Source organism: Tenacibaculum sp. AHE14PA (genome assembly GCF_019278465.1).
Classification (GTDB): domain Bacteria; phylum Bacteroidota; class Bacteroidia; order Flavobacteriales; family Flavobacteriaceae; genus Polaribacter; species Polaribacter bernardetii.
The window spans coordinates 2,446,275-2,503,945 of record NZ_CP058983.1 but is presented as its reverse complement, the minus strand read 5'-3'; the positions used below and the strand labels follow the sequence as shown (position 1 = coordinate 2,503,945).

Annotated in this window: 53 protein-coding genes and 2 tRNA genes (2 of these 55 cut by a window edge); 34 read left to right on the top strand and 21 right to left on the bottom strand. The window is 30.9% G+C overall.

Features of this window, described 5'->3' with window-relative positions; all coding sequences use genetic code 11:
* The 3 genes in view from H0I30_RS11515 to glmS are tightly spaced (at most 8 nt apart) and all read left to right on the top strand, a layout consistent with a single transcriptional unit that may run on beyond the window.
* On the top strand, positions 1–27 hold the 3' end of the coding sequence (locus H0I30_RS11515; RefSeq protein WP_218772006.1) for a glycogen/starch synthase. The gene continues 792 nt to the left of window position 1, outside the view; the window shows 27 of its 819 coding nt (coding positions 793–819); its start codon lies beyond the left edge, outside the window; it ends in the stop codon at positions 25–27.
* 8 nt (positions 28–35) lie between these two features.
* Positions 36–1,634, top strand: coding sequence for a DUF4270 family protein (locus H0I30_RS11510; protein WP_218772005.1), 1,599 nt, complete (start codon positions 36–38; stop codon positions 1,632–1,634).
* Between the two features lie 6 nt (positions 1,635–1,640).
* Positions 1,641–3,497: a glutamine--fructose-6-phosphate transaminase (isomerizing) gene (glmS, locus tag H0I30_RS11505; protein ID WP_218772004.1), complete on the top strand. Its 1,857-nt coding sequence runs from the start codon at positions 1,641–1,643 to the stop codon at positions 3,495–3,497.
* A gap of 53 nt (positions 3,498–3,550) precedes the next feature.
* Here glmS and H0I30_RS11500 read toward each other — a convergent pair whose 3' ends face one another.
* Positions 3,551–4,510, bottom strand: a complete 960-nt coding sequence (locus H0I30_RS11500) for an endonuclease/exonuclease/phosphatase family protein (RefSeq protein WP_255554382.1) — start codon at positions 4,508–4,510, stop codon at positions 3,551–3,553.
* A gap of 80 nt (positions 4,511–4,590) precedes the next feature.
* Positions 4,591–5,934: an NADP-specific glutamate dehydrogenase gene (gene gdhA / locus H0I30_RS11495; RefSeq protein ID WP_218772002.1), complete on the bottom strand. Its 1,344-nt coding sequence runs from the start codon at positions 5,932–5,934 to the stop codon at positions 4,591–4,593.
* Between the two features lie 223 nt (positions 5,935–6,157).
* On the opposite strand from gdhA, the gene pheS reads away from it, so the two are divergent.
* The 3 genes from pheS (at position 6,158) to H0I30_RS11480 (ending at position 9,106) form a co-directional block, all read left to right on the top strand.
* Entirely contained in the window at positions 6,158–7,177 is a 1,020-nt protein-coding gene (pheS, locus tag H0I30_RS11490) for a phenylalanine--tRNA ligase subunit alpha (RefSeq protein WP_218772001.1), read from the top strand.
* An 81-nt stretch (positions 7,178–7,258) separates the two neighbouring features.
* On the top strand, positions 7,259–7,654 hold the full coding sequence (locus H0I30_RS11485; RefSeq protein ID WP_218772000.1) for a hypothetical protein: 396 nt from the start codon (positions 7,259–7,261) through the stop codon (positions 7,652–7,654).
* Positions 7,655–7,738: 84 nt separating this feature from the next.
* On the top strand, positions 7,739–9,106 hold the full coding sequence (locus H0I30_RS11480; protein WP_218771999.1) for a sodium:alanine symporter family protein: 1,368 nt from the start codon (positions 7,739–7,741) through the stop codon (positions 9,104–9,106).
* Between the two features lie 715 nt (positions 9,107–9,821).
* Here H0I30_RS11480 and H0I30_RS11475 read toward each other — a convergent pair.
* The gene (locus H0I30_RS11475) at positions 9,822–10,865 is read right to left on the bottom strand and encodes a zinc metalloprotease (RefSeq protein WP_218771998.1); all 1,044 of its coding nucleotides are present in this window, start codon (positions 10,863–10,865) and stop codon (positions 9,822–9,824) included.
* Positions 10,866–11,270: 405 nt separating this feature from the next.
* Here H0I30_RS11475 and H0I30_RS11470 point away from each other — a divergent pair, with 405 nt between their 5' ends.
* Positions 11,271–11,972 (top strand): Bax inhibitor-1 family protein, encoded by a 702-nt coding sequence (locus tag H0I30_RS11470; RefSeq protein ID WP_218771997.1) that lies wholly within the window; start codon positions 11,271–11,273, stop codon positions 11,970–11,972.
* Positions 11,973–12,322: 350 nt separating this feature from the next.
* Here the strand turns inward: H0I30_RS11470 and H0I30_RS11465 are convergent, their stop codons facing one another.
* A complete protein-coding gene (locus H0I30_RS11465; protein WP_218771996.1) occupies positions 12,323–13,534 on the bottom strand; it encodes an aminotransferase class V-fold PLP-dependent enzyme in 1,212 nt (403 codons plus the stop codon).
* Between the two features lie 93 nt (positions 13,535–13,627).
* Here H0I30_RS11465 and H0I30_RS11460 point away from each other — a divergent pair, with 93 nt between their 5' ends.
* Both H0I30_RS11460 and H0I30_RS11455 read left to right on the top strand, forming a co-directional pair.
* Positions 13,628–14,953, top strand: a complete 1,326-nt coding sequence (locus H0I30_RS11460; RefSeq protein ID WP_218771995.1) for a serine hydrolase — start codon at positions 13,628–13,630, stop codon at positions 14,951–14,953.
* Positions 14,954–14,956: 3 nt separating this feature from the next.
* The gene (locus H0I30_RS11455; RefSeq protein WP_218771994.1) at positions 14,957–15,301 is read left to right on the top strand and encodes an SdpI family protein; all 345 of its coding nucleotides are present in this window, start codon (positions 14,957–14,959) and stop codon (positions 15,299–15,301) included.
* An 81-nt stretch (positions 15,302–15,382) separates the two neighbouring features.
* On the opposite strand, the gene H0I30_RS11450 is transcribed toward H0I30_RS11455, so the two are convergent.
* Complete coding sequence (locus H0I30_RS11450; protein WP_218771993.1) at positions 15,383–16,060, bottom strand: SCO family protein; 678 nt, start codon at positions 16,058–16,060, stop codon at positions 15,383–15,385.
* Positions 16,061–16,218: 158 nt separating this feature from the next.
* On the opposite strand from H0I30_RS11450, the gene rseP reads away from it, so the two are divergent.
* A complete protein-coding gene (rseP, locus tag H0I30_RS11445) occupies positions 16,219–17,565 on the top strand; it encodes an RIP metalloprotease RseP (RefSeq protein ID WP_218771992.1) in 1,347 nt (448 codons plus the stop codon).
* Between the two features lie 279 nt (positions 17,566–17,844).
* Here rseP and H0I30_RS11440 read toward each other — a convergent pair whose 3' ends face one another.
* From H0I30_RS11440 to H0I30_RS11430, 3 genes are read right to left on the bottom strand one after another with little or no spacing between them, the layout of a single operon-like run.
* Positions 17,845–19,653, bottom strand: coding sequence for a lysophospholipid acyltransferase family protein (locus tag H0I30_RS11440; protein ID WP_218771991.1), 1,809 nt, complete (start codon positions 19,651–19,653; stop codon positions 17,845–17,847).
* Positions 19,654–19,709: 56 nt separating this feature from the next.
* A complete protein-coding gene (locus H0I30_RS11435) occupies positions 19,710–20,954 on the bottom strand; it encodes an aspartate kinase (RefSeq protein WP_218771990.1) in 1,245 nt (414 codons plus the stop codon).
* The gene (locus tag H0I30_RS11430; RefSeq protein WP_218771989.1) at positions 20,941–21,426 is read right to left on the bottom strand and encodes a GNAT family N-acetyltransferase; all 486 of its coding nucleotides are present in this window, start codon (positions 21,424–21,426) and stop codon (positions 20,941–20,943) included. Before H0I30_RS11430 ends, H0I30_RS11435 begins: the two co-directional genes overlap by 14 nt.
* A gap of 158 nt (positions 21,427–21,584) precedes the next feature.
* Here H0I30_RS11430 and fbp point away from each other — a divergent pair, with 158 nt between their 5' ends.
* Together fbp and H0I30_RS11420 are read left to right on the top strand one after the other, a co-directional pair.
* Entirely contained in the window at positions 21,585–22,619 is a 1,035-nt protein-coding gene (fbp, locus tag H0I30_RS11425; RefSeq protein ID WP_218771988.1) for a class 1 fructose-bisphosphatase, read from the top strand.
* Between the two features lie 123 nt (positions 22,620–22,742).
* Positions 22,743–23,351: a superoxide dismutase gene (locus H0I30_RS11420; RefSeq protein ID WP_218771987.1), complete on the top strand. Its 609-nt coding sequence runs from the start codon at positions 22,743–22,745 to the stop codon at positions 23,349–23,351.
* Positions 23,352–23,443: 92 nt separating this feature from the next.
* Here H0I30_RS11420 and H0I30_RS11415 read toward each other — a convergent pair whose 3' ends face one another.
* Positions 23,444–24,592 (bottom strand): cystathionine gamma-synthase, encoded by a 1,149-nt coding sequence (locus H0I30_RS11415; RefSeq protein WP_218771986.1) that lies wholly within the window; start codon positions 24,590–24,592, stop codon positions 23,444–23,446.
* Positions 24,593–24,638: 46 nt separating this feature from the next.
* Complete coding sequence (locus H0I30_RS11410) at positions 24,639–25,094, bottom strand: DinB family protein (RefSeq protein ID WP_218771985.1); 456 nt, start codon at positions 25,092–25,094, stop codon at positions 24,639–24,641.
* Positions 25,095–25,137: 43 nt separating this feature from the next.
* Between H0I30_RS11410 and H0I30_RS11405 the strand changes: the two genes are divergently transcribed.
* Positions 25,138–25,485, top strand: a complete 348-nt coding sequence (locus H0I30_RS11405; protein ID WP_218771984.1) for an arsenate reductase family protein — start codon at positions 25,138–25,140, stop codon at positions 25,483–25,485.
* Positions 25,486–25,543: 58 nt separating this feature from the next.
* On the opposite strand, the gene H0I30_RS11400 is transcribed toward H0I30_RS11405, so the two are convergent.
* Both H0I30_RS11400 and H0I30_RS11395 read right to left on the bottom strand, forming a co-directional pair.
* Positions 25,544–25,615, bottom strand: a tRNA-Gln gene (locus tag H0I30_RS11400).
* Positions 25,616–25,709: 94 nt separating this feature from the next.
* A tRNA-Gln gene (locus tag H0I30_RS11395) sits at positions 25,710–25,781 on the bottom strand.
* Between the two features lie 182 nt (positions 25,782–25,963).
* Between H0I30_RS11395 and H0I30_RS11390 the strand changes: the two genes are divergently transcribed.
* On the top strand, positions 25,964–29,083 hold the full coding sequence (locus tag H0I30_RS11390; protein WP_218771983.1) for a DUF2723 domain-containing protein: 3,120 nt from the start codon (positions 25,964–25,966) through the stop codon (positions 29,081–29,083).
* Between the two features lie 177 nt (positions 29,084–29,260).
* Here the strand turns inward: H0I30_RS11390 and H0I30_RS11385 are convergent, their stop codons facing one another.
* Positions 29,261–29,554, bottom strand: a complete 294-nt coding sequence (locus H0I30_RS11385) for a co-chaperone YbbN (RefSeq protein WP_218771982.1) — start codon at positions 29,552–29,554, stop codon at positions 29,261–29,263.
* Between the two features lie 85 nt (positions 29,555–29,639).
* Complete coding sequence (locus tag H0I30_RS11380; RefSeq protein WP_218771981.1) at positions 29,640–30,863, bottom strand: metallophosphoesterase; 1,224 nt, start codon at positions 30,861–30,863, stop codon at positions 29,640–29,642.
* Positions 30,864–30,969: 106 nt separating this feature from the next.
* On the opposite strand from H0I30_RS11380, the gene polA reads away from it, so the two are divergent.
* Together polA and H0I30_RS11370 are read left to right on the top strand one after the other, a co-directional pair.
* Complete coding sequence (gene polA, locus H0I30_RS11375; protein WP_218771980.1) at positions 30,970–33,810, top strand: DNA polymerase I; 2,841 nt, start codon at positions 30,970–30,972, stop codon at positions 33,808–33,810.
* A gap of 12 nt (positions 33,811–33,822) precedes the next feature.
* Positions 33,823–34,212, top strand: a complete 390-nt coding sequence (locus H0I30_RS11370) for a hypothetical protein (protein WP_218771979.1) — start codon at positions 33,823–33,825, stop codon at positions 34,210–34,212.
* A 3-nt stretch (positions 34,213–34,215) separates the two neighbouring features.
* Here the strand turns inward: H0I30_RS11370 and H0I30_RS11365 are convergent, their stop codons facing one another.
* Genes H0I30_RS11365 through H0I30_RS11355 form a run of 3 tightly spaced genes read right to left on the bottom strand, consistent with a single transcriptional unit; the run spans position 34,216 to position 38,019 of the window.
* A complete protein-coding gene (locus H0I30_RS11365; RefSeq protein WP_218771978.1) occupies positions 34,216–35,628 on the bottom strand; it encodes a P-loop NTPase fold protein in 1,413 nt (470 codons plus the stop codon).
* Positions 35,629–35,678: 50 nt separating this feature from the next.
* Positions 35,679–37,274 (bottom strand): Ig-like domain-containing protein, encoded by a 1,596-nt coding sequence (locus H0I30_RS11360; RefSeq protein WP_255554381.1) that lies wholly within the window; start codon positions 37,272–37,274, stop codon positions 35,679–35,681.
* A gap of 52 nt (positions 37,275–37,326) precedes the next feature.
* Complete coding sequence (locus H0I30_RS11355; protein WP_218771976.1) at positions 37,327–38,019, bottom strand: ComF family protein; 693 nt, start codon at positions 38,017–38,019, stop codon at positions 37,327–37,329.
* Positions 38,020–38,071: 52 nt separating this feature from the next.
* Between H0I30_RS11355 and H0I30_RS11350 the strand changes: the two genes are divergently transcribed.
* The 5 genes from H0I30_RS11350 (at position 38,072) to H0I30_RS11330 (ending at position 42,474) form a co-directional block, all read left to right on the top strand.
* The gene (locus tag H0I30_RS11350) at positions 38,072–38,656 is read left to right on the top strand and encodes a class I SAM-dependent methyltransferase (protein WP_255554380.1); all 585 of its coding nucleotides are present in this window, start codon (positions 38,072–38,074) and stop codon (positions 38,654–38,656) included.
* A gap of 18 nt (positions 38,657–38,674) precedes the next feature.
* The gene (locus H0I30_RS11345) at positions 38,675–39,577 is read left to right on the top strand and encodes a hypothetical protein (protein WP_218771975.1); all 903 of its coding nucleotides are present in this window, start codon (positions 38,675–38,677) and stop codon (positions 39,575–39,577) included.
* Between the two features lie 33 nt (positions 39,578–39,610).
* Entirely contained in the window at positions 39,611–40,510 is a 900-nt protein-coding gene (locus tag H0I30_RS11340; RefSeq protein WP_218771974.1) for a hypothetical protein, read from the top strand.
* 99 nt (positions 40,511–40,609) lie between these two features.
* Positions 40,610–42,151 carry a glycine--tRNA ligase gene (locus tag H0I30_RS11335; RefSeq protein ID WP_218771973.1) on the top strand — a complete coding sequence of 514 codons (1,542 nt, stop codon included), beginning with the start codon at positions 40,610–40,612 and terminating at the stop codon, positions 42,149–42,151.
* An 86-nt stretch (positions 42,152–42,237) separates the two neighbouring features.
* Entirely contained in the window at positions 42,238–42,474 is a 237-nt protein-coding gene (locus tag H0I30_RS11330) for a hypothetical protein (RefSeq protein ID WP_218771972.1), read from the top strand.
* Positions 42,475–42,553: 79 nt separating this feature from the next.
* Here H0I30_RS11330 and H0I30_RS11325 read toward each other — a convergent pair whose 3' ends face one another.
* A complete protein-coding gene (locus tag H0I30_RS11325) occupies positions 42,554–45,439 on the bottom strand; it encodes a TonB-dependent receptor domain-containing protein (RefSeq protein WP_218771971.1) in 2,886 nt (961 codons plus the stop codon).
* A gap of 191 nt (positions 45,440–45,630) precedes the next feature.
* Here H0I30_RS11325 and H0I30_RS11320 point away from each other — a divergent pair, with 191 nt between their 5' ends.
* Positions 45,631–46,560: a bifunctional riboflavin kinase/FAD synthetase gene (locus H0I30_RS11320; protein WP_218771970.1), complete on the top strand. Its 930-nt coding sequence runs from the start codon at positions 45,631–45,633 to the stop codon at positions 46,558–46,560.
* Positions 46,561–46,622: 62 nt separating this feature from the next.
* Positions 46,623–47,897: a serine--tRNA ligase gene (gene serS, locus H0I30_RS11315; protein WP_218771969.1), complete on the top strand. Its 1,275-nt coding sequence runs from the start codon at positions 46,623–46,625 to the stop codon at positions 47,895–47,897.
* Positions 47,898–47,997: 100 nt separating this feature from the next.
* Here serS and H0I30_RS11310 read toward each other — a convergent pair whose 3' ends face one another.
* On the bottom strand, positions 47,998–48,141 hold the full coding sequence (locus tag H0I30_RS11310; protein ID WP_218771968.1) for a hypothetical protein: 144 nt from the start codon (positions 48,139–48,141) through the stop codon (positions 47,998–48,000).
* Between the two features lie 121 nt (positions 48,142–48,262).
* Between H0I30_RS11310 and H0I30_RS11305 the strand changes: the two genes are divergently transcribed.
* The 5 genes from H0I30_RS11305 (at position 48,263) to mgtE (ending at position 53,093) form a co-directional block, all read left to right on the top strand.
* Entirely contained in the window at positions 48,263–50,041 is a 1,779-nt protein-coding gene (locus H0I30_RS11305; protein WP_218771967.1) for a tetratricopeptide repeat protein, read from the top strand.
* Positions 50,042–50,116: 75 nt separating this feature from the next.
* Entirely contained in the window at positions 50,117–50,446 is a 330-nt protein-coding gene (locus H0I30_RS11300) for a DUF4286 family protein (RefSeq protein ID WP_218771966.1), read from the top strand.
* Positions 50,447–50,448: 2 nt separating this feature from the next.
* Positions 50,449–50,577 carry a hypothetical protein gene (locus H0I30_RS13055; protein ID WP_255554379.1) on the top strand — a complete coding sequence of 43 codons (129 nt, stop codon included), beginning with the start codon at positions 50,449–50,451 and terminating at the stop codon, positions 50,575–50,577.
* 285 nt (positions 50,578–50,862) lie between these two features.
* Complete coding sequence (gene rsmA, locus H0I30_RS11295; protein WP_218771965.1) at positions 50,863–51,666, top strand: 16S rRNA (adenine(1518)-N(6)/adenine(1519)-N(6))-dimethyltransferase RsmA; 804 nt, start codon at positions 50,863–50,865, stop codon at positions 51,664–51,666.
* Between the two features lie 77 nt (positions 51,667–51,743).
* Positions 51,744–53,093, top strand: a complete 1,350-nt coding sequence (mgtE, locus tag H0I30_RS11290) for a magnesium transporter (RefSeq protein ID WP_218771964.1) — start codon at positions 51,744–51,746, stop codon at positions 53,091–53,093.
* Here the strand turns inward: mgtE and H0I30_RS11285 are convergent.
* Together H0I30_RS11285 and H0I30_RS11280 are read right to left on the bottom strand one after the other, a co-directional pair.
* A complete protein-coding gene (locus H0I30_RS11285; RefSeq protein ID WP_218771963.1) occupies positions 53,090–53,773 on the bottom strand; it encodes a LysE family translocator in 684 nt (227 codons plus the stop codon). The genes mgtE and H0I30_RS11285 overlap by 4 nt on opposite strands.
* A gap of 25 nt (positions 53,774–53,798) precedes the next feature.
* Positions 53,799–54,848, bottom strand: coding sequence for a ferredoxin--NADP reductase (locus H0I30_RS11280; protein ID WP_218771962.1), 1,050 nt, complete (start codon positions 54,846–54,848; stop codon positions 53,799–53,801).
* Positions 54,849–55,051: 203 nt separating this feature from the next.
* Between H0I30_RS11280 and H0I30_RS11275 the strand changes: the two genes are divergently transcribed.
* The 6 genes in view from H0I30_RS11275 to H0I30_RS11250 are tightly spaced (at most 11 nt apart) and all read left to right on the top strand, a layout consistent with a single transcriptional unit that may run on beyond the window.
* The gene (locus tag H0I30_RS11275) at positions 55,052–55,390 is read left to right on the top strand and encodes a PadR family transcriptional regulator (RefSeq protein ID WP_218771961.1); all 339 of its coding nucleotides are present in this window, start codon (positions 55,052–55,054) and stop codon (positions 55,388–55,390) included.
* 1 nt (position 55,391) lies between these two features.
* Positions 55,392–56,051, top strand: a complete 660-nt coding sequence (locus H0I30_RS11270; RefSeq protein WP_218771960.1) for a hypothetical protein — start codon at positions 55,392–55,394, stop codon at positions 56,049–56,051.
* A 3-nt stretch (positions 56,052–56,054) separates the two neighbouring features.
* Positions 56,055–56,690, top strand: a complete 636-nt coding sequence (locus tag H0I30_RS11265) for a hypothetical protein (protein ID WP_218771959.1) — start codon at positions 56,055–56,057, stop codon at positions 56,688–56,690.
* Between the two features lie 3 nt (positions 56,691–56,693).
* Positions 56,694–57,146 carry a hypothetical protein gene (locus H0I30_RS11260; RefSeq protein ID WP_218771958.1) on the top strand — a complete coding sequence of 151 codons (453 nt, stop codon included), beginning with the start codon at positions 56,694–56,696 and terminating at the stop codon, positions 57,144–57,146.
* A gap of 11 nt (positions 57,147–57,157) precedes the next feature.
* The gene (locus tag H0I30_RS11255; protein ID WP_218771957.1) at positions 57,158–57,370 is read left to right on the top strand and encodes a hypothetical protein; all 213 of its coding nucleotides are present in this window, start codon (positions 57,158–57,160) and stop codon (positions 57,368–57,370) included.
* A 3-nt stretch (positions 57,371–57,373) separates the two neighbouring features.
* Positions 57,374–57,671 carry the 5' portion of a hypothetical protein gene (locus H0I30_RS11250; RefSeq protein WP_218771956.1) on the top strand. The gene runs 398 nt beyond the window's last position, so the window shows 298 of its 696 coding nt (coding positions 1–298); its start codon is at positions 57,374–57,376; its stop codon lies beyond the right edge, outside the window.

Sequence of the window (57,671 nt, the reverse complement as noted above, 5' to 3'; positions counted from 1 at the left end):
GAAAACGTTTTAGAAATAAGCGAATAATAATACAAATGATTAGAAAAATTGGTGTTTTAGGTATTAGCTTGCTATGTTTAGCAACTTTAGTATCGTGTGAAAAAGATTTTAGTGACGTAGGAAGTAGTGTTGTTAACAATACTAAATTTGAAACAGGAGAAATATTATTAGATATAGAAATTGAAACAATTGATATTTCTGAATCGAATCCTTTACCTATATACAAATCAGTTAGAGCCGATAATATAAGTATCGGTGCTTTAGGCGACTATTGGCTTGGTGTATATAATAATGACAATTACAAGACAATAGAAGCTTCTTTTGTTAGTCAGTTATCACTAGCAACTAGTCCAAGAATAAAAGATTTACAGCCTGCTACTGCAAACGGAGAAATAGATTCTGTTTTTGTACTAGATAAAGTTGTTCTTAAACTACCTTACAAAGCTACAAATACAGGTACAGGTACTACTGAAAGACCAATTTTTAGGCTAGATTCTGTTTTAGGTAATAAAGACATTGCAACCTCTTTAAAGGTATATAGAAATGGTACTTTTCTAAATAGATTAGACCCAGATAATCCTACGAAATCTAATAGCTTTCAGTCTAATCATGACTACGACCAACTCGAGTTATTAAATGAGGATATTGGATTTACTTTTAAACCGAATCCTTCTGATACTGCACTAGTATTAACAAGAGGCATTAGCAGCGGTAATACATATGAAAATACTATAAGACTAGCGAACAAAGCTCCTTTCCTAACCATTCCCTTAGATATGGAAAAAATGAAAAGTCTTTTCTGGGATAAACTTGATAGTGATGAGTTTAAAACTACTGATGCTTTTAATTCTTACTTTAAAGGATTAATTGTTAAAGCTGAAGGAAACAACGGAGCGATGGTGCCTCTAAATATAAATGGAAGTATTACTTCTGCTACGCTAGATTTTCACTACACAATCACTAGGTCTGAAAAACAAGAAGGTATTACTGATTTAGTATTTAAGGACAATTTACCGAAAACTATTTCATATTCTTTATCTGGTGTAAGAAACAGTATTTATAAATCGAGTCCTGCTACAATTACTCCTTCTGCAAATAACTTTACTGTGCAGGGAACAACAGGAACAATGGCTAGAATAAAAATTCTTGATGATTTAAAACTTCAAGAATTAAGAGCTAATAACTGGTTAATTAATGATGTTTTATTATCTTTTTATATTAATAATACTATCAACACGGATAAGAACATTATTCCACAACGCTTATTCATCTATCAGGAAAAAGATAACGGAAGTGGTAGTATATCTCCTACACAACTTTCTGACGCATATAAAGAAGCTCCTACTTTTGACGGTAATTTAAGTTTAACTGATGATGGAACTCCTGAAAAATATTCTTTTAGATTAACAGATTACTTATCTGATTTATTAGACGGCACAACAAATGACAACTCTCCATTAGTCTTAAAAACATATAATAACCCTACAGATAACCCTGTAATAAATGGTGTTTTAGATACAAATGTTAGCACATATAACTGGAATCCTAGAGGAGTTACCTTATTAGACGGAAGCGAGACTGCTAATGGGACAAAAAGAGCTGTTTTAAAAATATCATACACAAAAGAAAAGTAAAATATTATGTGCGGAATCACAGGATACATAGGTCATAGAGATGCTTACCCAATTGTTATAAATGGGTTAAAGCGCCTTGAGTATAGAGGTTATGATAGTGCTGGAATAATGATGTACGATGGTGAAAAAATTCACTTATCAAAAACTAAAGGAAAAGTTTCTGATCTAGAAATCATCACCAATAATGATGAAAAAAGAAAAAAAGGAACTATAGGAATCGGGCACACTCGTTGGGCAACTCATGGAGTTCCTAATGATACGAATTCTCATCCACATTTTTCAAAATCAGAAGACTTAGTTATTGTTCATAATGGAATTATAGAAAATTATGACACTATAAAAAAAGAATTAATTTCAAGGGGTTACACCTTTAAAAGTGATACTGATACTGAGGTTTTAATAAACCTTATTGAAGAAGTTAAAAAAAATGAAGGTTGTAAATTAGGAAAAGCAGTACAATTAGCACTTACAAATGTTATTGGAGCGTATGCTATTGCTGTTTTTGATAAAAACAAACCTAACGAGCTAATTGTAGCCAGGCTAGGAAGTCCTATTGCAATTGGCGTAGGGAAGAACAACGAAGAGTTTTTTGTTGCTTCTGATGCTTCTCCTTTTATTGAATACACTAAAGATGCTATTTATTTGGAAGATGGTGAATTAGCTATCATCAAAAAAAATAAAGGTATAAAAATTCGTAAAATCGAAACAGATAAAGAAATCGATGCAAATATCCAAAAACTTCAATTAAGCTTAGAGCAAATTGAAAAAGGAGGTTATGATCACTTTATGCTAAAAGAAATTTACGAACAACCTAAAGCAATCATTGATACCTACAGAGGAAGAATGTTACCTAATGAAGGGATAATTCGTATGGCTGGTATTGATGATAACATTTCTAAGTTTACCAATGCAAGCCGAATTATAATTGTTGCTTGTGGTACTTCTTGGCATGCCGGATTAGTAGGAGAGTATCTTTTTGAAGATATGGCTCGTATTCCTGTTGAAGTAGAGTATGCATCTGAATTTAGATATCGCAATCCGATTATTAACGAAAATGATGTCGTTATTGCTATTTCTCAATCAGGAGAAACAGCTGATACTTTAGCGGCTATTAAATTAGCAAAATCTAAAGGTGCATTTGTTTTCGGAATATGTAATGTTGTTGGTTCTTCTATCGCTAGAGAAACACATGCGGGTGCTTATACGCACGCAGGTCCTGAAATTGGAGTTGCATCAACAAAAGCATTTACAACACAAATAACAGTACTTTCTTTAATTGCTTTAAAATTAGCTAAGGCAAAAGGTACTTTATCAACTTCTGCTGTAAATACTTACTTACAAGCCTTACAACAAATTCCAGCGCAAGTAGAAAAACTACTAAAAACCGATGTACAAATTAAAGAAATAGCAAAGGTTTATAAAGATGCTAAAAACTGTTTATATTTAGGTAGAGGATTTAACTTTCCTGTGGCTTTAGAAGGCGCATTAAAACTAAAAGAAATTTCATACATACATGCAGAAGGTTATCCTGCTGCAGAAATGAAACATGGTCCTATTGCTTTAATTGATGAAAATATGCCAATTTTCGTAATAGCAACAAGTAGAGGACATTATGAAAAAGTGGTTAGTAATATTCAGGAAATAAAGTCTAGAAGTGGTAAAATAATAGCCATCGTAACTGAAGGTGACACGACTGTAAAAGAAATTGCAGATCATGTTATAGAAATTCCTGATACTGAAGAAGCTTTTACTCCTTTATTAACTACAATTCCTTTTCAATTACTATCATATCATATCGCTGTGATGTTAGAAAAAAATGTAGATCAGCCTAGAAATTTAGCTAAATCTGTAACTGTTGAATAAATAGTTATCATTATATACATAAAAAAATCCCGAGATAGTATCTCGGGATTTTTTTATACTTCTTTTTCGAAAGTAAGGTACACAGGAAAATGATCTGAATAACCTCCTTGATACCATGGTCCAACATATGTTCTAAACGGGCTATTTTTAAACTTCCCTTTATAAAACCGCAACCATTCTTTATTTAAAATATCGGCCTTTACAAAAGTAAATCTGCTTTTACTCGAATCAAAAAAATCTCTTGAAAATATAATTTGATCGAACAAATGCCATTCTTTATAAAAAGTAGAAGTTCCTTTTCCTTTTTTAAATAGAGGTTTCATAGGATTGTATAAATCATCAGTAACCAAAAAATTATTAACACTTTCACTTATTGGATTATCATTAAAGTCGCCCATAATAATAAACTTAGCGTTTTTTTCTTTTAATTTAATATTCTTTATTACTTCCTGGGCTTGTTTAGCTGCTTTAATACGTTTTAAACTTGTTTCTTCATCTCCATCTCTTCTCGATGGCCAATGATTGACCAAAACATGTACTAATTCGCCATTTAACTTTCCTTTTACAACTAATAAATCCCGCGTATAATCAACCTCACCTTCTGAATCTTTTAAATAGAGAGAATGTGTATTTGTAGAAATAACTTCAAAAAAATCTTTATTATAAATAAAAGCTACATCGATACCTCTTTCATCAGGCGAATCGTAATGAACATAACTATAATTATATTTTGATAAATTTTTATGCCGAATTAAATCCTTAACCACTTTTGCATTTTCAACCTCTGCTAAACCAACTATAATAGGCGGATGAGCCGATTGATTACTCCCTATTTGACTTACAACTGAGGTTAGTTTTTTAATTTTATGAAGATACTTTTGATGATTCCAATTTCGTTTACTCATAGGCGTAAAATCGTCATCCGCTGTTAAAGGATTATTAACGGTATCAAATAAATTTTCTACATTATAAAAAGCAATGGTAAATGTATTTTTTCTTTTAGATCTACTCATTATAAAAATTTTCATCGAAAGTACTAAATAAAAAAGCACGCTATAAATAGCGTGCTTTAAAATATAATAAAAAGTAATAATTATACTACTCCTTGATCTAACATTGCATCGGCAACTTTCACGAAACCTGCAATATTTGCTCCTTTTACGTAATCAACAAAACCGTTTTCATCAGTACCATATTCAACACAAGAAGCGTGAATATCATTCATTATTTGATTTAATTTAGCATCAACTTCTTCTCTTGTCCAGTTATAACGTAATGAGTTCTGACTCATTTCTAAACCAGAAGTTGCAACTCCACCTGCATTTGACGCTTTTCCTGGAGCGAATAAAATTTTCGCTTCTTGAAATGCTTCAACAGCTTCTGGTGTAGAAGGCATGTTTGCTCCTTCTGCAACACAAATACATCCATTTGCTAATAATGTTTTAGCTTCCTCACCATTTAACTCATTTTGAGTTGCACATGGTAAAGCTACATCACATTTAATTCCCCAAGGTCTTTCACCTGCAAAGAATTTAGCATTTGGATATTTATCAACATATTCGCTAATTCTACCTCTGCGAACATTTTTAATTTCCATCACATAAGCTAATTTATCAGCATCTATTCCATCAGCATCATAAATATAACCTGAAGAATCTGACATAGTAACCACTTTAGCTCCTAATTCAGTAGCCTTTTCAGTTGCATATTGAGCTACATTTCCAGAACCTGAAACAACAACTGTTTTACCGTTAAAAGAATCGTTTTTAGTTTTCAACATATTTTGTGCAAAATACACATCACCATAACCTGTAGCTTCTGGTCTTATTAAAGATCCACCCCAAGAACGGCCTTTACCTGTTAAAACACCAACGAATTCGTTACGTAATTTTTTATATTGACCGAACATAAATCCGATTTCTCTACCTCCAACTCCAATATCTCCTGCAGGAACATCAGTATTAGCTCCAATATGACGGAATAACTCAGACATAAAAGCTTGACAAAATGCCATTACTTCACGATCAGATTTTCCTTTTGGATTAAAGTCAGAACCTCCTTTTCCTCCACCCATTGGCAAAGTAGTTAATGAATTTTTGAATACTTGCTCGAATCCTAAGAATTTTAAAATTGATAAGTTTACAGATGGGTGAAAACGTAAACCTCCTTTATAAGGTCCAATTGCCGAGTTAAACTCAACTCTGTAACCTCTGTTAACTTGAGTTTCTCCTTTATCATCAACCCAAGCAACTCTAAACAATAAAGTTCTCTCTGGCTCTACCATTCTTTCTAACAATTTCTTATCCTGGTACTTAGGATTGTTTTCTATAAATGGAATTACAGTTTCTGCAACTTCATGTACAGCTTGTAAAAATTCTGGCTCATTAGAATTACGTTCTTTAACGTATTCTATAAATGCATTTATTTTAGATTCCATAATTTTAATTATGTTGTATTATAATTTAAACAATTTTGTTAGGCAAATATAATTAATTTACAATTTGTTAAATTTAAAAAAAACAATTATTTACCTATTTTCTTAAAAATACCAATAGTTTTTATTCTATTGAGCTCAATAGTCGAGAACTCTTCTAAAAACCAACACTTTTTTTCATTAAAAAAGCATAAATTTGCAACCTAAATATTCCGAAAAAATTAAGATGTTAGATAAGGTAAAAGAATTGATTGGTGATGTAAAGGCTTTTCAAGCAACTTCTAAAGATGAAGTTGAAGCTTTCAGAATAAAATATTTGGGTAGCAAAGGTTTGTTAAAAGATTTATTTGCTGAATTCAAAAATGTAGATGCTGCCATGCGTAAAGACTTTGGTCAGGCATTAAACAATTTAAAAAAATCTGCTGAAGAAAAAGTAAACGAATTAAACGATACTTTAGAAAGTGCTGTTGAAGAAAATGGTATTTATGGCGATTTAACGCGTCCGTCTGAAGCAATAAACTTAGGTTCTCGTCACCCAATATCTTTAGTTAAAAACAAGATTATTGAAGTTTTTAATCGAATTGGATTTACAGTTTCTGAAGGTCCAGAAATTGAAGATGATTGGCATAATTTTACCGCATTAAATTTACCAGAATATCACCCTGCACGTGATATGCAGGATACTTTTTTTATTGATAAAAATCCAGATACTTTATTAAGAACGCATACCTCATCGGTACAAGTTCGTTATATGGAAAACAATACGCCGCCTATTAGAACAATTTCTCCAGGTCGTGTTTTTCGTAATGAAGATATTTCATCAAGATCGCACTGTATTTTTCATCAAGTAGAAGGTTTATATATTGATACTGATGTTTCATTTGCCGATTTAAAGCAAACCTTATTATATTTTACCAAAGAGATGTTCGGTAAGTCTAAAATTCGTTTAAGACCTTCTTACTTTCCATTTACAGAGCCAAGTGCTGAAGTAGATATTTACTGGGGACTAGAAACTGAAACAGATTACAGAATTACAAAAGGAACAGGTTGGTTAGAAATTATGGGGTGCGGTATGGTAGATCCTAATGTATTAAAGAATGCGAATATAGATCCTACAGTATATTCTGGATATGCTTTTGGAATGGGGATTGAACGTATAGCAATGTTATTATATCAAATACCAGATATTCGTATGTTTTATGAAAATGATAAACGTTTCTTAGAACAGTTTAAATCTGTAATTTAATTACTACAAAAATAAAGCAAAAGTTGAAAAGCATAGATTCAGTTCTACTTTTCAACTTTTTGCATTTAACAACTATATAAAATGAAGAAAGACATTAAAATCCCTAAAGTAGAAAATGTTGAAATAGCCATTACTTTAGAAAAAAATGAGCAAGACGGCGCTAATGAATGGTGCGTATATATCATCAATAAAAAAGAAGTTCCTTTAGAAATGATTGTTATTGTTTCGCAAGGCTTTTCAGAAACAAAAAAAACATCATTGTTCCGTAGAAAAATAGATGTATTACCTGCTAATTCGTTTTCTAAATTCGAAATAATGCAACCTGAATTATTTGCATTAGACAACCAATTTCAGGTTACATTTTTTGAAAATAATGTACTACACGATAAAACATTTATTTTTCAAGCAGGCACAATTCAAGAAGGATTTTTTAGAGATATTGATCTCTTAAATAAAAAAGGAGTTAGTATTAAATAAAAAGAACTTCTTTCAATAATAAAATTTATAAGAGAGGTTACATTTCGATCTCTCTTTATTATTTACCTATAAAAAAACGTATTTATGCTTACAGATATTCAAGAGTTAGTCGCCAGTTTTTCATCATGGATTTGGGGAATGCCATTATTAATATTATTAATAGGTGGTGGACTTTACCTGTTTGTATACTCTGGTCTAGTTCCTTTTAAATACATGGGCCATGCTATTGCAATTTTAAGAGGTAAATATGATAAGAAAGATTCTCCTGGAGATTTATCTCACTACGAAGCACTATCATCTGCAATTGCTGCAACGGTAGGAATGGGAAACATCAGTGGTGTAGCAATTGCCATTGCCATGGGGGGTCCTGGCGCCATTTTTTGGATGTGGGTAAGTGCCTTTGTAGGTATGGCTACTAAGTTTTTCACCTGTACTTTAGCTATTATGTATAGAGGAGAAGATGAAGAAGGAAATGCAAAAGGAGGCCCAATGTATGTAATTACAGAAGGTTTAGGTAAAAAATGGAAACCTTTAGCTATGTTTTTCGCTACTGCTGGTTTGGTAGGAACTTTACCCGCTTTTCAAGCAAATCAATTAACACAAACAATGATTGATGTTTTTAATGTGAACGAAGCAAATGAGTTTTCGGCTAAATTACTAATAGGAATAACCATTGCTGCCATTGTTTCTACCGTAATTTTTGGCGGAATTCAACGAATAGGAAAAGTTGCAGGTAAATTAGTTCCTCTAATGGTGGTTATCTATTTATTAACCGTTATAACTATTTTATTTATAAAAATAGATGAGATTCCTTCAATAATTTCTTTAATTTTTACAGATGCCTTTTCTGGTAATGCTGTTTTAGGTGGTGCCTTAGGTGCTTTAATAATTACAGGTGTAAAACGTGCTGCTTTTTCTAACGAAGCAGGTTTAGGAACCGCACCAATGATGCACGGAACTGCAAAGACAGACGAACCAATTAGAGAAGGTTTAGTTGCCATGTTAGGCCCAGCAATAGATACCTTGTTGGTGTGTACATTAACGGCATTGGCAATTTTATCATCAGGTGTTTGGCAAGGTTTTGACGGAAACGGTATCTCAATGACTTTAGCTGCCTTCGATTCGGTATTACCTTTTCACTCAGGAAGCATTATTTTAACTATCTGTGTGTTAATTTTCGCCTTTTCTACCCTATTCACCTATTCATTTTACGGATTTAGTTGTTTAAGTTATTTAACAAGTGTTAAAACTGGTAAATACTACAATCATTTTTATGTTTTAGTAATTATAGTAGCTTCAATTATTAAACTAGATTTTGTAATTAATTTAATGGACAGTGCTTATGCTTTAATGGCAATTCCAACCGTACTTTCTACGCTTATTTTAGCACCAAAAGTTAAAAAAGCGGCTAGTGTATATTTTCAGAAATTAAAATCAGGCGCTTTTAACTAAGTATTCTTTTATCGACTTTATAACAAAACAGCTATTGTAATTATCACATCTAAAATAAGGTTAATAATAAATTATCAAGAAAAGGAATCTTGTTAACTCAATTATTTACTAAAAAACTATCTATAAAAAGCTAAAATTAAAAAGAGTTATTACAACCGAAGTACAGACTCCTAAATCGGTCTAGGAGATATATTGATTAGTAGGTTAAGAAGAAGTTTGAGTTAGTGATATTGCTAATATTTGAGGTAAGCAAACCCCAAGTTGTTAAACCCTCAACTAATTCCTATTCTAAAGAAATATTATAAGGAAAGATGTCCCTAATAACGTAGAAGAAGCGTTCTTTAAGTGTTTTATAATTACTTAAAGGTAAATGAAAAACTGGATTGATTATTCAGGTTGAGCTTTAAATATCATGTTTTAATCGTTTTTAAAAAAATAAAATATAACATCTACTACCAGGCAAATCCTAACAAAATGCACTCTTTTTTAAAACACAATAAATAAAAGAGCTATTGGTTTTTAAGAAGACTGAATTGATTAAAATACAATTGCCTCTATCATAAAAAACACGAACACCTAATAACTACAAGTATTCTTAAAATAAATTAAAAATTAAAACCTATAAAATATTAAAGGGAGTAATATAAAATCACTCCCTTTAACATTATATTATGTAACATTATTTTAAAATGCTAAAATTTAAAGAATATGTTTTCTAGTTTAACATAGAAGCTCTTGAACCTCCTGCTGCAAAAATAGCTCTCATTCTAGATTTTTGACCTTCAGAGAACATTGTCATACAAGCATCATCAGTATAATCCATATAGTTCATTGTCATATCGTTAGATTTACAATTAACTGTAGGATAAGAAGGACAACCATAGTTAGGTGCATCAGAAGATGGAGTATCAGCTACGAAATCATCTTGACGACATCTACCATCACCCCAAATATGACGTAAGTTTAAGTAATGACCAACTTCGTGAGTCATAGTACGACCACCATTAAACGGAGCAGATACATAACCTGTAGTTCCGAAATATTGAGGAGAACAAACAACACCATCAGTAGCAGAACTACCCCCTGGAAATTGAGCATATCCTAAAATACCTCCACCAATATTAGCAACCCAAATATTTAAGTGAGTAGCTGGTGTTACTGGAGGATAAGCAGATTTCACTGCATTATTAGTTCCCCAAGACGAAGTAGAGTTAGAATGTCTGAAAGTACCTGCTAAAGAAAAAGAAATTTCTGAATCAGCAGCCAATCCTGAAAACTCAGATGGTGTGTTACCTGCGTCAGAATTTTGCTTTCTAAAGTCAGCATTTAAAACTGTAATTTGCGAAGCTATTTGTGCATTACTTATGTTTTGTTGAGAATTACTGTAAACAACGTGTACATATACTGGAATGTTAACTATTCCTAAATTATCTGGTTCTGGAGTCGTACCTCCACCACCGTTACCTCCGCCACCTTTTACTGGCTTTCCTTTAGCAGCAATAAGTTTACGTGTAGCATACTCGATATCGTACATTTTTTTGTACAACCCTGGGTTTTCTTTTAATTGACGATTTAAAACTTTCATAGAATGACACTTGTCATTAGCCCCACCTCTTGCTTGATTATCATCTGTTGTTAAATAAAAGTCTCCCATATCAACAACTGTTTCTTGTTCAGGTAAAACAGCATCGTTAGCATTGTCTTGACATCCTACTAAAATGGAAGCAGCTACCGCTAATGTTAAAAAAATTCTTTTCATGTTGTAAAAAATTTAAATTAGTTTAATTAATAATCATCCCCTTTGGATAATACTTTGCTAAAAACCTAATTAAATAAATAATCACAAACAAAAAGGTTAATTTGCTGACAATTAATTAATAATTTGAAGGGTTTATTAACGATGAGCAATCTACACTTTTTTTTTAAAAAGTTAACAAAAAGTTAATAAAACAACAATTTCCTTTAAAAATCACCTGTAGCGCTTACTTTCAAACAAAATGAATTGTTTAATTTTTATGCCAAAAAAAGAATAAACTTCAATTTTAAACACAAATAGATAAAAACAATTCATTTTTAACATTAAAAAATTACATTTATATCAAAATCAAACTACAGAAATAAATTCTACATAAACAACTATCTTTATCTTCTAAAAAAAACATTTATGGAAAACTCATTTAACAATAAAGTTCTAGTCGCTCAAGTATCAGAAACAGATAGAGTTGCTTTTTACAAAAAAACCTATGCGCACGTTGGTTTAGGTGTGCTTTTATTTATCGTATTTGAATATTTATTATTGCAAAATGCCACAATAGTGGAGTTTGCTTTATCGATGACCCAAGGTTATAAATGGCTATTATTATTAGGAGGCTTTATGTTAATTACCAATTATGCAGAAAGCACGGCTTTAAAAACATCGGACAAGAACTTACAATATTTAGCATATTCGGGATACGTATTTGCAGAAGCTTTTATTTTTATCCCGCTTATATATATGGCCATTTCTTATACCAATAATTTTGAAATTATTAAACAAGCCGGAATCGTAACCCTAGGCTTGTTTGTAGGAATATCATCAATTGTATTTATCACCAAAAAAGATTTCTCTTTTATAAAAGCAGGCTTAAGTGTTGGTTTTTTTATTGCAATCGCACTTATTATTGCGGGTACTTTATTTGGTTTTAACTTAGGTTTGTGGTTTTCTGTAGGAATGTGTGTGTTAGCTGCAGGTTCTATTTTATACCAAACATCTAACTTGGTTAACAAATTTTCTACCAACGATTATATACCGGCTGCATTAGGCTTATTTGCTTCTTTAATGCTGTTATTTTGGTATGTTTTACAAATTTTTATGTCGAGAGATTAAGAACCTGTAAAATTAATTTGAAGCTATTTCCCGCTTTCTGCACTCGCTTTTTTTAAGAAAAATAAAAAAGAGCTCAAACAAATGCTTCAATCGGGGCTAGGCATTTTTACACGATTGTATATTTAAATAAGATTAAATTATCGTCATGCTGAATTTGGTTCAGCATCGCATAAAAAGTAGAACTGTGGCAAATCAGGATGTGAACCTGAAATAAATTCAGGTTGACGGATTCGATTTATTATATTTTCTGTTATATTTTTTTTAGGTAAAATTTAAACAGACTCTAAATTAAAAAACCTCACAGATTTTTAAATTCTGTGAGGTTTTTTTGTTTGATACAAAATGTTATTTTAACTCAACATCATTTGTGCTCTTTTTAAAGAAGCTACCAAAACATCTATTTCTTCTTTGGTATTGTAAAAAGCAAATGACGCTCTTACCGTACCCGGAATACAATAAAAATTCATAATAGGCTGTGCACAATGATGCCCTGTACGAACAGCAACACCCAATTTATCTAAAATACTACCAATATCATAAGGATGAATTCCTTCGATATTAAATGATATTACAGATGCTTTATTAGTGGTTCCGTATATTTTTAAATTTTCTATTTTCTCTAATTCTTCCGTCCCGTATGCTAACAGTTCACTTTCTTGTTTTGCAATGTTTTCAAAGCCAATTTCATTCATATAATCTATGGCTGCTCCAAAAGCAATTCCTCCACAAATATTAGGTGTTCCTGCTTCAAATTTATGAGGCAAACCTGCGTAGGTAGTTTTTTCGAAAGTTACGGTTTCAATCATCTCTCCTCCTCCTTGATATGGCGGCAGTAAGTTTAATAACTCTTCTTTACCGTATAATAAACCAACACCTGTTGGGCCACACATTTTATGAGCAGAAGCTACATAAAAATCTACATCTAACTCCTGAACATCTGGTTTTATATGCGGTACCGCTTGTGCACCATCAATTAAAACATAAGCTCCGAATTTATGAGCTGCATGAATAATTTCCTTTATCGGATTTATGGTTCCTAATGCATTTGATACATGATTACAAAAAACCAATTTCGTTTTTGCATTTAATAACTCGTGATACACATCCATTCGTAATGAACCGTCTTCATCCATCGGAATCACTTTTAAAATCGCTCCTGTTTTTTCACAAAGCATTTGCCAAGGAACAATATTCGAGTGGTGTTCTAAAGCAGAAACGATAACTTCATCTCCCTCTTTTAACAAAGCTGCAAATCCTGAAGCTACAATATTAATACTATGCGTTGTACCTGTTGTTAAAATAATCTCGTACGACTGTTTTGCGTTAAAGTGCTTCTGAACTTTAAGACGTGCTTCTTCATACTTATCAGTTGCTTCCTGGCTTAAAGTATGTACGCCTCTATGAATATTCGCATTGTAATTAGAGTAATAATCAACAATAGCATCAATAACCACTTGTGGCGTTTGTGAAGTTGCGCCATTATCAAAATACACTAATTTTTTTCCGTGTACCTCTCTATTAAGAATAGGAAAATCAGCTCTAATTTCGTCTACATTAAACATATAAAAATCATTATTTTAAACAAAGGTACTGCTTGCTTTTTCAAATACAAACATCAAACAATTAAATTCTTACATTTGCTAAAATTGTTTTATATGAAGAATTTAAAAAGAATACTCTTACTAGTTGTTGTAATATTAGTTGTGGCTGTTTATTTTAATTATCCGAAGTTAAATATTTTGGCGGGTTACTCTGCAAAAAACACTGCTTCCTCAGTTTTTTTAGCGGATAGAAGTTTAGCATTTACTGATGAAAACGACAATAATTTTTCTCCTATTAACTTAACTTCTGATGCTATAAATAAAGAAGAAAAATCGGCTACTGGTAGTGCTTTTGGTCTTTTAAAAAGAAAGGCTGTTTACAGAGAAGGTTTAGGTGCTGTTTTAATAAATGATAATTACGATGCTTCTAAAAAAACACTAGTCCCTAAACGTAGTAAACCTGATAATTCTACGCCGTTTCCGTATGGAAATGCTGATCAAAAAGATACGCTATTTTCAAATATTGATTATAAAAAGCTTAACGAAACTATTGATACTATTTTTAACGATGTAAATCAAACTCGTTCGGTTTTAGTTATCTATAAAGATCAAATTATTGCTGAAAAATATAGCGACGGATTTGATAAAAACTCTAAACAATTAGGTTGGTCGATGACCAAAAGTATTGCGAGTACTATTGTTGGAATTTTGCAATGCGAACGAAAATTATATGTGAATTCTGATAATTTATTTGAAGAGTGGAAAAATGATGAACGAAAAAACATTACGCTTCATAATTTACTACAAATGAATTCTGGTTTAGAATGGCTGGAAGATTACAATACAATTTCTGATGTTAGTAAAATGCTTTTTCTTGAAGAAGATATGACTAAAAGTCAAGTAAACAAACCTCTTGCAGGAAAACCTAACGAAACATGGAACTATTCTTCGGGAACCACCAATTTAATTTCAGGGCTAATTCGTAAACAATTTAACACGCATCAAGAATATTTAGATTTTTGGTACAGCGCGTTAATCGATAAAATTGGTATGAATTCTATGGTGATAGAAACCGATATGAGTGGTAATTATGTAGGCTCTTCTTATGGTTGGGCTACGGCAAGAGATTGGTCTAAACTTGGACTTTTATACTTGCATAATGGAGAATGGAATGGCGAGCATCTTTTTGATAAAGATTGGGTAGATTACGCAACTACTCCAACTCCTGGTTCTGACAGATGGTATGGTGCACAAATTTGGTTAAATGCAGGTAACAGGTATCCTGATGTACCAAAAAACATGTATTCATTTAATGGTTATAAAGGACAAAATGTATTTATCTTGCCAAACGAAAATTTGGTAGTCGTTCGTACCGGTCTTACCAAAAATGCCGATATGAATATTTTACTAAAAGGAATTATTTCTTCAATTAAAAAATAAACAATGAATCCATATTATTACGTACTTTCTGTAAACGGAATCCTCTTAGTATTCAGTATTCTTTTTTATATGTTTCCACCTAAAAAGATAAATGCTATTTATGGTTACCGAACCAATAGAGCCATGAAAAATGAGGTTGTTTGGCAGTTTGCTAATTCATACTTTAATAAACAATTCTTAATTTATTCTGCAATTTCACTTATTGCTTCATTAATATTAGCATATATAGCTAAAGAATTAACGTGGCAACCAATGGCTATTATGTTATTATCTTTAGCGGTATCTGTAATTAAAACAGAACAAGAAGTTAATAAGAATTTCGATGAAGAAGGAGAAAAAATAAAATAAAAAACACAGATCAATTAAACAAAAAACGTCCTTATAACTATATGTAAGAAGGACGTTTTTATATTTTGATAACTAAACTTATTACTTTACATATTCTTGTTTTAATAAGGTGATATCATCTATAATTTTTTGCATGTTCTCTTTTTTGGTTCCATCATACGAGCCTCTAATTTGTCCTTTTTTATCAATCAGAACAAAGTTTTCGGTATGCACCCAATCGTTTTCTCCGCCATCACCTTCATCTAAAACAGCAAAATAATGTTTACGAGCTAAATTATAAATGTGTTTTTTATCGCCTGTAGTAACATTCCATTTTCCGTCAATTACACCTTTCGCATCCGCATATTTTCTTAATTGAGGCACACTATCCATAACCGGAGTTACCGAATGTGATAAAAACATAATATCATCATCATTTTTATAATGTGTTTGTAATTCGCTCATATTATAAGCCATTACAATACAAATTGTTTGACAACGCGTAAAAAAGAAATCAGCTATATAAATTTTATCTTTATAATCGGCATTAGTAATTGTTTCTCCGTTTTGATTGATCAATTTAAAATCACCTATTTTATGATTTTTTGACTTTTTTCTAACAGAAACATCTACCAATCTTGGATTGATATCTGCTGGATTATAAACAGGTAACTTTTCTTCTACTTTTACCAAATGATAAAAAACAGGAATACCCACCGCACAAAAAGCAATTAAAAAAATGATGGTACTTTTTGATTTTTTAAAGAATTTTAAATCCATTTTAGTGTATTTTTTGCAAAAATACGACTAAAAACAAGGCTTATATATCTTATATCATAAAAGATTTGTTAAAACCAAACCTCATCTATACTACAAACTTTTACAGCTCTTATGAAAAACGTACATTTGTCCGATTTTAAATTTAGATATACACCTTTATGGAAATTTTAATAAAAGCATCACAATTTATTTTAAGCTTATCGCTTTTAATCGTTTTACACGAATTAGGGCATTTTATTCCTGCTAAAATATTTAAAACTAAAGTAGAAAAGTTCTATTTATTTTTCGATTATAAGTTTTCATTATTCAAAAAGAAAATAGGTGATACTGTTTATGGTATTGGTTGGATTCCGTTAGGAGGATATGTAAAAATATCTGGAATGATTGATGAAAGTATGGATACTGAGCAAATGGCATTACCACCACAACCTTGGGAATTTCGTTCTAAACCAGCATGGCAACGTTTAATAATTATGTTAGGTGGTGTAATTGTAAACTTTATTTTAGGTATCGTTATATACATTTGCTTAATGTATGCTTATGGTGAAAAATTTTTACCAAACGAAAGTTTAAAAGATGGTATTTGGGTACAAGATCAGTTAGGTAAAGATTTAGGTTTACAAACAGGTGATAAAATACTTTCTGTTGATGGTGAACAAATTCAGAAATTTAGAGAACTTCCTTTAGAGTTTATTAATGGAAATAATTATACTGTTGAAAGAAATGGTGTAAAAGTAGAAAAAGTAATTCCTGTTGATTTTATTTCTAAATTAATAGATCGCGGTAAAAATGCTGGTAGCTTTATCGCGCCAAGATATCCTTTCATAATTGCTGGTTTACAAAAAGACTCATTAAATGCTGATGCAAATATTCTTAAAAAAGATATTATCACTGCAATTAACGGACAAACAATAAAATATTACGATCAAGCAAAACCTATTTTAAAAAGCTTAAAAGGGCAAGACATTACTGTTACTTTAAAAAGAAATAAAGAGGTTTTAAACGTGCCTGTTAAAGTTTCTGAACACGGAAACTTAGGGGTTGTTTGGGGAGCTGCATCGTTACCTGATTTAGAAAAATTAGGATATTACGAATTAGCTGAGAAATCATATTCTTTTGGTGAAGCGATTCCTGCCGGAACAACAAAAGCATGGACTACCTTAACAAACTATATTAAGCAAATGAAAAAGGTTTTTAACCCGAGTACAGGTGCTTATAAAGGTTTAGGTGGATTTATTTCTATCGGTAGCGTATTTCCTGCTGAATTTAGCTGGCAATCTTTTTGGAACATCACCGCTTTCTTATCTATCATGTTAGGTTTTATGAATTTATTACCGATACCTGCTTTAGATGGTGGACACGTAGTATTTACCTTATGGGAAATGATTACCGGTAAAAAACCTGGCGACAAGTTTTTAGAGTATGCACAGTTAACAGGTTTTGTTTTACTTATTATTCTATTACTATTTGCTAACGGAAATGATATTTTTAGGTTATTCAAATAAAGAAACCTAAATTTTATAAAACAGAAAAGCATCGTAATTTTTACGATGCTTTTCTGTTTATATATCAGTAGTAAAATTACTTAGTATAAAACTATTTTCTTTTTTATAAAAAGACTAATATGATTATTAAAAAATTAAACACTCTTATTTTATTGCTTTAAAAAAACAACTCTTCAAGGTAAAAAAAACATATATAAAATTCTTTTTATTACGTTTTAAGCAACAAAAAAGCATCCTACCAAGTAGAATGCTTTTTTGTTTATCTAAGTAGTTAATCTACTATTTATTCATGTTTTCAGTGGCGCGTCTTTCTAGCTCGGCCTGAAATTCTTCCATTACTGGTTTTACAGTGCTTTCTGGTATTTCTGCTACCTTAATATACATTAAACCATCTATTGCGTTATTAAACTTAGGATCTACGTTAAAAGCAACCAAACGTGCATTTTGCTTCACATATTTCTTAATTAAAACAGGCATACGTAATGTTCCTGGTTCAATTTCATCAATAATCTTATCAAACTTCTGCATATCAGCTTCTGTAGAATCAAATACAAAATCTTTATCAGCATCCTTTAACTTTACTTTATATTCCTTTTTAGGATGAATGTACTGTGCAACATACGGGTCGTAGTAATGAGATTTCATAAACTCAATCATTAACGATTTAGAAAAATCAGAAAACTGATTACTAATACTTACTCCGCCCATTAAATATTTATACTCTGGGTATCGTAATGTTGTATGCACAATTCCTTTCCATAATAAAAACAAAGGCATTGGTTTTTGTTGATAGCTTTTAGCTATAAAAGCCCTACCTAATTCAATTGTATTTTGCATCATCGGATACAACTCTGGCTCTATTCTAAATAAAGTATGAATATAAAAACCGTTAATTCCATGTTTTTTATAAATATCTTTACCTAGACCCATTCTATAAGAACCTACCAATTCATTTTGCACATTATCCCACAAGAAAAGGTGGTGATAATACCTGTCGAATTTATCTAAATCAATTGCTTTATTGGTTCCTTCACCTACTTCTCTGAAAGTAATTTCTCGTAATCGACCAATTTCATGTAAAAGATTCGGTATTTCTTTTGCGCTCGCAAAAAACACTTCGTAATTCTTACTTTGTAACAGTCTACTTCCTTTTTCTCTTAGGTCGTTTACTTCCTTAATAAATAAATCAGGAACTCTTTGAGAGGTTATTTTACTTATTTTTTTAGGTATTTTTAAATTCTTGCTTGATAAAATTTTCTGTGAAGCTTTCTCAAACGGATTTGCCAACATATATGTTTTTCTTCTTATAAACTCATAAAAAGAAGGTATATCTTTATATTGTTCTTGGTCTTTTACCGAAATAGGTTTTCCTATCCTTACTTTTATTACTCTCTTTTTACTTGAAATTACTTCTGATGGAAGTTTAGCCGTTCTTAACGTACCGCTAATTTTAGATAACACGTAAAATAACGGACTGTTCTTAGCATGAAAATAAATAGGTATTACAGGCACTTTTGCTTTTTTAATTAAGCGCACAGCTCCTTCTTCCCAAGGTTTATCTACCATTAATTTTCCATCTCGGTAGGTAGAAACTTCTCCTGCTGGAAAAATACCTAATGGTTTTCCTTCACGTAAATGCAATAATGCTCCTTTAATACCTGCCACACTAGATTTTGCATCTTTTCGGCTCTCGAAAGGATTTACAGGCATTATATAAGGCTTTAAAGGCTCTGCTCTATGTAATAAAAAGTTGGCAATGATTTTATAGTCTGCTCTTTTTTCAACTAGTAATTTCAACAATAAAATACCGTCAATCCCTCCTAAGGGATGGTTAGATATTGTTATAAAAGGACCTGTTTTTGGAATTCTTTTAAAATCTTCTTCGGGTACTTCGAACTCAATTTTACAATCATCTAAAAGACCGTTTAAAAAATCTAAATCCGATTTATCCTTATTATTATCATACAATCTGTTAACCGCAGAAATACGTAAAATTTTCATCAACGTCCAACCCAAAAAAGTTCCGGCAGCACCGAACTTATCAACTCCAATAACTTTAGCAATTTCTTTTGATGTAACTAATCCCATTAATTCAAATTTGGCATAAATGCAAATATAACTGAATTTTGCGATATTTTCATTTTTTATTGTATTACCAACTGCGCTGTCTCAGTATTAATCTGACTAATAATCGATTTTCCTTTTTTTCTTATTTCTTTTATTGCTTCTTCATTAAAATGACGAATAGTATAAAGAGTTACCTCTTTATAAGATTTTATATTAAATTTTGTCTTTAAATCGCTATAAAAAGCATCAAAGTTGTTGTACTTATCATCAACACAAACCGAAAAACTGATTGCTGAGTTTTGAATTAGATTTACTTTCAAGTTATAATTATCTAGTTTTTTAAAAATATCACTAATATTACTCTCTACCATAAAAGAGAAATCTTTTGCTGATATCGAAACCAAAATCTGATTTTTTTTCACAATAAAACAAGGAACTTCGGGTGTTATTTTATTTCCTCTACCAACACAAGTTCCTTTATTAGAAAGATCATCAAAAGAACGAACAAATAACGGAATGTCTTTTTGTTCTAATGGCTGAATTGTTTTTGGATGAATTACCGATGCTCCATAAAAAGCCATTTCTATAGCTTCGGTATACGAAATTTCATGTAATAATTCTGTTTTAGTAAATACACGAGGGTCTGCATTTAAAACTCCATCAACATCTTTCCAAATCGTAACACTTTCGGCATCTAAACAATAAGCAAAAATTCCTGCGGTATAATCAGAACCTTCTCTCCCTAAGGTTGTTGTTTCTACACCAACACTACCAATAAAACCCTGAGTTATATTTAATTGTGAAGTAACTACATTTTCTTTAATTATCTTCTCTGTTAATTCCCAATTAACTTTTGCATCTCTATAATTAACATCTGTTTTTATATAATCTCTTACATCTAAAAACTTATTGTTTATTCCAATTTCTAATAAATATGCACTTACGATATTTGTAGATAATAACTCACCATACCCAATCATTTGATCGTATACATAATTGTATTCTTGTGATTTATTACGAGCCATAAAACCGCTTAAATCACCTAATAAAGAATCTACTTTATTATAAATTTGATGATTTTTTGGAAATAAGTCTTCAATAATTTTTTTATGAAAATCTTCAACAAAATCTATAGTGCTTTTTAGATTTTCTTTTTTATAAAAATACGCATCTATAATTTTCTCAAAAGCGTTTGTCATTTTCCCCATAGCAGAAATAACAATCAATACACCATTTATACCTTCTTGTTGTAAAACACGACTTACATTTTTTACTCCATCAGCGTCTTTTACCGATGCACCACCAAACTTAAATATTCTCATTGCAAAATTGTGTTAAGCTTTGTTCATTCATATGGCAAACTCTCCACTGGTCATATACTGTTGCGCCTGTGTTTTTATAAAACTCTATCGCATTTACATTCCAGTCTAACACCTCCCAAGCAACTCTTTTAAAGCTGTTTTCTTGTGCATATTTCATAATTGAAGTATATAATTTTTTTCCTGCTCCTATTCCTCTTTTAGCTTCAGTAACCATTAAATCTTCTAAATGAAGTGTTTTCCCTTTCCATGTAGAATAACGCTCATAAAAAAGTGCCATTCCTACAATTGTACCATCTAACTCTTCTGCTACGAACGTTTTAAATTTAGGTTTATTTGAAAATCCATCACGAATTATATCATCAACAGTAATTTCTACCGCATTAGGTTCTTTTTCAAAAACAGCTAATTCAACAATTAAATTAAGTATTGATGCCGCATCTTTTTTTTCTCCTGATCTAACTTTAAAACTCATTATAAAAATTTTTGTGTAAAGATAATTTTTATAATATTCCTTTAAAACAAATAGGAAATTAAAACACATCGTATGTTTTTGTTAAAAATTTTAAAATACTAAATCGTTGTAGAAACGTAAAAAAGTTGGCATCTTTGTACACAACACAAAAATTCGACATGAATAACAAGCACATGACTCTTGGAGAGTTTATTATTGGAAATCAAAGAGATTTTAAATATTCTTCGGGAGAGTTATCTCGTTTAATAAACTCTATACGACTGGCTGCCAAAGTGGTAAACCACGAAATTAGAAAAGCAGGGTTAGTTGATATTACTGGTGCAGCCGGTGATGTTAATATTCAAGGTGAAGCACAGCAAAAACTAGATGTTTTGGCTAATGATCTTTTTAAACAAACACTAATTAACCGTGAAATTGTTTGTGGTATTGCAAGCGAAGAAGAAGATGATTTTGTAATTGTTGAAGGTCAAAGTAAAACAAACGAAAACAAATATGTGTTATTGATGGATCCTTTAGATGGTTCATCTAATATTGATGTAAACGTATCTGTTGGAACCATTTTTTCTATTTACAGAAGAGTTTCTCCAGACGGCACACCTGTTACTAAAGAAGATTTTTTACAAAAAGGAAGCGAACAAGTGGCTGCAGGTTATGTTGCCTACGGTACCTCTACAATGTTAGTTTTTACAACTGGTAATGGCGTAAACGGGTTTACATTAAATCCAGCTATCGGTACTTTTTACTTATCTCATCCAAATATGCAATTTCCTGAAATTGGTAAAATATACTCAGTAAGCGAAGGGTATTTTACGTATTTTCAAGAAGGAATGAAGCGTTTTTTAATTCACTGTAAAGAATTAAACGAAGCTGATAACAGGCCTTATACCGCTCGTTACGTGGGTTCATTAGTTACCGATTTTCATAGAAACATGATTAAAGGTGGAATTTACGTATATCCATCAACAAAAATAACACCTAACGGTAAATTACGTTTATTATACGAATGTAACCCTATGGCATTTATATGTGAGCAAGCTGGTGGTAAAGCAACTGATGGTTTTACAAGAATAATGGATATCAACCCTACCGAATTACACCAACGTGTTCCTTTTTATTGTGGTAGTAAACAAATGGTAGAAAAAGCCGAAGGATTTATGAATGAGTTTTCTGCCGATGAAAAACCAACTTACTAAAGAATAACTATTATTTATACCTAAATAAATTATCGATAAGGCAAACAGTTGTTTGCCTTATTTTTTTGGGTTAAATTTACAATTATATTAATGAATTATTAACTTATTAAAAAACATACAATTATGGCTTTTGACTTACCGAAATTAGGATATGCATATGATGCATTAGAACCAAATATAGATGCTAAAACTATGGAAATTCACCATAGCAAACACCATAACGGATATACTACAAAATTAAATGCTGCTGTTGCTGGTACTGATTTAGAAGGAAAATCTATTGAAGATATTCTTGCTAATTTAGATATGAGTAATGGTGCAGTTCGTAATAATGGAGGTGGATTTTACAATCACTCTTTATTCTGGACAGTAATGAATCCAAAAGATAGAGGTTATTTATCAGGAGATTTAAAAGATGCTATTGAAGCTGAATTTGGATCTAAAGATGCTTTTATCGAAGCTTTTTCTAAGGCTGCTGCAACTCAGTTTGGTTCAGGATGGGCTTGGTTATGTGTGCATCCAGGTGGAAAAGTAGAAGTTTGTTCTACTCCAAACCAAGACAACCCATTAATGCCAGGGGTAACTTGTGGCGGAACTCCAATTTTAGGATTAGATGTTTGGGAACATGCTTATTACTTAAACTACCAAAACCGTCGTCCTGATTATATTGATGCTTTCTTTAAAGTAATTAACTGGAACGAGGTTGAAAAAAGATATGCTGACGCTAAATAGTAATCTTGTTACTTTTTACAGTTCACGCTTATAAAAAAATCCGAAGTTTAAAAACTTCGGATTTTTTATTGCTTATATATTTAACGCTCAAACTATTTTAAAAGAGCTTGCTCTAAATCAGCAATTAAATCTGTTATATCCTCTACCCCAACACTCAAACGGATAAGAGAATCTGTAATTCCTATTTTTAAACGCGCTTCTTCTGGTATAGATCCGTGCGACATTGTTACAGGGTGATTTACCAAACTTTCTACACCGCCTAAAGATTCTGCCAATGTAAATAATTTAGTATTCTCTAGAAACGTAAAAGCTGCCTGTTTACTTTCATCCTTTAAACGGAAAGAAACCATTCCGCCAAAATCATCCATTTGTTTTTTTGCGATATCATGGTTTGGATGATTCGCTAAACCTGGATAATAAACATCACTTACTTTTGGGTGTTTCACTAAATATGCTGCTATAGCTTTACCGTTTTCACAATGACGCTGCATGCGTAAATGCAATGTTTTAATACCTCTTAAAGCTAAAAATGAATCCATCGGGCCTGCGATAGCACCAGCAGCAAATTGTATAAAATGTAACTCTTCTGCCAACTTAGCGTCTTTAACCATTAGGGCTCCCATTATTAAATCGGAATGCCCGCCTAAATATTTTGTTGCAGAATGCATTGTTATATCTGCACCTAAATCTAAAGGACGTTGTAAATATGGCGTTGCAAATGTATTATCAACACCTACTAAAACAGTAGATTTTATAGCCTTTACAGCTTTAGTTATCAATGCTATGTCTGCTATTTTCATTAACGGATTAGTTGGTGTTTCTAACCAAACTAACTTGGTGTTTTCTGATATTGCATTTGTTATATTTTCAACAATATCTGTATCAACAAACTTAAAGTTTAAGCCATATTTCTCAAACATTCTAGTAAATAATCGATACGTTCCGCCATATAAATCATCACCTGCAATAACCTCATCACCGGGGTTTAAGGTTCTTAAAACACAATCGATTGCTGCTAAACCTGATGAAAAAGCAAAACCGTGTGTTCCGTTTTCTAACGAAGCAAAAGCTTTTTCGAGCGCAGTTCGTGACGGATTTTCTCCTCTAGAGTATCCATAACCTTTATGAACTCCTGGGCTAGATTGCGCATATGTAGAGGTTTGAAAAATAGGTGGCATTACAGCACCTGTAGCCTCTTCATGCTCCTGACCGCCGTGTATTGTTTTTGTGTTGAATTTCATCTTTATCTAAATTTAAAAACAAATTCTTAATTAAATCAATAAGTATTTACACTAACTTTAATAAAGCCATTATAGTTCCTAAATGAATTCCTTCATGTAAGTTATTAAAAGAAATTGCTGATTCAATAGAGTCTAACGTAAAACCAAGGCTTGTTTCATACTCATTAAATTCAGTAAAAATTCCAGCTTCATAATCTTCCTGCAACGTATCTGGTAATCCTACTAACAATTCTTTTACCTCTTCAAACTCTTCTTCTGAAAATGTTTCTGTAGGTAACGTTCCTTTTTTATAAGCTTCTATTAACTCATCAGAAGCCAAACAGTTTAAGCCCGATAATTTATAATTCAATAATTGCTGTGTTACTACCAAGTGAGCAACATTCCATGCAATATTATTTTTAAATCCTTCAGGAATTTTATGTAATTGTTCTATTGATAAATGATCGATTTTTTTTAAAATTAATTCTCTCGATTTTTTTAAAATTTCAAATTGCTTGTTCATTATTCTACTTATTTTAGCGTACATCAAAGATAATTATTAAACCATGAAGAAAGTATATTTTTTACAAACTTGTGATACTTGCCGACGTATATTAAAAGAAGTAAATATTGACGGATTTGAAAAGCATGAAATAAAAACAAATGCTGTAACTATTAATCAGCTAGAAGAAATGAGAAAGCTAACAGATAGCTATGAAAGTTTGTTTAATAAAAGAGCTAGGTTATACAAAGAACGAGATTTAAAGAACAAAACAATTACCGAAGACGAGTACAAACAGTTTATTTTAGAAGAATATACTTTTTTAAAGCGTCCTGTTTTTATAGTTGCTGATAAAATTTTTATTGGAAATAGTAAAAAAGTCATCGAAGCGCTAAAAGAAGTAGTCAATTAAAAAAATACTTAGTAAACTAAAAAAAGCTTCAAAATCTTACGATTAAGAAGCTTTTTTGTTGGCCTACAAGGACTCGAACCTTGAATGTCGGTACCAAAAACCGGTGTGTTACCAATTACACCATAGGCCAATAAGTTATTTACAAATATAAAAACAATGTTTTAAAATTAAAACAGAATAATCAGTTTTTATAAGAAATCCTCACGAACTTCGTAAGGATTAAGTTGGCCTACAAGGACTCGAACCTTGAATGTCGGTACCAAAAACCGGTGTGTTACCAATTACACCATAGGCCAATAACTTATTGCGGGTGCAAATATAATACAAAGTTTTATTTCGGCAAATTTTTTATGCTTTTTTTCATTTAACACAATTTTATATCCACTTTTTGTTCGTTAACTATCTCAAAATTATATTTTTGTTTTCAGTAAAAAACCAACAGTAATTAATACTTTCGTACTTTATTATACAGAAAACTATGAACGAATTTAACTACAAAAAATGGAATGTCCTTTTAGGATGGTTTTCATTTGCCGTGGCATTAATCACATATACACTAACCTTAGAGCCTACAGTTAGTTCTTGGGATTGTGGAGAATACATTTCTACCGCAGTAAAACTAGAGGTTGGGCATCCACCAGGAGCGCCGTTATTTCAAATGTTAGGTGCATTTTTTGCCATGTTTAGTAACGACCCAAGTCAGTGGGCAAAAATGGTAAACTTCATGTCTGGTTTAGCCAGTGCATTTACAATTTTATTTATGTTTTGGACCATTACCAACTTAGCTAAAAAAATGGCAATTAAGAATGGTAAATTCAGTAAAAACGAAGCTATTGCTGTTTTAGGAAGCGGATTAGTTGGTGCTTTAGCTTATACATTTTCTGATAGTTTTTGGTTTAGTGCCGTAGAAGGTGAAGTGTATGCAATGTCATCTTTTTTAATGGCTTTATTATTTTGGCTAGGATTAAGATGGGAAAGTGAAATAAATACGCCTAGAGGAAACAAATGGTTGGTAGTAATTAGTTTTGTGGTAGGACTTTCATTCGGAGTACATATTTTATCACTTTTAGTAATTCCTTCTATTGTTTTATTATATTTCTTTAAAACCTACAATAACATCAATATAAAAACAACTGCAATCGCAACACTTATTTCAATACTTGTTTTAGCTTTTGTTTTTAAATTTTTATTTCCGTTTACACTCAAATTTTTTAGTGTTTCAGAATTGTTTTTCATCAATCAAATAGGATTACCATATAATACAGGAACCATTATTGCTGGTATTGTTTTAATCGCCTTATTTTTCTTCGGATTAAAATATACACGTACAAAAAACTTAGTAATGGCAAACACTCTTGTGCTGTCTGTACTATTTATTATGATTGGTTTTTCGTCTTGGTTAATGTTACCAATTCGTGCAAATGCAGATACGGTTATTAACGAAAACAATCCGTCAAGCGCACGTGAATTATTAGCCTATTATAACCGTGAACAATATGGTGATGCGAATGTTTTTTATGACAAGTATTATTCTGTTTCTTACGACAGAACGCAAGATGCAGATCAACCGTATAAAGACGATAAACCTAAATACGAAAAGAAAGACGGAAAATATGTTATTGTAAATAAATACAAGAACGTATTGCCAAACTATTCTAGCAAACACAAAGGTTTTATACCTCGTATGGTAAATCCTGCGTCGGAAAAAGAATACAAAAGAATTGCCGGAATTCCTGCCCGAAGTAAAAGACGACCTACGTTTGTAGAAAACATGAAATTCATGATTGATTATCAATTCGGATACATGTACGGACGCTATTTTATGTGGAATTTTGTTGGAAGGCAAAATGATGCACAAGGACATTTAGATATTGAAAATGGTAATTGGTTAAGCGGAATAAATTTTATTGATGAAATGCGCTTAGGATCGCAACAAAACCTACCAGACGACATTGAAAACAACAAAGGACGTAACAAATACTTCTTCTTACCTTTAATTTTAGGATTAATTGGTTTGTTTTATCAATCTAAAAAAGACAAAAAGAATTTATACACCCTTGCCCTATTCTTTGCTTTTACTGGTTTTGCTATTATATTTTATACCAACCCAAAGCCTTTTGAGCCTCGTGAACGTGATTACGCCGTAGTAGGATCGTTTTATGTATTTGCTATTTGGATAGGTTTTGGAGTATTCGCATTATATGATTACCTAAAAAGTTACGCAAACAAAAGAACCGTTGCAATTGCCGTTTCAGCCGTTTCACTATTAGCGGTTCCTGTTTTAATGGGCGTTCAGAACTGGGATGATCATGATAGAGGTGATCGTTATGTATCTCAACTAAACGCACAAACGTATTTAGAAAGTTGCGACCCAAATGCTATAATTTTTACTATTGGAGATAATGATACTTTTCCGCTTTGGTACATGCAGCAGGTAGAAGGCGTGCGACAAGATATTAAGATTGTAAATACTAGTCTTTTTCAAACGGCTTGGTATATCGACCAGATGAAAAAGAAAACCTATGAAGCAGATCCTATTCCGTCGCAATTAACACACGACCAGTATAAATACGGAACTTTAGACGTTGCCTATTATTACCCACTGCCTCAGTTAAAAGACTCAGTTCTTCCTATTAAAGATTTTATGCGATGGATTGCAAGCGATAATGATGCTACATATTTAGAAGTTACTGAAGACTCTAAAGAAAAGTTTTACCCAACCAACAGAATTAGAATTCCTGTAAACAAAGAAAATGTTTTAAAAACAGGATTGGTAGCACAGAAAGATGCTGATAAAATTTTAGACTACATAGATATTACTGTTGATGAGCAAGGTTTAACAAAAAATAGAATCTTAATGCTCGATATTTTAAATAATTTCGATTGGAAACGCCCAATTTATTTTACCGGTGGCGCCAATGCTGATGAAGAGTATATTTGGTTGAAAGATTATTTACAATTAGATGGAATGTCTTACAAATTAGTACCAATCAAAACATCTAACAGAGGAAAATCTATATTCGACATGGGACGCATCGATCCTAAAAAAATGTATGACAACGTTAAAAAATGGGATTGGAAAACCATAAACAATGGTGAAATTTATTTAGATGAACAAAGCAAGCGTAACGCGATATCTATTCGTAACAACTTAATGCGTTTATCTGAAGAGTTCTTAAAAGAAGGTGATTCTGTTAACGCGAAAGATGTATTAGATTTATCATTATACAAAATGCCAATCAACGATTTTGGGCATTATAGTATTTCTTTAGGATATCCTGAATTATACTATCGTATAGGAGATAAAGACAAAGCACGCGAAACTGCGGAAACATTAATAAATGTTTTTCAACAAAAATTAAAATATTACAGCACTTTTAAAGATAGTGATGTTGATTTAATTCTTGATAATTTAGAAACTAACTTATATATGTATCAGAATATCATACAACAAGTTACGAAGTATGATAAAGATATGGACTATGGTAAAAAAGCTTTTGAAGGATACTTAAATCATGCGCGTTTGTTTAAACACTTGATGTCCGACGAAGAGGAACAAGAACAGTTTCCGCAAGAATTAGACACTATTAAACCTTAATTTTTGAGGTATATTATATAAAAAAAGCAGCGCAACTAAAATTAGTTGCGCTGCTTTTTTATATAAATATGTTATATGCATTTGAGATAAGATTACAGCAATAAAATACAGTACCGTTCTCACGATAGTTAAGAAAAATAATTCTTTTAAAGAATATCCTAAGTTTAAAACAACAACTTAAACGTACTGTTGTACTAAACCAATTAAAGTATTAGCATCTTGCTCTCCTGTTTGACGCCATTTCATCTCTCCTTGTTTATAAATCATAAACGTAGGGTTTCCTTTAACGCGCAAAGCTTCTGCTAAAATTTCGTTCTGTCTGATATCAATCTTTATCACTTTTGCCTTATCACCTAAAGCAGCAGCAACATCACGAAGGGTATCTAAACTAGGCTCTAACTCACTCCAATCGGTGTAAAAATCAATTAAAACTGGCTTATTTATACTTATAATTTCACCAAACTTTGTCATTCTATATAATATTTACATGTAATATCATTCAAAATTACTGTTTTTTTTCTAATTAGATATTAACATTTGTTAAAAACACTGAAAATCAACCTTTTTTCAGTTCAATTACTGTAATTTCTGGCCAAATACCAACTCTACCAGGAAAAGCATGATAACCAAAACCTCTATTTACATTAATATATCGCCCAAATTCATTGTATAAACCAGCCCATTGTTTGTATACGTATTGAGACGGACTCCATTTAATCCATCCTGGTATTTCAATCCCGAATTGCAAACCATGCGTATGTCCACTTAAAGTTAACTGATAGTTAAAATCGTCTTTTTTCACCTTATATTCCCAATGACTCGGGTCGTGGCTCATTAAGATTTTAAAATCTTCTTTCTTTATTCCTTCGGATGCTTTTTTAAGATCTCCTTTTTGATTGAAACCTTTTCCCCAATTTTCTACACCAACCAAGGCTATTCTTTGTCCGTCTTTTTCTATATATTTATTTTCATTCAGTAATAAATCGAACCCAATTTTCGGATGCAGTTCTTTTATCGCATTAAAATTTTCAGCCTTATCTTCCTCAGTTTTCCATTTAGAATAATCTCCGTAATCATGATTTCCTAAAACAGCATATTTACCAACAGGAGCAGCTATTTTCTTAAAAACATCAATCCATTCATCCATTTCGTAAGCAAAATTATTTACAAGATCTCCTGTAAATAAAATCATATCTGATTTTTGTTCGTTAATTAAATCAACACCATAAGATATTTCTTCTTTATTCGTAAAACTACCCGAATGTATATCTGTTATGTGTGTAATTGTAAATCCGTCAAAAGCTTCTGGCAAATCTTTAAACGACAATTGATATTTTATCACTTTATAATTGTACTTACCTCTAAAAATACCATACAATATACTAGCAAACGGAATCGCAGCAATACCCAAAGCTAGTTTAGCCACAAAAGCCCTCCTGCCCGCTAAAGGTTTTGTTTCGTTTGATGATAAAAAAGAAATTCCCTTTCCTATCAACCGAACTACATCTTCACCAATCATAAATATCAAAATAAACAACTTAGGTAATAACACTACCAAAAGCGCTCCTACCGCCATTTGAAATTGCGGGGTTTGCCCCGAGCTTCTATCCGAAGAAAACACCACGTAAAAAAAGTTAACATACGCTAACAAACCTAAAAGTAGCCATCCATAACGAATAAATTTATTCTTTGTTATGGTCTTAACTGCCTGAAAAGCATAGGCTTCAAAAGCAACAATAAGTAATGAAATAATTATAATTGATAGCAACCAACGAGACATGTTTATTTTTTTTAAAAGTCGAACAAAGATAGGTTGATTATTGAAAATCAATTTTTAACATCTTGTTAAAGTTTCGTAGTTTTACAATCTTCAATTATAGAAACAAATGGCAGATCAAAAACGACTTTTTTTACTAGATGCTTTCGCATTAATATTTAGAGGATATTACGCTTTTATAAAAAACCCCCGAATTAACTCGAAAGGAATGGATGTTTCTGCAATTTTGGGTTTTACAAATTCGTTATTAGATGTTATAAAACGTGAACGCCCAGATCATTTAGCAGTATGTTTTGATCGCGGTGGATCGGTTGCCAGAGTGGATGCTTTTCCTGAGTATAAAGCGAACAGACAAGAAACGCCAGAGGCGATAAAAATTGCAGTACCGTATATCGAAGAAATTTTAAAAGCAATGAATATTCCTGCTATTATAAAAACAGGATATGAAGCCGATGATATTATTGGAACTTTAGCTAAAAAAGCCGAAAAAGAAGGTTATAAAACCTATATGGTAACGCCCGATAAGGATTTTGCACAATTAGTTTCTGAAAATATTTTTATGTATCGACCACGTTTTGGTGGTGGGTATGAAACTTGGGGAATACCCGAAGTACAAGAGAAATTTGGCGTAGAAAGACCAGAACAAGTGATTGATTTCTTAGGAATGATGGGAGATTCTGTTGATAATATTCCCGGATTACCTGGTGTTGGTGAAAAAACAGCTAAGAAGTTTTTAGCAAAATATGGCTCAATGGAAAATCTGCTTGCAAACACAGCAGATTTAAAAGGTAAAATGAAAGAAAAAGTAGAAGCGAATGCCGAACTTGGAATTTTATCAAAAGAATTAGCAACGATTATGTTGGATGTTCCTGTTGAATTTCATCAGGAAGATTTTGAAATGTGCCAACCAAATATCGAAGCAACTAAAGAAATTTTCACCAATTTAGAGTTCCGTCGTTTAACTGATAATTTCTTAAAAGCTTTTGGGGTTACCGAAAATACATCCGAAGTAAAAAAAGATGAAAAAACAGCTGCCAAACCAAAAAAAGTAGCTGATAAAAGTACTGCTGGACAATTCGATTTATTTGCTGCTCCGGGTGCCGGAACTATTACCGAGGTTGAAATTGCTTCTGGTTACAGAAACATTAACAACACCAAGCATCTTTATCAGCATGTAAACTCTCCTTTATCAAGAAAGCTATTATTAAACAAGTTAATGCAACAAGAATCTGTTTGTTTTGATACAGAAACTACAGGTTTAAAAGCGCTAGAAGTTGAATTAATCGGGATTTCTTTTTCTTGGGAAATTGGCAAAGGATATTATGTTTCTTTTCCAGAAGATCAAGAAGAAACAGCTGCAATTTTAGAAGAATTTCGTGCTTTTTTTGAAACATCAACGATTGAAAAAATTGGTCATAATTTAAAATATGACATCAAAGTTTTATCAAACTACAATATTCCTGTAAAAGGAAAATTATTTGACACCATGATTGCGCATTATCTAATAAACCCTGATATGCGACACGGAATGGATATTTTAGCAGAAACCTATTTAAATTATCAGCCTGTTCCTATTACAGAATTGATTGGTAAAAAAGGGAAAAATCAACTTTCTATGCGAACTGTTGATACTGCTAAACAAACCGAATATGCCGTTGAAGATGCCGATATTACTTTGCAGTTAAAAGAACATTTTACCAATGAATTAGAAAGCGGAAACGTTACTAAATTATTTAACACGATTGAGACTCCGTTAGTTTCGGTTTTAACAGCTATGGAAATAGAGGGAATCAACTTAAATATTCCTTTCTTAAAAGAGCTTTCGGTTGATTTAGCAAACGATATTGAACGTTTAGAAAAAAGTATTTACGAGCAAGCCGGCGAAGAGTTTAACATTGCTTCACCAAAACAATTGGGTATTGTTTTGTTTGAAAATATGCAATTGGTAGAGAAGCCTAAAAAGACAAAAACAGGGCAATATTCTACTGCCGAAGATGTGTTATCTTTCTTAGCAAAAGAGCATCAAATTATTAGAGATATTCAAGAATATCGTCAGTATAAAAAATTACAAAGCACTTATGTAGATGCTTTACCAAATGAGATAAACACTAAAACCGGTCGTATTCATACTTCATACGCGCAAGCAGTTGCGGCAACAGGAAGATTGAGTTCTAATAACCCGAACTTACAAAACATTCCTATTCGTACAAAACGCGGACAAGAGGTTCGTAAAGCTTTTATTCCTAGAGATGAAAACCATGTATTAGTTGCTGCGGATTATTCTCAAATTGAATTGCGAATTATTGCTGCTTTAAGTGAAGAAGAAACCATGATTGAAGCCTTTAAAAATGGCGAAGATATTCACGATTCTACCGCTGCAAAAGTTTTTAATGTTCCGTTAAGTGAAGTTACTCGCGAACAGCGAAGCAATGCAAAAACAGTAAATTTTGGAATCGTATATGGTGTTTCTGCCTTCGGATTAAGTAATCAAACCGACTTATCTCGTAAAGAAGCGAAAGCATTAATTGATACCTATTATGAAACGTATCCTAAATTACGTAATTACATGGCAGCACAAGTAGATTTTGCTCGTGAAAACGGCTATGTAGAAACCGTTTTAAACCGTCGTAGGTATTTAAAAAACATCAATTCTCAAAATGCTATTGTTCGTGGTGCTGCAGAACGTAACGCAGTAAATGCGCCTATACAAGGAAGTGCTGCCGATATTATTAAATTAGCCATGATTAACATTTACAATCGATTTAAAAAAGAAGGTTTTAAATCGAAAATGCTATTACAAGTGCATGATGAATTGGTTTTTGATGCGCATAAAGACGAGTTAGAAATTATTAAACCAATAATTAAGGAAGAAATGGAAAATGCCTTTAAAATGGCTGTTCCTTTAGATGTTGAAATTGGTGAAGGAGAAAATTGGCTACAAGCACATTAATTAAGAAAGAAGATGGAGTTAGATTATATAGAAAATGTAAATGGTTTTGATGAACATGTTGTTCGTTTATACAATTTCGACAAAACCGAGGCGATTAAATTTAGGGATTTAATTAAAGAAACTATTGTTGAAAAAAGACAAAAATTAGATTTAGCTGAAGTTGACTTCATAGAACCTCGTAATTGTAATTTAATTTTCGGTTTGTTTAAATCTGACGAAGGAATACTTACGAAAGACAGTGAAACGTTTTTCTGCGTATTAACTTTAAACGGATTTAATACGATGCTAAAACTGATAGAACCTTATTGCAATAAAGACTCAAGGAGTTATCAATATTTATATGATATCGACAATCCAACCGAATTATTATTCTGCCCTAGTGCAACGTCTTATGATGAGTAATTATTAGATTAAGTTAGCTATCATTTTTTTATAATCCAATAAAGTGTATTCCGATTCTGGATTATTATTTAATAAATTTTCATTCTGAAATATGAATAGTGTAAAATAATACTCGTAACTTTTATTCAAAATATTAAAGTCTTCTAAATAATTATCTATTCTGCTAAAGGCAAGGGATTTCATATTGTCAACTTTTGGTGGAGAAAAAGTGTAAATTATATCCTTAAGTTTACCACTACTTAAAACACTAATTTTAGAATTAATTAATTTCTCATCTACGTGGTTAAAAATACTTGCAGAAGCAAGTTTAAGTTCATTGCCTGAATTATAATTTTTCCTTAAAGCTTCATTGTATTTTACTCTTTTTGCACTGAAATTAAATAACAATTTGTAATTCTTTGGCTCAAATTCCTTTAAAATTAGCAAGTATAAAGTCAAATAAGTTTCGAAAAGAGTTCCTGAGTTATTCTGAATAATATTTGGCAAGGTTAAACTACCTGACACATCACTTTCTTTTAGTCTATTAATAATTAAGTATTTATTAAGAATTTTCTTTATTCTTCTTGGGTTTTGAAAATGAATCCTCTCAAAAAAAGTATTTATTAAATCACTTAAATTTTCGTTTTTTACTTTTTCAGAATTATCAAAATACTGGTTAACGAGTTTTGAAACATCTGCATACTCTGGCATTGAAAAAGAAATGTCAAAAATTTTTTCTAAATATTCATTTGCCTTAACAACTGCTCCGTATTTAGTTTTTACCGCTTCTGTAACCGCTTTTTTATCAATACCACATAAGAAAATTGTTTTTTTACCAAAGGTGAAGAATAATTTAATTGCTGACAGCAAATTCAATACATTTTCAGGCTCGCATCTATCTAAGTCATCAATAAAAACAATATTATATTTTGGTGCTTTTTCTCTTTTAGTAATTTGAGTTTCCCAATTAATAAAATCTTTAGAAAACCGTTCTTTTAACTCAAAAAAGGTTTGATTATCGACATGATCAAGCATTTCTTTAGCACTAAAATTTGCAAAAGAAGTTTTAAAAGTTACAGATTTTGCAAAACCTTCTAATAGTTTGCTTCCGTTTTTAAAAAAATCATCAACCTTGGTGTTAGATTTTTTAGCCAAAAACTCTAAAAGTGAATTCGCTAAATTAGCATCACTCTCAAATTGCCAAGCTTCAAAGAAAAAAGAATTAAAAGACCCTTTTAATTCTTTTTCAAGGTATTTCATTAAAGTACTCTTACCGCTTCCCCAATCGCCATATATTGAAAAAAATTTAATTTCTGAAAACTCATTCTTATTACTAAGAAAAAAAGATTTTATTAAATCTCCTTTCTCTATAATACCTATATAATCGTTTTCTGCCGATAAATTTTCAATTGGTAAATTTGACAAAAGTTTTGACATAGCTTTTTTTATAAAATTATAAAAAATATGTCATTATTTACCTCATATAATTACTTAATAACAAACTCTTCATTCTGAATCCAATTTGCTCTAAGTTTAAAAACTGTTTCAAAGTAAATTACTTGTTCTGGTTGCTTTCTTGATAAGAAATTACCGGTATCCCAAACATGGTTATTGTTTTTATCAATAATTGCTCTAACGGTATATTCTTTAGGTTCTAGTAAGTTGAATTCGATTTTTTGAGAAGTTGAAATATACCTTGTTTTTACAATTTTTTTATTACTTAAAAGTTGAATTATAACTGGGTGTTCTGTTTCTTTTTTTACCTCTAAAATTATGCTTCCATAATCTTCAATAGTAAGTGTTTTAAATTGATAGTTTAATGTATCGTTTGTTGTTTCATATAAATCGATAATTCCTTTCGGTAAAACATTAAATTTATAATTCATTTTAGGCGTTTTCTTAAACAAAACAGCCAACTTATTTATCGTTTGCTTTTTTACTTCAAAATCTACATTCACTGTATCCTTATCTACTAATGAAAATTTAGATTTATCTAATGAAACAATTGGATTATTAGTATTTAAAAATATGGTATCATTTAAATGCAAATTTATACCTACAGTTGATGACACATTTAAAGAATCTATTTTATTTTTACGCAAACTAACAGTAACAGTATCTATAAATTTCTTATTGCTAACTATAAAGTTTAAAGAATCTTGTGCCACAGGTGTAAACCAATAATTAAGCGTGTCTTTATCTTTTTCGAACTCAGAAAACGACTTAAACGTTTCTGAAACTTCAGACAGCAACTCAATTTTCATTTCTTCTCTCTCTCCTTCATAACCGAATTGTATTTTACCTTTTACAACTTCTTTTCCTCTTTTAAATTTATACGGTTGTAACTCTTTAAAAAGACGAATCGGGCTGGTTATCAAAGTATCTTTTGGTAAAGAAATGGTATCAGTATAAAAACCTATTTCATCTGTTTTACTATTAAAAAGATAATCGTTTGATGCTTCTTTTAATGCTAATAATAAATACTTTCCGTCACGCAAATTGGTAAACTCAAAATTGGTAGAATCTAACGTGCTAGTCACATAATTTGGTTTTTCCTTGTAGATAATCGAATCGTTGTAAGTACTATCTAATCGATATAATAAAACCGATATATTTTTTAATTTCTCTTTTTTAAACGAACCCGAAACTGCTCCTTTAATCTTTAAAGAATCGATATAATTTCCCGTAGAAAACACATACTTAAAACTTTCTAACTTGTTATTTTCGTTGTTGTCTTGAACTGCGTTTCCGAAATTAAAAGTATAGGTTGTGTTTGTTCTTAAAGTGTCTAAAATTTTAATATTAATAGACTTGCTTGGTGTTCCTTGCGGTGTAATTACCGGTGGGTATTTTAAAGGTGGAGAAACCACCAACTGTTTCGTTAAATCTTTTAAAACAATATATTCGTTAAATTGAATTTTGATGTTTTTTTTATCAAAATTAATCGTTTCATAAGGTGGATTCGCAGTCATCATAATTGGTGCATCTTCATCTTTCGGGCCACCTTCGGGTCTTCCTTTTCGAGCACAACTTAATATGATTATAGATACAAAAACGACTAAAAATAATAACTTATTTTTCACAAATTGATTGTTTAATTCCAACATCAAAAGTACTAAAATAACAGCAAGAAAATCAACCTTTTTTAGTATACGCTATGGTTGCTATACTGATGGTAATATTTTTTACTTTTAACAATTCATTACAACAAGCAACTAAAGTTGCACCTGTAGTTATTACGTCATCTATTAAAAGAATATGTTTGTTTTCAAAAACTTTAAAATCTGTTAACTTAAATTTTGTTTTAGAATCTGAAAAGCGCTCAAAACGATGTTTAAATGTTTGTGTTTTTGCTATGGATGACTTAATTAAAATCTGTTCTTCATATTCAATATTTAAAATACTACTTAACGTTTTTCCAAATTTCGTAAGTTGATTATAACCTCTCTTCTTTAGCTTTTTTTTATGTAGTGGCACTGGAACAATATAATCAACATCCTTAAAAATAGCAGATTCCTTTAACTGACTACCAAACCAATTAGCAATGAACTCTCCTATTTCTGGTTGATTCTTATATTTTAACTCGTGAATGATTTTTTTTGCAATTCCATGTTTCTGATAATACATAAAACAACGCACATTATTAATTAGCACTTTACCATAAAAAGGAGCTAAAAGCGTACTATTTACATACTCATTATTTTCAATAATAGGTATTTCATTACTACAAAATGTACATAAATACTTTTCGCTTTCTAATAAATTTACAGCACAATTAACACATAAATTAGGATAAAATAAGTAGAATATATCTTTTAAATATTGCATCTTTACCAGCACTTTTAGTAGAAATATACAAAAAACATCATAAAACATTATTTTGGGTAAAAAATTTAATTTTTTTAAAGAAGCAGTTAAAAACTACAAAACATCTGGTACAGTTGCTCCTAGCTCTAAATATTTAGCCAAGAAAATGCTTAGAGAAATTGATTTTTCTACAGCTAAAGTTATTATAGAATTAGGTCCTGGTAACGGTGCAATAACAAACACTATTTTAAACGAAATAGAACCTAACACAGTTTTAATTTGTTTTGAAATTAATGATGCTTTTTATAAAGAATTAAAAAAGATTAAACATCCTCAATTAATTGTTATCAAAGCCTCTGCTGAAAACATGCGTGGAGAGATTAAAAAACTAGGATATAATGAGGTAAATTACATTGTTTCTAGCTTACCTCTAACTATTATACCTAAAGAAGTTTCACACAATATTTTACAAGAAAGCTATCTGCTTTTAAATACTAAAGGTATATTCATACAATACCAATATAGTCTTACATATTACAAAAAATTAAAAGGTGTTTTTGGAGATAATATTCAGTTAAGTTTTGAACCGCTTAATTTTCCGCCAGCATTTATTTACAACTGTGTAAAAAATAGTATATTAGCCCGCGAACGCACCTAATTGTTCTTCATACCCCAAATGATTATCAATTCCCAAATAAAGAATAACGGCTTTATTGCTTTTTTACTTCTATTAGTAATTGCAATTGGCTTATTATCCTACCAAAATGCTAGTGAATATTCTGAACTAAAAAAGGTTTTTAAATTAGAAAAAATAGAGCTAGAGTCTGAATTAAATAGCGTTATAAAAAATTATGAGAATGCTATATATCAAAAAGAAGATATCTCTTTAAATTTACGAGATAAGCTTCATAAAATAATTAAACTTAGAGACACTATAAATAATTTAAAAACCACGGACTATGGTTTGTTTCGTCTTTATAGAAAACGCATTTCTGGTTTAGCAAAACAGAATAAAATTCTTTTCGCTCATATAGATTCTCTTAATGCAGTAAATAATCAATTATTAACAAAAAACGATAGTGTTAAAGACATTCTAATTCAAAAAGAAGGTTTATATACAAGGTTAAAAAATAAAAACCAATCACTAGATTTAGAAAAGAAAGTACTAAAAGAAAAAATTGCAATTGCTGAAATTATTGAAACATCATCAATAAAAGTAGTCGCTATGAAAAAAAGACGTAGTGGAAAACACACCTCCACCTCGTACTCTAGTAAAACAGATGCTTTTAAAATAGAGTTTAACTTACTTGAAAATAATATCATTAGTTCAGGTGAAAAATCTATTTATATACAAATTGTAAATAACGATAAAGTTATTGCACCTACACAAGAAGTAAAACTAAAAAATAAAGAAAAAATACTTTGCAACGATAAGTTTAAAGCAAAATATAACAATAAACAATTAGCTGTAATTTCATTCATCGATGTAGATCGTGATATGATAAATAAAGGTTCTTACAAAATAAATGTTTTTATAGATGGTGTTTTTACTAATAGCACACTTATAGAACTTAAATAAAATTAATAACCCCTTACTTTAATCCCCTTTATTATGACCCCAAAAAAAAGAAGAAGTATATTAATTGTAGCGCTCTTAGCACTTACTTTATTTCTAACAATCTATTCTTTACAAAAATCTAACCAATACAACAACCTTCAAGAAGTCTTTGAACAGGAAAAAGCTGATCTAGAAAAAGAATTAGATGAAATGATTAAAGATTATACGGATGTTATTGTTCGTAAAAAACGCCTTTCTACAAGATTGAGAGTTGAAATTGTTAAGATGAACAATTTACGTGATTCAATTAAAAACCTACAGATAGATAAGTATAGCTTGATCAGAAAATACAGAAAAAAAATTAGCAGCTTAGAACGTGAAAACCGAAACCTATTTGTAAAAGTAGACTCTCTTAGTACTGCCAACCAAGTATTATCTCAAGAAAATATAATTACTAATGAAATTTTGCTTCAAAAAGAATCAATAAATACTTCTTTAACAGAAAAAAATATAGAATTAGAAGAAAAGCAAAAAACTCTTGAAACTAAAATTGCTATTGGTGGAGTCATAAAAACAAGTACCGTTAAAGTTGAAACTTTAAAAGAACGTAGCAGTGGAAAATTAACATCTACATCTAGATCAAACAGAACTGATGCTTTTAAAGTAAACTTCGATTTATTAAAAAATGTAGTAGCATACGCTGGTGAGAAGTCTGTTTATATTCAAATTATAGATAAAAACAAAAATGTGATTGCTCCAAAAGGAATTACCAATTTAAAAGATGGTGGTAAAATTCAATATTCCGATTCAATTGAAATTAACTACAACAATGACCGATTAAGCCTTGTTTCACTTATTTTGGTGAACAGAGACGATATTAACAAAGGAGAATACACTGTAAGTGCTTTTGTAGACGGTGTTTATTCTGGCGCTACCACCGTAAACTTAAAATAAAACACCTAAAAATATTATTAAAAGTGAAGAATTCATTTAATTCTTCACTTTTTTCATTTAGAATAGTATTAGTTAAAATCCTTATTTTATTTTTGCATTATGGCAAAACAAGAAGATCAATTTAGAAAAGTATTATCGCACGCAAAAGAATACGGTTATGTATTTCAATCATCTGAAATTTATGACGGGCTAAGTGCGGTATATGACTATGCTCAAAACGGAGTTGAGCTAAAGAAAAATATTAGAGATTATTGGTGGAAAGCAATGGTGCAAATGCACGAAAATATTGTTGGTATTGATGCGTCTATCTTAATGCATCCAACCACTTGGAAAGCTTCAGGCCATGTAGATGCCTTTAACGATCCTTTAATTGATAATAAAGATTCTAAAAAAAGATATAGAGCAGATGTTTTAGTAGAAGACTACTGTCTTAAAATTGAAGGTAAAATTGAAAAAGAAGTTAAGAAAGCAGCTAAACGTTTTGGTGATGCCTTTAACAAAGAAGAATTTATTGCTACCAATGGCCGTGTTTTAGGATATCAAGAAAAAATAAATACTATTTTATCTCGTTTAGGTAAATCTTTAGAAAAAGAAGATTTAGCTGACGTAAAATTATTAATTGAAGAGTTAGAAATTGCAGATCCATTAACGGGTTCTAAAAACTGGACAGAAGTTAAACAATTTAACTTAATGTTTGGAACAAAACTAGGAGCCTCTGCAGAAAGCGCAATGGATTTATATTTACGTCCTGAAACTGCACAGGGAATTTTTGTAAACTTCTTAAACGTGCAAAAAACTGGTAGAATGAAAATTCCTTTCGGAATTGCACAAACCGGTAAAGCTTTTCGTAACGAAATTGTTGCACGTCAGTTTATATTTAGAATGCGTGAATTTGAGCAAATGGAGATGCAATTTTTCGTAAAACCAGGAACTCAAACAGAATGGTATAACAAATGGAAAGAAACGCGTTTAAAATGGCACTTATCATTAGGCATGGGCGCTGAAAACTACCGTTTTCATGATCATGAAAAATTAGCTCATTATGCAGACAATGCTGCTGATATTGAGTTTAAATTTCCTTTCGGATTTAAAGAATTAGAAGGAATTCACTCTCGTACCGATTTCGATTTAAAAGCACACGAAGAACATTCAGGTAAGAAATTACAATATTTCGATCACGAAGAAAACAAAAGTTATACACCTTATGTAGTAGAAACTTCTATCGGATTAGATAGAATGTTTTTAGCCGTATTCTCTAATTCTTTGCAAGAAGAAGAATTAGAAAACGGTACTACAAGAACTGTATTAAAATTACCTGCTATTTTAGCACCTGTAAAAGCTGCTATTTTACCATTGGTTAAAAAAGATGGTTTACCAGAAGTTGCTCGTAAAATAATGGAAGATTTAAAGTGGGATTTTAATGTGTCTTATGATGAAAAAGATGCCGTAGGGCGTCGTTACCGTCGTCAAGATGCTAATGGTACACCTTTCTGTATTACTGTTGATCATGATACTTTAAATGACGATAGTGTTACGATTCGTCATAGAGATACGATGGAGCAAAAACGTGTTAAAATTTCTGAATTATCAGCAATTATAAAACAAGAAGTAGATGTAAGAAACTGGTTACAAAAAATGTAATTTTTATTTCTTTTAAAATTTCAATAAGAAAATCCTAAACAATACGTTTAGGATTTTTATTTTTACAGCAATTAAATTCATCAATAATGAAAATTTTAATACGAATTTTATTTATTATCTTTTTATGTTGGATGGCTGTTGGAGCTTATCTACTAAACTCAGAACATCCAAAAGCACAAATTATAATGGGTTTAGGCGTTATGTATATGGCTTTTATATTAATGCCTGTGTTTATTTATTACAGGTATAGAGATAACAAATACAAAAAATATATTATCAATGATCAAAAGATAAAAGAATGGATTGATAATAGTAACGAATAAAAAAAGGCTTCATTTTATAAATGAAGCCTTTTTAGTTTATGGATCTGTAACACTATAATTAGGTTACATAAAATTATTCTTAGTTATTGATTGTCCAAGAAACAAAGTATTGAGAACCTGTTGCCCCAACACCTGGCGCACTAAAGTATTCTTTACCACCAATATTAGCAGCTCCTACTTTAAATGCTGATTTAATAGAAGGAACTCTATAGCTAATTTGAGCATCTACAACAGTTCTAGCATCTACCATACCATCGTAGAAAGCAGATTCCCATAAAAATTCATCTTGCCATCTTACATTTACATTAAAACCTAAGTTTTCAATTAAATCTGTTTTACCAAACTGAAACTTAACTTTGTGTTCTGGAGTATTAAAACCTGCCTCAAAATCAGAAGATTCGCTTATATCAATTTTAGAATAGGTATAATTTAAACCTAAGTTGAATCCGTTTAATACTTTCGTATTTAAACCAATTGTAGCTCCATAAGAACTTACATCTTCTTTAGAGTTACTATCTAAAGAAACACCTTTAAAATCTCCATTTTGTAATGCAACTAAACTAATTGGTGTACCTGCAGCCCCTCCTAATGGAGTTAAGTCTACTTGATCAGATAAATTTACATTTCCATACAATGGCGCTACTACGTTTTCAGCAGCAATAAAATCTTTATATTTATTGTAATAAACATTTAAATCAATAGCAATTTCGTTTACAACACCTCTATACCCTACTTCAAAAGCAGTTACATGTTCTGGCTTTACAAACTCTACATCAGACTTCTTTAAATCTGCTGGGTTTCCAGTTGCTTGAAATGCTCCAATTGAAGCCTCTGTCCAAGAGTTCTCATAAGCCATTCTCCCTGTTAAAGTACCTGTAGAACCTATCATAGAACCAGTGGTTCCATTAATATACCCTGTTAAACCTGGGTTTATTCCTAAATCAAATGGATTTGAAGTATATCTATCAATGTTATCTGGAGCTGTACCTAATAAAATACCATTACCAGCATCTAAACCAATATATTGATCTTGTGTTGTAGGGTTTCTGAAACCTGTTTGTACAGATGCTCTAAAGTTATGATTTTTATCTTCTCCAACAGCATATGATAATGATAAACGAGGTGATACATTTCCATCAAAGTTTTGAGCTTTGTCATAACGAGCAGAAGCTGTAACTTTTAAACGATCATCTTCTAAAAACTTCTTTTGAACTTGTGTATATAATCCAAATTCATCATAATCGATAGTACCATCGTAATCTGTAAAGATTGTACCTCCTGAGTTTAATATATATTGTCTGTAAGAACCTCCTAGTTGCACCTCAGCCCAACTAATATAATCTTGTAAATTTAAGTTTGCATCTACATGATATAGTTTTGTTTGATCTTGAAATTTAGATCCTGTTGCTAAAGAAGGATCTTGCTTAACCTTTTCAAAAGTTGAATTAAAAGCACTTGAACCTGGTTCGTATCTTCCCATATCAGCTTGAGACCTTGCTACAGAGTGAGCTACATTAGTGCTTCCTGCTGGTACACCAGGGATTAAACCTGCCATTGCTTGAGCATAGGCACCTACATATTCACCAAACCATTGAGAATCTCCTTTCCAAGCTCTGTTAATATTAATACCTGCAAAACGAGTATCATAAGAATCTCCTGCATCTTCTTTAGTCATATAACCACGAACCATAAAGCTTTTTCCTTTAAACTCTAATTTATGTTGTTCCATAAAAAAGTTTTGGATGTTATACCTATTTTGCCCTTGATAAATTGTGTTACCTGTACCGTACTTAGAGTTCCATATAATCTCTAAACGATCGTTACCCCAAGGTCTATAATGTAAAGATCCTCCAAACTTTACACTCTTCGCTTCGTTTGTCATTAAATCAACATCGTTATACCCTGTTCTACTTACAGATTGATTTGCAGGAAGAAAAGGTAATAAAGCTGCTGGTAAAACACCTGCATCAACTAATTTATTTCCTACAGATTGCATATTTTGAGAAACCTCATCACCATATACATTTAACCCATTATAATTAGGGTTTGTAGTATGGTCTAAAGAAGTTAAATCTGTTTCATCTCTATAATCAGTTGCATGCCATTCTTCACCTTTCAAGTAAGATAATGTTGCTTTTGCAGCAAATTTATCACTAAAAACGTGTGCCATACGAATACTTGTATCGTAAAAAGTATTATCACCTGCAGCTTTTTGGCTTGTCATACCCGACTTTATAACATAACTAATCCCTTGATCATTAAAAGGGCTTTTACTTGTCATAAACATAATACCATTAAAAGCATTTGCACCATATAATGCTGAAGATGCTCCTGGTAATAACTCTACTGTTTTTACATCTAATTCAGACATCCCTAAAAGGTTACCTAAAGCAAAGTTTAATGCAGGAGATGAGTTATCCATCCCATCAACTAATTGCATGAAACGTTCGTTTGCAAAAGTTGCAAATCCACGTGTATTTACAGATTTAAAAGTTAAACTGTTAGAGTTAATATCTACTCCTTTTAAGTTCTCTAATCCGTCATAAAAAGAAGGAGAAGAGGTATTTCTAATCGCTCTAGCATCCATTCTTTCAACCGTAACTGGAGATTCCATAATACGCTCTGGCGTTCTAGAAGCAGAAACTACAACTTCGTCTAAAGAAGTAGCATTTTCTGTTAAGCTAACTTCAACAACTTGGTTGTTTTTAGTTATTTCAACATTTTTTGACTGATACCCTAATGAAGAAACCTCTATTGTAAAAGGCGGAGTATCTGTAACTGTCATTGTAAATTTTCCATCGAAATCAGTAGATGTTCCCACAGATTTTCTTAAAACTTTAATGTTTGCTCCTGGTAGTCCTTCTCCAAGAGATGCGTCATTGACCTTACCAGTTATGGTAGTCTGAGCAACAATTGTCATTGTACCAAATAGTACAAATGCAACAAGTAATAGTTTTTTCATCATAATGTATAATAATTTGTTAACTGTAGCGAAAATACAATTTTTTTTTATTTATGAAATATTTAACCTTCTTTTTATCAAATTACACTAATTAATGTCTAATTTTTAAACATTTCTTAATTTTACTAATTTTTCTGTAATCATGATTTAACATATTTTTACAAATTGTATTTTTGCATAAACACGTACTTAACTTGGAAATAATACACTCTATTTTTGATTTTACTACTACTCAAAAAACAATAGTAACCATTGGTACTTTTGATGGCGTTCATATTGGACATCAAAAAATTATCAAGGAATTAATTGACGAGGCTAAATCAACTAATAAAAAATCGGTTTTATTAACTTTTTTTCCGCATCCGCGGATGGTCTTACAAAAAGATGTGTCTATCAAATTAATTAATACGATTGATGAACGTGCTGCGCATCTTGAGCAGTTAGGATTAGATTACTTAATAATTCATCCTTTTAGTAAAGAATTTTCGAGACTTACTGCGTTAGATTTTGTTCGTGATGTTTTGGTAAATCAATTAAATACTTCTAAACTAATTATTGGCTACGATCATCATTTTGGCAAAAATAGAGAAGGAAATATAGAGCAATTAACAGAGTATTCTCATTTATATGATTTTACGGTACAAGAAATTCCTGCGCAAGACATCGACGAGGTTTCGGTAAGTTCAACCAAAATTAGAAAAGCACTAACTAACGGACATTTAAAAACAGCCAATAATTATTTAGGTTATAACTTCTCTCTAACAGGAAAAGTAGTTAACGGAAAAAAACTAGGAGGCACAATAGGGTTTCCTACCGCTAATATTGATGTTTCAGAAGATTATAAACTGATACCTAAAACAGGTGTTTATGTTGTAAAATCTATTCTTAAAAACATAACTATTTTCGGAATGATGAACATCGGCAACCGACCTACCGTTAATGGAGATCATCAAACAATTGAGGTTCATTTTTTTGATTTTAATGCCGATTTATATAATGAGAATCTTACCGTAGGGTTACTTTACTTTTTAAGAGATGAACAAAAATTCGATTCGGTAAATGATTTAGTTATCCAACTAAAAAAAGACAAAGAAACCTCACAAACCTACCTTAAAAACAATTAGTCGTTAGCATTGCCAGAGTCTACCGCTTCTTATATCTTTGCTATTCTTAAAAATTTAAAAAGATGTTACAGGTTCAGTTTATTAGAGAAAACAAACAAGCTGTTTTAGACGGATTAGCAAAACGTAATTTTGCCAATGCCGAAGCAATTATTAATGAAGTATTAACTTCTGATGAAACTCGTAGAGCTACACAAGTTTCTTTAGATAATATATTAGCTGAATCTAACAAAATCTCCAAAGAAATTGGTGGTCTTTTTAAATCTGGTGAAGTTCAGAAAGCGAACTTATTAAAAGAAAAAACTGGTCAGTTAAAAGAACAATCTAAGCAATTAACGGAAGCGTTAAATACTGCTGCAGATACATTACAAGAATTATTATATACAATTCCGAATATTCCTCACGCTTCTGTAAAAGCAGGGAAAAGTGAAGAAGATAATGAGAAAATTTTTAGTGAAGGAATAATTCCCGAATTAGGAGAAAATGCATTACCTCATTGGGAATTAGCTAAGAAATATGATATTATCGATTTTGAATTAGGAACCAAAATTGCTGGTGCTGGTTTTCCTGTTTATAAAGGAAAAGGAGCTCGTTTACAACGTGCGTTAATCAACTATTTTTTAGATAAAAATACAGATGCGGGTTATAAAGAAGTACAAGTTCCGCATTTGGTAAATGAAGCCTCAGGAATTGCAACGGGTCAGTTACCAGATAAAGAAGGACAAATGTATCATTCAACTATTGATGATTTATATTTAATTCCTACCGGTGAAGTGCCAATTACCAACATTCATAGAAATGATTTGGTTAAGGAAGCTGATTTACCAATTAAATATACTGGTTATACTCCTTGTTTTCGTCGTGAAGCAGGTAGTTATGGTGCACATGTTCGTGGTTTAAATCGTTTACATCAATTCGATAAAGTAGAAATTGTACGTGTAGAGCATCCTGATAATTCTTACCACGCTTTAAGCGGAATGGTAGAACATATTAAAGATATTTTACGTGATTTAAAATTACCATACCGTATTTTACGTTTGTGTGGTGGTGATACTGGTTTTACATCAGCTTTAACTTTCGATTTCGAATTATATTCAACAGCGCAAGAGCGTTGGTTAGAAATTAGTTCGGCTTCAAATTTTGAAACATACCAAGCAAATCGTTTAAAATTACGTTTTAAGAACAAAGATGGTAAAAGTCAGTTTGTTCATACATTAAACGGAAGTTCTTTAGCGTTACCTAGAGTTTTAGCGGGAATTTTAGAAAACTATCAAACTGCTGACGGAATTAAAATTCCTGAGGTATTAGTTCCTTATTGTGGTTTTGATATGATTGATTAAATAAAAATCGACTCGTATAAAAATAAAAAATGCCAAGTTTCAATCAAGAAACTTGGCATTTTTAGTAATCCACCCTTCAAAATGAATTAATTTTATATCTTTAGTTGGCAACCACAGCGACCATTAACCTTTTGTATTTATTCATTTCTAATAACGCTTCAAAATACTTTGTTATTTGTCCGTTATTCATAAACTCATTTGCATTGTTCTTTGCTACCTGATATTGTGTGTTAAAGTTTTTCATAGTATAAATTGTTTGGTGTTATTATCAGTAAGACAAAGTTCGTGCCAAAATGTTACAAGACTTTCAAAAAAAGGAAGCCTTTTAGTATAAATTTAACAATATTGTTCTGTATTTTTGATTGATGAGAAAAGCTGTTATTCTATTTAATTTACTGATTTTTAGTTTATTTTGTTACGCACAACAAAACGAATTTATTGTTGCTGAAAATTATTTTAGAAATAATGAATATGAAAAAGCAATTCAGCTCTACAAGAAACTACACGATAAAAGTCCGTATAACACCACTTATCTAAAAAGACTCGTAACCTGTTACCAAGAAACAGATCAGTTTATGAACGCTGAAGTTTTATTATCAAAAGAACTAAATGAAAGACCAAGTTTAAGCTACCTAAATGTTATTAGAGGTTATAATTTCGAACGACAACAAAATGATATCGAAGCCGATAAACAATATAAAATTGCTCTTAAATCTTTAGATAACAGAAGTACTTATGGTAATATTATTGCAAGCCTTTTTAAAAATTATAATCAGTTAGATTATGCTATTGAAGCCTACACAAAAGTAATGGCAAATAATCCAGATGCGAATTACGGATTTCAATTAGCGCAAATTTATGGTGAAAAAGGAAACTTCTCTAAAATGTTTGAATCGTATGTTGATTTGGTTGATAAAAACGAAAGTTACCTTAACAACGTAAAGCGTTTTACAAGCCGATATATTAATGATGATGCCGAAAATGAAAACAATATTTTATTTAAAAAAGCATTGCTGAGAAAATCAATTAGCAATCCAAAAAATATTTGGAACGATTTATTATCCTGGCTATTTGTTAAGCAAAAACAATACAATAAAGCACTTATTCAGCACAAAGCATTACTAGCCAGAGATGCTGATAATTTAGGCAAAATTGCTGAATTAGGTAAAATAGCGCTAGATAATGAAGATTACGAAACAGCAAAAGAATGTTTCGATTTAATGATTGAAAAAACCAATTATCCGAGTGATAAGTTTAATGCCATCAATAATAATTTAAAAATAGCTATTGAAACAAAACAAACGGATGTTGACATTCGCTTTAAAGAAGTATTTGATGAATACGGAATTAATAAACTCACCTTTCGTACACAAATAGCCTATGCTAATTACGTAACATTTACCAAAAACAATCCTGAAGAAGCTTCTAAAATTTTAGAAAAAGCAATGACTTTTACGAGTTCTAGGTTTACAAAAGCAATGGTAAAACTTAAACTAGGCGAGGTTTTAGTATATACTAATAAGTTTAACAAGGCATTAATTTATTTTTCTCAAGTTCAAACAAAATTTAAAAATCATTTTTTAGGGCAAGAAGCACGATTTAAAGTTGCACAAACCTCTTATTTTAAACATGATTTTAAATGGGCAAAAGCACAGTTAAAAGTTTTAAAAGGTTCAGCCACGCAATTAATTGCTAACGATGCCGCAAATTTATTTTTAACAATTTCTGATAACGAACCAAAAGATAGTATTCCCTCAGGCTTAAAAGAATATGCTAAAGCCGACTTGTTAGCCTTTCAAAATAAAGATAACGAAGCGATTACTATTTTAAACGAGATTATTACAAAATACAAAGGCCAACCTATTGAAGATGAAGCATTGTTTAAACAAGCTAAACTTTTTGTAAAACAACAAAAATACGATGAAGCCATTTTAAGCTTTAATAAAATAATCACTTTAGATAAAAAAGGAATTTATGTTGATGATACGTATTATCAATTAGCAGAATTATACAATATAAAATTAAATAACCTCGAAAAGGCTAAAGAATACTATCAAAAGATTATTTTTGACCACGCTTCTAGCATCTATTTAGTTGATGCTCGTAAAAAGTTTAGAAAACTAAGAGGTGACCAAATTAATTAACCTATGTATCAATAAGTTAATGCAACATTTATTGTTGCAAAATATAATTGCTACATCTTTACATTAAATAACAAAATGTATATATATAACGTAACTATAAGTATTGACGAGAGTGTGCATGACAAATGGATTGTTTGGATAAAAAACCACATCCCTAAAGTTTTGGCTACTGGTCGTTTTTTAAGTGCAAAATTAACACAAGTTTTAGTTGAGGAAGAAATGGGCGGAATAACATACTCTGTACAATATACGGCAAAAACACGTGAAGATTTAGACGATTATTACAAACACGATGCTAATGAACTACGTTCTGATAGTATTAAAATGTTTGCTGATAAAATGCTAGCTTTTCGTACCGAGTTACGAGTAATAAATGAATTTTTTCCTGTTGAAGCGAGTAATTAAACATGAAACAGAAAATTTATAAAAACAGAAAGAAAATATTATTTACAGGTATCTTTCTAACTGTTTTAGGTGTTATTATAGGTTACTGCACATACGGAACCGAACCTTGGGAAACCATTGGTGGTTTTTAAGTGGTTTTGGCGTAGCAACATCAATCATAACATTCGGTATTCAAAAATCCGAGAAATAATTAATTAAAAAATAGCAATACAAGGATTTTTATTTACTCTTGTTACTAGTATTTTTAAATCAGCATCTGTTTTAATTATAACATAATATCAGCACGTTATTCTGAATTTATTTCAGAATCACATTTTTATAATAAACAGTATGTTTTGTTAAGTACCTGAAGCAACTTCAGGTTGACGTAAATATTGGTTATTACCGACAATCAAAATCTTTTATCATAACAAACTATGACAGTAAGAGCAAAAAAACATTTAGGACAGCATTTTTTAACCGATGAAGATATTGCTAAAAAAATAGCGGATGCATTAACCGAAAATGGATATGATGATGTATTAGAAATTGGTCCTGGAATGGGTGTTTTAACGAAATACTTATTAGAAAAAAAACCAAAAATTACGGTAATGGAGCTCGATTATGATTCGGTTGCCTATTTAAAAGATACTTTTCCGTTAGAACATATTAAGTTGGATACCACTGCTAAAAAGTTCGAAATTCTTGAAGGTGATTTTCTAAAAAAGAATATTGTAGATATTTTTAAAGAAAAGCAAGTAGCTATTATTGGTAACTTTCCCTATAATATTTCTACTCAAATTGTATTTAAAGCTATAGAAAATAGAGAATTTGTTCCTGAATTTGCAGGAATGTTTCAAAAAGAAGTAGCCAAAAGAATTGCAGAAAAAGAAGGAAGTAAAGTTTACGGAATCATGTCTGTCTTAACACAAGCTTTTTATGATGTAGAATATTTATTTACGGTTCCGCCAACCGTTTTTAATCCGCCGCCAAAAGTAGATTCAGGTGTTATAAGACTTATCAGAAAAGAAAATTATACGTTACCTGTTGATGAAAAGTTATTTTTCAGAGTCGTAAAAACATCTTTTAATCAAAGAAGAAAAATGTTGCGTTCTAGCCTAAAATCCTTTAATATTTCTGACTCTTTAAAAGAAGACCCTATCTTTACAATGCGTCCCGAACAATTATCGGTAAACCGATTTATAGAGTTGACTCAAAAAATTGCTGACGACAGTAACTAAAGAGTATTCAAAACAAAACTTACTATTCAGAATTTAAACCTTCCGAATATTTAAATTATCGACTAAAATTGCAAAATATGGCATTTGAAATCACCCAAGAACTTCTAGAAAATGTAACCGAACACATCGAAACTAAAAACGATGCTGGTCTTAAAGAGCTCTTTAAGGAAATTCACCATGCCGATATTGCTGAGATATTAGACGAATTGCCTTTTGAAGAATCGGTTTACATTATTCGTTTATTAAAAAGTGAAACAACATCTGAAGTATTAATGGATGTTGATGATGATGTTCGTGAAAAAATACTAGAACAATTAACTGCAAAAGAAATTGCAGAAGAAATAGATGAACTTGATACCGATGATGCTGCCGACGTAATTTCTGAACTTCCTGACAACAGGAAAAAAGCAGTAATGCGTGAAATTGATGATGAGGAGCACGCCAAAGAAATTGTAGAGTTATTACGTTACGACGAAAATTCTGCCGGTGGATTAATGGCAAAGGAATTAGTAAAGGTTAACGAAAACTGGACGATTCCGCGTTGCGTAAAAGAAATGCGCCTTCAAGCAGAAGAAGTTACAAGAGTGCACTCTATTTATGTAATTGATGATAATAACAAGCTTAAGGGTCGTTTATCTTTAAAAGACTTATTAATGGCGTCTACAAAGGCAACAATTGCAGAGGTATACATACCAAAAGTAGATTTTGTAAACGTAACTGATGAAGCCGAAGATGTTGCTAATATTATGCGTAAGTATGATTTAGAAGCAATACCCGTTGTAGATGAACTAGGTGCTTTAGTGGGTAGAATTACGATTGATGATATTGTAGATGTTATAAAAGATGAAGCTGATAAAGATTACCAATTAGCAGCCGGTATTACACAAGGTGTAGAGGCTGATGATACTATTTGGGAATTAACACGTGCTCGTTTACCTTGGTTATTTTTAGGTTTATTGGGTGGTGTTGGAGCAGCAAGTATTATGGGAGTTTTTGAAGGTGCTATGGTAGATAATGCAATCTTATTTATGTTTACACCGTTAATTGCGGCAATGGCTGGTAATGTTGGTGTACAATCATCTGCAATTATTGTACAAGGAATTGCTAATGATGATATAAGAGGTAGTATTACTAGCAGATTATTAAAAGAAGTTTCTTTAGCAATGGTAAACGGATTAGCGTTAGCTATTTTATTATTCTTATTTATTTTTATAACCGAACAAGATATAAAAGTCGCAGCTGCTATTTCTACGTCACTTTTTGTGGTGATAATTGTAGCAGGTTTAATAGGAACTTTTATTCCGTTATTTTTAGATAAACGAGGTATAGATCCTGCAATTGCAACAGGACCATTTATTACAACAAGTAATGATATTTTCGGAATTCTTATTTATTTCGGAATTGCAAAAATGATTATTGGTTTCTAAAAAAATTGTGCAACTTTTACACCTTCAAGTAAAGTATCAATTTGATCTTTAGGTATAAAACCTTTTAGCATTAATGCGGCTCCGAATACGATTAATAAAACACCCATTCCACGTTTTATTCTGTATATAACTAAAGGCGTTAATTTGTTTTTCAGTTGTTTTGCAAGTAGTATTTTACCTAAATCGGTAACTGCATAACCTAAAATTACGGTACCAAAATACCAAAATAAATACTTCGGATTCATATCGTAAGTAGGGCCAACAACTACAATTAAACCTAACCAAAAGGCAAGTACACCTATATTTATAAAGTTTAAAAAGAATCCTTTTAATAATAATTTTATATAATTATTACTGGCAGGTAAAACTACATCTGGTGCTTCTGATTCTTTTTTGTTATTTTTATCTAAATACGTTATCAATCCGTAAATAATAAGCACAAGACCACCAACAAGAAATAACCTCGGGTCGTCTTTAATTTTTTCTAATAAACTTCTACTACCAAAATAGGCAATTAACATAAAAGAGATATCGCCTAAAATCACACCAATATCAAAAGCAATAGCTGCCCTTGCTCCTTTTAAAACACTTGTTTTTAAAAGCATAAAAAATACTGGTCCAATCATAAAAGCCATGAAAACACCTACTAAAAAAGCGTTTTTAAAATCGTAAAAATCCATTTTATAAAAATATAATTTTTAATGGCTATACATCATCAAAATCAACTACTACTTTTGGTGTTGTTGGGTGCGCCATACAGGTTAAAATAAAACCTTCTACTAATTCATCGTCTGTTAAAATAGAGTTTTTAGACATTACTGCTCTTCCTTCTGTAACTTTAGCAATACAACTGCTACAAACTCCTCCTTGACAAGAATACGGAGCATCTAGCTTATTACGTAAAGAAGCTGATAAAATAGTATCTGTTTTCTCCATCGAAAAAGTAGTCTCTTCATCATCTAACAATACTGTAATTTCAGATTTCCCATCAGGATAGGTAACAGGAATTTCACCTTCTGTTGTACTTGCTGTAAATAATTCGAAATGAATACTTTCTTTCTTAAAATCGTTTTCTTGTAATGTTTCTGAAACTAAATTAATCATAGCTTCTGGTCCACATAAATAAGCGGTATCAAAAGAAATATCTTTATGAATATTTTTCATAAAATAATTTATATGATTAATATCTATTCTTCCGAACTTACTATTATTACGAACTTCTTGACTAAAAATATAATGCAAGTTAAATTGTGTAGGATATTGTGTTTCCAACGCATTTAACTCATCAAAAAAGATAGTTGTTTCTGCTTTTTTATTACCAAAAACTAAGGTAAATGTTGCTGTTGGCTCGTTTTCTAACACTGCTTTTATCATCGATAAAACTGGTGTTATTCCACTACCCGCTGCAAAAGCGATGTAATTTTTATCCGCCGCAGGCTCTAATATAAACTTACCTTCTGGTTCAGAAATTTCTATTGAGGTGTTTTCTTTCAGCTTTGTAGTTGCATAGGTAGAAAATGTTCCTTTCTCTACCGCTTTAACCGCTACTTTAACCTGATTGCTATTTGGTGAAGCACAGATAGAATACGCTCTTCGTATTTCTTTATCGTTTATTTTAGTTTTTACAGTAATATATTGACCTGCAACAAAAGAATATGCTTCTTTTAGTTCGGCAGGAATTGTAAATAAGATAGAAACAGCATCGGCAGTTTCTTTAATTATTTTTTCTATTGTTAGATTATGAAATGTAGACATGTATTGTATTTAGAAATACAAAAATAAGCAATACTAAACGAACCTTTTGTTAGGAATAACATAAAAAACAATACCTAAGATTATTATACATAAGAAAATTATGTATATTTGTTGCGACTAATTTAGAATGTCATTGCGAATAAAATGAAGCAATCTTATCATTTAGTAAAGATTACTTACTCGTAATAACTAAAACAATAAAAATGGGAAATCAGAAATTATATAAAGGTTCGTTACAAACCATCATTTTAAAGCTATTGGCACAAAATGACAAAATGTATGGTTATGAAATTACACAAAAAGTAAAAGAACTAACCAAAGGGGAGTTAAAGATTACCGAAGGTGCTTTATATCCTGCCTTACATAAATTAGAAGCCGAAGGTTTATTAGATGTAGAGGTTGCTAAAGTGGGAAATCGTTTACGCAAATACTATAAACTTACCGAAAACGGCACCAAAGAAACTGCCAATAAATTGGAGGAAATGCAAGAGTTTTTAAAAACAATGCAGCAATTGGTGAATCCTACATTTAGTTTGGAATAAGATGAAAAACAAATACGAAATCACCGAAAAGCAATTGACTTTTTTGGAAGGTTACATCAAAAGAAAAAAGAAATTCACTGAACCTGAAGATGTTTATGAATTGATGGATCATTTAATTAATGATTTTGAAGCAACCACTGAAGATGGAAATTTATCGCAGTATTTGTCAACAAAATCTCATTTTATTTTCAAATACACTGGTAGCCTTAAAAATAAAGAAGAAGCAATTCATTGGGAATATCAAAGAGAGCTATACAAACAGTTTTTTAGTTTTTTTCATCGCTTAAAGTACTTGCCATTTACAGCTTTACTATTTACTTTTTTATATTTATTTTTTATTCAGTTTAGTTTTTCTAATAAAGTTTTAGCGGGAGTTTTTGCAAGTTTAATTGCGTTACCTATGATAACAGGTTATGTAATTACATATCACAAAAATAAAAAAATAAAAAAACTAGTTTCTTTTAAATACTTAGCAAATATTATGCTATTACCTATGCTGTTTTTACAATGCTTTAACTTAATTTCTGATTTTTTAAAAGAAAACCGATTTTTGTTTTTAACATACACTTTTATAGGTGTTATCTTATGTTTTTCTGCAATTATAGTTGTGTTAGAAAAAAGAAAAGAAATCCTAAAAAAATATAAACATTTATTACAATAAGCTATGGAATTAACGAACGAACAAATACAGAGAGTACATAAATATTTAGATGTAAAAGGTGTAAAATTCATTGATTTTAGAATTGAAATAATGGATCATATTATTTCTCAAATAGAAAAAAAATTAGAGTCAGAAAATACTGATTTCGAAACAGTTTTTTATCAAGTAACAGACCAGTGGAATAAACAATTGAATAACACAACTAGTTGGCTTTTCGGATTTGCATATCCTGCTCCAAAAATTATTATTAAGAAAGCTAAAAAAGTTTTTACAACTTATTTTATACTTTCTTTTTTACCGCTATTTGTTGCCTTTTTAATTGTTTTAAAAAGTAAAATGATGCTAAATGAAGTATTGGGCTACATTACTGTTGCATTAACAATATTGTTATTAATAATTTCATCTTTCTACACATTTAAAATCTGGAAATCAAAAGAGAAAACAGTTTATAATTTTATTATAAAAACACAACTTTTAAGTTTCATTGTAATGCCTTTAATTATAGTCAGCAACTCTATTATTGATTTCATAAATGTTGGTATTTTAGGATATATGATAGTAACTACTTATGCTATTCGTTTATTTTATATAAAACATCAGCAAGAAAAAGAGAAGTATAAATCATTAGTAACTGTATAAGCGATGGAATTAACAAACCTACAAATACAAGAAATTGATAATTACATTACTGTTTGCGGTATAAAATACTACGATGTAAAAGCAGAAATTGTAGATCATTTTGCATCTATTTTAGAGCTTAGGTTAGCTAATGAACCCAACCTAAATTTTAAGGGAGCAATTATTGAAGAGCATAAAAAATTTAGCGATCGCGGATTTAAAAGGTTATTAGAAACAAAGACAAAAACAACGCACAATCGTTTTATAAAACAAACTATCGTAAATTTTAAGTCGTTTTTTAAACTTCCTAAAATCATTATTACAATTTGCTGTTACTTATTATTGTATAAAATGATGCCGTATTTTAAAGATGTAAAAACTTTTTTTATGGTTTTAACAGTTTTTGGCTTTATACTAATTCTTCAATTAGGAATTCGAATATTTATCAACTACAAAAGAAAGAAGAGAAGTTTTTAGCTTTAAACAGAATGACTTTATTTTATCAAATAGCGAATAACATGTTTATTTTATTTAACTGTATTCTTTCTTTTAGGACTGATAAAAGCTTTTTAAATAATGGCTATAACAATATTCATTTGGGTGTTTTTGTGTTGATGCTATTATTGTATTGGAGCATGGAATATGTATACCAAGAAAACAGACAACAAATACAAAAACAATACCCATATGCATTTATTTAAAACATGAAACTAACCGAACAGAACATAGATAATCTATACAAATTTACACGTCAACATTATGTGGAACATTACGATGTGCAAACCGAATTGGTAGATCATTTAGCTAATGACATTGAACAAATCTGGGATGAAAAGCCAACCTTATCTTTTGAGCAAGCACGCGATATTTCTTTTAAAAAATTCGGAATTTTTGGGTTTATGGATGTTGTTGAGGAAAAACAAAGGCAGTTAGGTAAAAAATACAGAACCATTTTGTGGCGTTATGTAAAAGAATGGTTTCAATTGCCTAAAATAATTTTAA

What these genes read in the sequence shown, in the direction of transcription:
- H0I30_RS11405 (WP_218771984.1), top strand. Translation starts at nt 25,138, where the DNA reads ATGAAGAAAGTATATTTTTTACAAACTTGTGATACTTGCCGACGTATA.
- mgtE (WP_218771964.1), top strand. Translation starts at nt 51,744, where the DNA reads ATGGCATTTGAAATCACCCAAGAACTTCTAGAAAATGTAACCGAACAC.
- H0I30_RS11270 (WP_218771960.1), top strand. Translation starts at nt 55,392, where the DNA reads ATGAAAAACAAATACGAAATCACCGAAAAGCAATTGACTTTTTTGGAA.
- H0I30_RS11420 (WP_218771987.1), top strand. Translation starts at nt 22,743, where the DNA reads ATGGCTTTTGACTTACCGAAATTAGGATATGCATATGATGCATTAGAA.
- H0I30_RS11510 (WP_218772005.1), top strand. Translation starts at nt 36, where the DNA reads ATGATTAGAAAAATTGGTGTTTTAGGTATTAGCTTGCTATGTTTAGCA.
- H0I30_RS11455 (WP_218771994.1), top strand. Translation starts at nt 14,957, where the DNA reads ATGAATCCATATTATTACGTACTTTCTGTAAACGGAATCCTCTTAGTA.
- glmS (WP_218772004.1), top strand. Translation starts at nt 1,641, where the DNA reads ATGTGCGGAATCACAGGATACATAGGTCATAGAGATGCTTACCCAATT.
- H0I30_RS11460 (WP_218771995.1), top strand. Translation starts at nt 13,628, where the DNA reads ATGAAGAATTTAAAAAGAATACTCTTACTAGTTGTTGTAATATTAGTT.
- gdhA (WP_218772002.1), bottom strand. Translation starts at nt 5,934, where the DNA reads ATGGAATCTAAAATAAATGCATTTATAGAATACGTTAAAGAACGTAAT.
- H0I30_RS11485 (WP_218772000.1), top strand. Translation starts at nt 7,259, where the DNA reads ATGAAGAAAGACATTAAAATCCCTAAAGTAGAAAATGTTGAAATAGCC.
- H0I30_RS11415 (WP_218771986.1), bottom strand. Translation starts at nt 24,592, where the DNA reads ATGAAATTCAACACAAAAACAATACACGGCGGTCAGGAGCATGAAGAG.
- H0I30_RS11380 (WP_218771981.1), bottom strand. Translation starts at nt 30,863, where the DNA reads ATGTCTCGTTGGTTGCTATCAATTATAATTATTTCATTACTTATTGTT.
- polA (WP_218771980.1), top strand. Translation starts at nt 30,970, where the DNA reads ATGGCAGATCAAAAACGACTTTTTTTACTAGATGCTTTCGCATTAATA.
- H0I30_RS11260 (WP_218771958.1), top strand. Translation starts at nt 56,694, where the DNA reads ATGGAATTAACAAACCTACAAATACAAGAAATTGATAATTACATTACT.
- H0I30_RS11325 (WP_218771971.1), bottom strand. Translation starts at nt 45,439, where the DNA reads ATGATGAAAAAACTATTACTTGTTGCATTTGTACTATTTGGTACAATG.
- H0I30_RS11275 (WP_218771961.1), top strand. Translation starts at nt 55,052, where the DNA reads ATGGGAAATCAGAAATTATATAAAGGTTCGTTACAAACCATCATTTTA.
- rsmA (WP_218771965.1), top strand. Translation starts at nt 50,863, where the DNA reads ATGACAGTAAGAGCAAAAAAACATTTAGGACAGCATTTTTTAACCGAT.
- H0I30_RS13055 (WP_255554379.1), top strand. Translation starts at nt 50,449, where the DNA reads ATGAAACAGAAAATTTATAAAAACAGAAAGAAAATATTATTTACAGGT.
- H0I30_RS11390 (WP_218771983.1), top strand. Translation starts at nt 25,964, where the DNA reads ATGAACGAATTTAACTACAAAAAATGGAATGTCCTTTTAGGATGGTTT.
- H0I30_RS11470 (WP_218771997.1), top strand. Translation starts at nt 11,271, where the DNA reads ATGGAAAACTCATTTAACAATAAAGTTCTAGTCGCTCAAGTATCAGAA.
- H0I30_RS11465 (WP_218771996.1), bottom strand. Translation starts at nt 13,534, where the DNA reads ATGTTTAATGTAGACGAAATTAGAGCTGATTTTCCTATTCTTAATAGA.
- serS (WP_218771969.1), top strand. Translation starts at nt 46,623, where the DNA reads ATGTTACAGGTTCAGTTTATTAGAGAAAACAAACAAGCTGTTTTAGAC.
- H0I30_RS11305 (WP_218771967.1), top strand. Translation starts at nt 48,263, where the DNA reads ATGAGAAAAGCTGTTATTCTATTTAATTTACTGATTTTTAGTTTATTT.
- H0I30_RS11310 (WP_218771968.1), bottom strand. Translation starts at nt 48,141, where the DNA reads ATGAAAAACTTTAACACACAATATCAGGTAGCAAAGAACAATGCAAAT.
- H0I30_RS11435 (WP_218771990.1), bottom strand. Translation starts at nt 20,954, where the DNA reads ATGAGAATATTTAAGTTTGGTGGTGCATCGGTAAAAGACGCTGATGGA.
- rseP (WP_218771992.1), top strand. Translation starts at nt 16,219, where the DNA reads ATGGAAATTTTAATAAAAGCATCACAATTTATTTTAAGCTTATCGCTT.
- H0I30_RS11480 (WP_218771999.1), top strand. Translation starts at nt 7,739, where the DNA reads ATGCTTACAGATATTCAAGAGTTAGTCGCCAGTTTTTCATCATGGATT.
- H0I30_RS11440 (WP_218771991.1), bottom strand. Translation starts at nt 19,653, where the DNA reads ATGGGATTAGTTACATCAAAAGAAATTGCTAAAGTTATTGGAGTTGAT.
- H0I30_RS11280 (WP_218771962.1), bottom strand. Translation starts at nt 54,848, where the DNA reads ATGTCTACATTTCATAATCTAACAATAGAAAAAATAATTAAAGAAACT.
- H0I30_RS11475 (WP_218771998.1), bottom strand. Translation starts at nt 10,865, where the DNA reads ATGAAAAGAATTTTTTTAACATTAGCGGTAGCTGCTTCCATTTTAGTA.
- fbp (WP_218771988.1), top strand. Translation starts at nt 21,585, where the DNA reads ATGAATAACAAGCACATGACTCTTGGAGAGTTTATTATTGGAAATCAA.
- H0I30_RS11450 (WP_218771993.1), bottom strand. Translation starts at nt 16,060, where the DNA reads ATGGATTTAAAATTCTTTAAAAAATCAAAAAGTACCATCATTTTTTTA.
- H0I30_RS11365 (WP_218771978.1), bottom strand. Translation starts at nt 35,628, where the DNA reads ATGTCAAAACTTTTGTCAAATTTACCAATTGAAAATTTATCGGCAGAA.
- H0I30_RS11335 (WP_218771973.1), top strand. Translation starts at nt 40,610, where the DNA reads ATGGCAAAACAAGAAGATCAATTTAGAAAAGTATTATCGCACGCAAAA.
- H0I30_RS11370 (WP_218771979.1), top strand. Translation starts at nt 33,823, where the DNA reads ATGGAGTTAGATTATATAGAAAATGTAAATGGTTTTGATGAACATGTT.
- H0I30_RS11355 (WP_218771976.1), bottom strand. Translation starts at nt 38,019, where the DNA reads ATGCAATATTTAAAAGATATATTCTACTTATTTTATCCTAATTTATGT.
- H0I30_RS11265 (WP_218771959.1), top strand. Translation starts at nt 56,055, where the DNA reads ATGGAATTAACGAACGAACAAATACAGAGAGTACATAAATATTTAGAT.
- H0I30_RS11500 (WP_255554382.1), bottom strand. Translation starts at nt 4,510, where the DNA reads ATGAGTAGATCTAAAAGAAAAAATACATTTACCATTGCTTTTTATAAT.
- pheS (WP_218772001.1), top strand. Translation starts at nt 6,158, where the DNA reads ATGTTAGATAAGGTAAAAGAATTGATTGGTGATGTAAAGGCTTTTCAA.
- H0I30_RS11285 (WP_218771963.1), bottom strand. Translation starts at nt 53,773, where the DNA reads ATGGATTTTTACGATTTTAAAAACGCTTTTTTAGTAGGTGTTTTCATG.
- H0I30_RS11345 (WP_218771975.1), top strand. Translation starts at nt 38,675, where the DNA reads ATGATTATCAATTCCCAAATAAAGAATAACGGCTTTATTGCTTTTTTA.
- H0I30_RS11300 (WP_218771966.1), top strand. Translation starts at nt 50,117, where the DNA reads ATGTATATATATAACGTAACTATAAGTATTGACGAGAGTGTGCATGAC.
- H0I30_RS11385 (WP_218771982.1), bottom strand. Translation starts at nt 29,554, where the DNA reads ATGACAAAGTTTGGTGAAATTATAAGTATAAATAAGCCAGTTTTAATT.
- H0I30_RS11255 (WP_218771957.1), top strand. Translation starts at nt 57,158, where the DNA reads ATGACTTTATTTTATCAAATAGCGAATAACATGTTTATTTTATTTAAC.
- H0I30_RS11410 (WP_218771985.1), bottom strand. Translation starts at nt 25,094, where the DNA reads ATGAACAAGCAATTTGAAATTTTAAAAAAATCGAGAGAATTAATTTTA.
- H0I30_RS11330 (WP_218771972.1), top strand. Translation starts at nt 42,238, where the DNA reads ATGAAAATTTTAATACGAATTTTATTTATTATCTTTTTATGTTGGATG.
- H0I30_RS11340 (WP_218771974.1), top strand. Translation starts at nt 39,611, where the DNA reads ATGACCCCAAAAAAAAGAAGAAGTATATTAATTGTAGCGCTCTTAGCA.
- H0I30_RS11430 (WP_218771989.1), bottom strand. Translation starts at nt 21,426, where the DNA reads ATGAGTTTTAAAGTTAGATCAGGAGAAAAAAAAGATGCGGCATCAATA.